Below are 55490 nucleotides of genomic sequence, written 5' to 3'. Positions count from 1 at the left end.
CGCCAGTGCGCGGCACCGGCATCCTGCACTGGCACGACATCGTTGGGCACTGCGTTGCGCATGCCGATCCCGATCGCTGCCTTCCCCTGGAGGCCGATCATACGCCCGCGCCGCGTGCTGCATCGCAATAATCCAAAGGTCTGATTTTGGTGTGGTGGTTGTCCCGGGACAGGCACGCAATGTCCTTTCCATACGCCTGCGTAGCCAGGTCCCGCGCGGGGTGCGTGCGTTACACTTCAAGGCTCTACAAGAACGGCACCGCCGCGCCCCACGCGTGGCGCAACAGGAGTGGGAATGAACTGGTTGAACGAGATGTTGCAGAGCGATCCGGATCCGCAGGAATCCCGCGAATGGATCGATTCCATGCAGGCGGTGATCGAGAAGAACGGTGCCCTGCGTGCTCACCAGTTGCTCGAAGGCATGGTCGAAGTCACGCGTCGCGCCGGTGCCTACCTGCCGTTCTCGCCCACCACCGAATACGTCAACACCATCGCGCCGCAGAACGAGGCCAAGAGCCCCGGTGACGCCGCGCTGGAATGGCGCATCCGTTCGATCATCCGCTGGAACGCGATGGCCACCGTGGTGCGCGCCAACCGCAAGCCCGGCGACCTGGGTGGCCACATCGCCAGCTTCGCCTCCGGCGCCACGCTGTACGACGTCGGCTTCAACCACTTCTGGCGTGCGCCGAGCGACAGCCATCCCGGCGACCTGCTCTTCATCCAGGGCCACAGCGCGCCGGGCATCTACGCGCGCTCGTTCCTGGAAGGCCGCATCAGCGAGCAGCAGCTCGACAACTTCCGAATGGAAGTCGACGGCCAGGGCATCTCGTCGTACCCGCATCCGTGGCTGATGCCCGATTACTGGCAGACCCCGACCGTGTCGATGGGCCTGGGCCCGCTGGCGGCGATCTACCAGGCACAGTTCATGAAGTACCTGGAGCACCGCGGCCTGATCGAGAAGTCCGACCGCAAGGTGTGGTGCTTCATCGGCGACGGCGAGAGCGACGAGCCGGAAACCCTGGGCGCCATCGCGCTGGCCGGCCGCGAAGGTCTGGACAACCTGATCTTCGTCGTCAACTGCAACCTGCAGCGCCTGGACGGCCCGGTGCGCGGCAACGGCAAGATCATCCAGGAACTGGAAGGCGTGTTCCGCGGCGGCGGCTGGAACGTCATCAAGCTGCTGTGGGGCAGCTACTGGGATCCGCTCCTCGCCCGCGACACCACCGGCATGCTGAAGAAGCTGATGATGGAAACCGTCGACGGCGAGTACCAGAACTGCAAGGCGTTCGGCGGCAAGTACACGCGCGACAACTTCTTCGGCAAGTACCCGGAGACGGCGGCGATGGTCGCCAACCTGTCCGACGACGACATCTGGCGCCTCAACCGCGGCGGCCACGATCCGCACAAGGTCTACGCGGCCTACCACGAGGCGGTGAACACCAAGGGCATGCCCACGGTGATCCTGGCCAAGACGGTGAAGGGCTACGGCATGGGCTCGGCGGGCGAATCGCTCAACCCGACCCACCAGACCAAGAAGCTGGACGACGAAGCCATCCGCACGTTCCGCGACCGCTTCAACATCCCGGTCAGCGACAAGCAGCTGGAAGAGTCGGCGCAGGTGCCGTTCTACCACCCGGGCGAGGATTCGCCGGAAATCCAGTACCTCAAGTCGCGGCGCGCCGCGCTGGGCGGCTACCTGCCGCAGCGTCGCCGCAAGGCCAGCGAGTCGTTCGAGACGCCCAAGCTGGACGCCTTCGACCGCCTGCTCAAGAGCACCGGCGAGCGCGAGATCTCCACCACCATGGCGTTCGTGCAGGGCCTGAACATCGCGCTGCGCGACAAGCAGGTCGGCCCGCGCCTGGTGCCGATCGTCGCCGACGAGGCGCGCACGTTCGGCATGGAAGGCATGTTCCGCCAGATCGGCATCTACGCGCCGTTCGGCCAGAAGTACAAGCCGGTCGATGCCGACCAGCTGATGTACTACCGCGAGGACCAGTCCGGCCAGGTGCTGCAGCAGGGCATCAGCGAGCCGGGCGCGATGTCGTCGTGGATGGCCGCGGGCACCAGCTATTCGGTCAGCAACGTGCCGATGCTGCCGTTCTACATCTATTACTCGATGTTCGGTTTCCAGCGCATCGGCGACATCGCCTGGCAGGCGGCCGACATGCGCACGCGCGGCTTCCTGCTCGGCGGCACCGCCGGCCGCACCACGTTGAACGGTGAAGGCCTGCAGCACGAGGATGGCTTCAGCCACGTCATCGCCGGCAGCATTCCCAACGTGCGCAGCTACGACCCGACCTTCGGTTTCGAGGTGGCGGTGGTGCTGCAGCACGGCATGCAGAAGATGCTGCAGGAGCAGGTGGACGAGTACTACTACGTCACGCTCATGAACGAGAACTACACCCACCCGGAGATGCCGGAAGGCGCCGCCGAGGGCATCATCAAGGGCATGTACCTGCTCACCGACGCGGGCAAGCCGAAGAAGGGCGAGCTGCGCGTGCAGCTGCTGGGCAGCGGCACCATCCTGCGCGAGGCGATCGCGGCGGCCGAGTTGCTGGACAAGGATTTCGGCGTGACCGCCGACATCTGGTCGTGCCCCAGCTTCAACGAGCTGCGTCGCGACGGGTTCGACGCCGAGCGCTGGAATCGCCTGAATCCGGAAGCCAAGTCGCCGCGCAAGGCATACGTGACCGAGCTGCTGGAAGGCCGCCAGGGCCCGGTGATCGCCGCGACCGACTACGTGCGCGCCTACAGCGACCAGATCCGCGCCTTCGTGCCGGCGTCGTACACGGTGCTGGGCACGGACGGCTTCGGCCGCAGCGACACCCGCGCCAACCTGCGCCGCCACTTCGAGGTGGACCGCTACTACATCGCCCACGCCGCCATCGCCGCGCTGGCGAAGGAAGGCAAGATGACCGCCAAGGACGTGTCCCGCGCGATCAAGCAGTACAAGATCGATGTGGAGAAGGCGAACCCGGTTGGGGTTTGATCTTTAGTGCGGGAGAAAGGGCGCCAAACAGGCGCCCTTTTTTTGTGCCTTTCCTGATAGCGCACCTGCCCACTAAAACCTGTCATAGCTAGCCTACTCGCTACTAGTCCACACACGTGTGCATGACATACGAACCATTGTGGCTAGGTTCCATAGCCTCGTGAGCAGCATTCCGAGACGTGCGATTGGCTCCAGCGACTCGATGCATCGATAGCTTCTATTCGACGAAAAGTCGCAATGTCAGCAAAACTTAAGTAGATATCTTCGCCGCGCATCGCGTTGGTGGGTCTACAAGGAGAGCAAATCTCCCTGCGACCCCGCTGTTCTTTCCTGGCATATCTAGCCTTCGTCGTCGTCCGCCAGCAAAAGATCGATTTGAGCCTTAAGGCGCTCTTTGTCCGCGTTGTAGAAGGGTTGTGGAACCACCAACCAAGCTCTCCGACCACGCCCAAGGCGAACGGGAATCTGATCCATCCCTGCGGCATCCGGGATTGAGTTCGGGGCCGTCACAAGCTCGGCCATCGTAGGGGGGTCTCCCTGACGCTGGGTATTTACAGCGGGATCTACGACCGGAACTGCCTGCGCGATGGGCTGAGACGAGTCCTCTGATCTCACCTCAACGTTTGGCGACCCATCTTCTACCTCTGCTGGCGTGCCAGCGAAGCTCACGGATCGGCGGAACACTTGGATAAATGACTCGGCTCCGGCAGGCGTAAACCCTTGCTGTATGAGGTCGTAGCGAAGGGTTGCATCAGAAGGCAAGTGTTCCGCGTACTTATCAAGCATCTCGGCGAAAATAGGTGGTGTGCGAAGCCACTGATGCAAGATCTTGGCTCGCATGCTCTCGTTGGGTGCATACGTATAGCTTTCGAATTCCTTGCTGACAGCCAAGTGCCCATCCTTCGGTCGCTCAAGCAATCCGTAGTACCGCAATGAAGCGAGCATAGAGAGTGCCGCCCCGTTATTCGCGCTCTTGTAACCGAGATCCTGCGCCACAACGTCCGTGGGAACAGCGTGCCTGCGCTCCTTGCCGTAGACCTTGTTGACTCGATCAATCGCTTCATCGAGTGCGATTGAGGGGGCTCGGGGACTCTTTTTGCGTGGGCTTGCCATGAGCGAGATATCCTTATACTTTAACGACGTATATCTTAAACTTATTCTTGGTTTTGGCGCATGTCAACCGCGGAGCTATTTTCCATTGTGGCCTAAGAGGTTTGACATTCTTTGTGAAGCTCCTAAACTCGGTGTTCGCAATTCGCGAATGTTGAATTCGAGGCTGGAATGAAGCAACTCGTTCTCAAACCACATGATGTGGTGGTCGCCCTGCGTTTAGCTTTGGCGGGTTCTAGCCGACCTTCTATGGCGGTCTTAGGAAATGAGCTCCATTTGGCGACATCGGAAGTTCATAGCAGCATTCGGCGTTGCCAACTCGCAAGGCTCGTTATACGCAGCGAGTCGGCTGACAATCAGGTAGCGCGAGCGAGCCTTCTTGAGTACTTGACGTCTGGAGTTCGGTACGCCTATCCAGCAATGCTGGGGACACTCACTAGCGGTGTTCGTACCGCTTACGCGGCCAAGCCGCTAGCAGATGTCATCGTGCAGTCCCACGAAATGCCGCCGGTATGGCCACACCCTCTCGGCACTTCTCGCGGTGTGGCTTTGACGCCGCTGTATCCTGGCGCACCTGCAGCAGCAGAGAAGAATCCAAAGTTGTATGAGTTGCTTGCGCTTGTAGACGCGATACGGATGGGCACTGCTCGAGAGCGCATGCTTGCGGCGCAGATGCTTGAGGAACACCTGCCGTGAATCCAGATGATCCGAATATCGGGATGCTGCAGGCGATTGCAAATGCTTTGGGCGACCTCACCGACGAGTTGGTATTCGTTGGTGGCTGCGCAGTTGGGCTGCTCATAACGGAGCCAGCCCGCCCACCTGCGCGCGCTACCACTGACGTAGATGTGATTGCCGAAGTCATTTCATACAACGAGTACCGCAGGCTGGGGGAGCGATTAAAGAGCGCGGGCTTTGCCGAGAACAGCGATCACACGTGCCGGTGGCAACTGGGACAGTTGCTAGTGGATGTGATGCCAACCACCGAGGTGCTGGGGTTCAAAAATGCTTGGTACGCAGAAGCAACACGACAGGCGACGCCGCGTGATCTCCCTAGCGGAAAACGTATCCGGCTTGTATCTGCTCCTCTCTTCTTGGCAACTAAGATAGAAGCATTCCATGGCAGGGGCGATGGTGACTACGCATCCAGCCGAGACATTGAAGATATTGTAACGGTCGTCGATGGTCGCACCGAATTGCTGGGCGAAATCCGCGGCAACGTGCCGGATGTCATCGCATATCTCAAGGACGAAGTTGACGAGCTTCTCTCAACGCCTAGATTCGTTGAATCCATTGCATATCACCTGCATCCGGATTCCGCGAGTCAAGCGAGAGCGCCAATGATCATCGAAAGGTTCCGCAGCATAGCTGGTTTATAATTCGCTCTCGTACTCCGGCAAGAAAAGTCAGAGCCTTTGTGAGCAACGCTAACACTGATGGTTGAGTCTACTGCGGATCATTTCGAAGCCTACGATGGGCTTGAGATCAAACAGTAACGGCTTCCCCACGCCGCAGGGCCGCAGATGGGTTGGGGCCCAGCTGCATCGCATTGCAAGCCATGTCGGTGGGTTTGAGCCCAGCCTTTGTATCTCCCGATTACGTCGATAGAATCCCTCCCCCCCTCCCGCCAGCGAGCTTTGCCGCCGCCATCGCGTCGCGGCATCCCCCACTGGAGTTCCTGCATGTCCCGTCCACTAGCGCCCGCCGGGCGCCTGTTCGCTGTCGCCGCCTTCATTGAGGGCCTCACCTGGGCCGGGCTGCTGATCGGCATGTGGCTCAAGTACGGGCCGGTGGGCAACGAACTGGGCGTGAAGATCTTCGGGCCGCTGCATGGTGGCGGCTTCATGTTCTACGTCGTGGTCACCGTGCTGTCGGCCCTGCGCTTGCGCTGGCCGTGGTGGGCCACGCTGCTGGCGGTCATCGCCGCCGTGCCGCCGCTGGTGACCGTGCCGCTGGAGATGTGGTTCCGGCGGATCGGATTGCTCAGCGCACGCGCCTGAGATTACGAGGTGGCGGGCCGAGGCCCGCCCTACGACGGACGGGCGCGTGTCCTTCGCATAGACTGCGGCGCTCCTTGCTGCCTGTCCGCCCATGAGTACGCCCTCCCGCCTGTCCGAGTTGCGCCTGCTGCTGGGCATCGAGCGCAACACCACCCGCCACGGCGAGAAGTGGATCTCCGGCCTCGGCGCACTGCTGGGCATCCTGTCCGTTTACTGGCTGACCCGCTGGACGTTCCCCGAACACGCCGCCGGCGCCGTCGGTGGCGCACTGATGGTCACCTCGATGGGCGCCTCCGCCGTGCTGCTGTTCGCCGTGCCGCAGGGTGCGCTGTCGCAGCCGTGGGCGGTGGTGGGCGGCCACCTGCTGTCCGCCGTCATCGGCGTGAGCTGCCAGAAACTGTTTCCCGGCCATGCCTGGACCGCCGCCCTCGCGGTCGGCCTCGCCGTGCTGGGCATGTACTACCTGCGCTGCATCCACCCGCCGGGCGGCGCCACCGCACTGGCCGCGGTGATCGGCGGCCCGGACGTGCACGCCCTCGGCTACCACTACGTGCTGATGCCCATCCTGATCAACGTCGTGGCGATCCTGGCGATGGCCATCGCCTTCAACGCGCTGTTCCCCTGGCGGCGCTACCCGGCGCACCTGCATCTTCGTCGCGAAGCCTCGCGCATCACCCAGCCCGCCCAGCGCCAGTTCGAGCTGACCCAGGAAGACTTCGCCGCGGCGATGGAACAACTCAATTCCTACGTCGACATCACCACCGAGAACCTCACCGAGCTGCTGGAACTGGCCAAGCAGCACGCCGAGAGGAACATCACCCACCCGCAGGACATCCTTCCCGGCCGCGCCTACAGCAACGGCAAACTGGGCAAGTTGTGGAGCGTGCGGCGCGTGCTGACGCAGGAGGAACCGCCGGCGGACGCTGCGGCCGACCGCCTGCACTACCAGGTGATCGCCGGCGAACATGTCGGCCAGGCCGGCGACTGCAGCGCCGACGAATTCCGCGCATGGGCGCGCTTCGAAGTGGTGCCGCAGGGCCGCGGACGCTGGATGAAGGCCGATTGATGTGGTTCCGGCGGATCGGGCTGCTCAGCCTGCGCGCGTAATTGTCCGTGCAGGCGGGCCAAGGCCCGCCCTACGGGGGCCCAAGGTTTCGTCACCACCATCGTGACGGCGCACCCAACCGATTCGGTGCAACGTCGAAAGCAGGCTAGCGTTGCATCGACGACGGAACGGCCGTCGCCGCGGTCGATTCCAATGTGAGGCGTATGCGGGCGCCCGCCTGTTGGAGTCGCAGCAGGACCTCATCGTCGGTCGATTGCGCGAAGAGCGCCATGCGCCGCTCGATGGCCTCGAGCAGCATTTGCCGCTGCCGTGTCGTCAACGTGCTTGCCGCGAAGGCGATCGGGTCGCCCCGGAACCCGCGCAGGTCGCATAGCTTCCGGTACAGGTTGACCGCGAACGGAGGGCACAGCAGGCATTCGATGGCCAGCAGGGCGAGCTGTCGGTGTGTAAGGCCGAGCGGGCCCCGCCGCGCGGCAAGACAAGAGAGCATCGCGAGGGTCACCGCCAGCCATGCCGCCAGGCAGGCGAGCAGCCAGGTCGGCGGTGCCGAAGACAGCAGCAGGTACGGGAGGGCGATCAGCACGATCGCCCCCACCAGCACGCATCCCACACGGATCGGCAACAGCAAGCGAGCAAAGGCACGCAGATCATCGGCCGTATCCGTCGCCGCGTTCTCCGCCGACGCCAACCAACTTGCATGCAGGATGGTCCGGGCCGGCAGCAGCGGATGCGGAAGCCACAGGAAGCGGCCCCGCATCTCGATGACCGCCTCGATCGCGACGCGCCATGTCCGTCCACCCGACACGACCACATCGTCGAAGTAGGCCAGGCGCACCGAATCCTGGACGTAGAACGCCAGGATCCCCGCTACCAGCAGCCACTCGCTGCTGAAAGTCACCGGACGGTCTTGTCCTGCTGCTTGCGCTTGAACACGCCGCGTACCGCGGCGACCACCCCGAACAAGCCGATCAACAGCAGCTTCCACATCTTGACCAGCACGGCACCGGCGGCGGCCAGCCAGCCCTTCTTCGACGCAACCACCGCCGCACCGCCGGTGATCAACGCCGCCAGGCCAACTTCCGCCACATGGTCGCCCGCGCGGAACTCGCTGTACTTCTCACCTGCGGCGAAACTGTAGCCAGGCATGAGGCGCTTGAAATCGGCGATGGCCGCCTGCAGCGTTTCCGGGTCCGCTACCACGATGACCTCCATCACGCCGCGTCGTCCCAGCACGCGCGTGTTGTAGTTGACGATCTTGTTCTTGCTGGTCTCGGTCTCAGCGAGGATCGCCCACTCAAGCGCCTTGAGCTGCTGGTCGTACTGGGGTTTGAACGACCAGCCAAGGATGCGCATGGTCTCCCAGCCGCGCTGGCGCCGTTCTTCATTGCCCTGCTCCGTTCCCTCGCGGACACTTTCGAGTACGTCGTCGGCATCCACCTTTTCGTCGTCCTTGACGTAGCCCATTTCCTGGAACGAGAAGAAGCCGATCCACGACAGGTCATGCGGCGCCAGCGTGTAGGTGTCGTCGCCATCCGGCGGGTTTTCCAGCAACTGGTTGAGTTGGCGCGTGCCGTCGACATCAAGGAACGCGTAACCCTCGGGCACGTCGACCGTGGCCCGAGTGCCGATCTTGCCGACGGTTGGTCCTAGCTGCCATGGCAGGTCTCCGATCGGATTCGGCGCGGAGTCTTCCTGTGCGCTGGCCGCGCCGGAAAACAGGAAAAGCATGAACATCGCGGCAAGCAGCGCCGCGCAACGGATACGCATCGGTGGTTCCCTCCCCATTGGCATGCCGGACTCCCCAGCCATGCCTCATCGGCAGGCCGCATCGCTGGCCGGCTGCAGCGATACGGTGGCGAGCGTAGCAGGCAGGATGGGGGCCATGGAGGCCATCCTCAGCTCAGATTTTCGACGCGCGTGAGGCGCATCCTGTCGCCGGCCCCGGGTCAATTCCTTGACGAGGTTGGAGGCATGGGACTGCGCCCGTGGGGACTGTCCGCCTGCCTTGCCGTCGCGCCGTCGCGCTCCGCGCTCAGTCTGCCTTGCGCAGCACGTGATCCGCGCTCTCGCACACCACCAGCGCGCCGTCCTCGGTGACCGTGCCGGTGGCCTGCACGCGATCACCGGCCTTGAGCGATTGCACATCGTCCGGCGGCGGGGCCTTGCACAGGTTCCAGCGGGCCGGCAGGTGCACGTCGACCTGGCCGTTGGCGCTGGCGATCTTCACCACCGCGCTGCCGTCGTAGGTCCACGGCGTGGTGTCGACGCTGACGATGCTGCCGCTGACCGTGGCCTGCTCGCCCGCAGTGAACGCGCCAGCGGCCATGGTGGCCGGCGGTGTGGTCGCACACGCGGCCAGCGCCAGCAGCGCGGCGAAGGGAAGGGCGCGGAGGCGCCGCAGCGGAACAGGATTCATCAGGCGTGCGGTCATCTGGCGTGCTCCGTGGAAGGCGGACGCATTGTCCGTCGCGTGCGTTACGGCTCCGTCGTGGTCCCGGCCGGCGCGGTCGCATCCTTCGGGCAGCGCGGAACGCCAGAGCCCACCACGCAGGCGATGCAGCACTCCTGCTTCTCCGTCGACTCGCTGCCCGGCGTTTCCTGCGCCGGCGGCAGGAAGCCCGGCAGCCTGGCCAGCTGCTCCGGCGACTTCAGCCGCAGGATCGCCGCCCAGTCCTGGCGGTTCATGTTGCAGGCTGCCTCGTTGTCGGGCGCGCACAGCGTGCCGTCGCCGATGCGCAGTGGCAGGCCGCCCCAGAACTCGCCGTTGCGGTTCAGCGGCAGCATCCGCATGGTCACCGCCTGCTGCACGTTGCCGCCGATCGCGTAGGCGGTGCTGTCGTTGTTCGGATTGACCGCCACCACGATGTCGCAGTGCATGTCCAGCGAGCTGCCGCTGCGCAGCAACGGCAGCAGCCCTTCGTGGCCGAACAGGCGGCCGGACTGGCGCACGTAGCAGATCAGGTCGCCGACCACCGGCTTGGCCTTCGCCACGTCGATGACATCGAAGGCATTCGTCGTCGGCTGCTGGTAGGCCGCCTGCACGTAGGTGAAGTGGCGGGCCGAACCCCGGAAGCCCGGCACCCGGGCTTCGCGCATCACCCACGAGATGAAGGCGGCCGACCACGGCGTGTCCACCACGAAACCGCGGCAGGCCTCGGCCTGCGGTCCGGTCGCCGACGCGTACAGGCAGTCGGTGGCGCCGCGGCGATGGCCGATCGCGGCGAGCAGGTCGCTGTCGCGCCAGTAGCGCGCGACGCGCTGCCAGGCGCGGTCGTCGCCGATCGACAGCAGCGACGCCTCGGCTTCCATCACCGGCGCGTTGGCCAGCCGGCCGTTGCGGTCGATGAAGGGGCGATACCACATCAGGTGCTCGCGGCAGGCGACCGCGGCGATGCGGGTGGCGACGTCCGACGGCGTCTGTTGCGACAACTGCGGGCAGGCATCGGCCGCGTGGGCGGCAGCGGAGGTCAGCAGCAGGAGGGGCAGCAACAGCCATGCACGCATCGGCAGATCCTTGGGGGTCGGTGTTCCTTCATACGCATCATGCCGCATCGGCAGGACAGGGCGTCGTCACGCGGCTTGAAGGTATGGACATGGTCGGGCGCAGTGGCGGCGTGCGGGATGCGGGCGGTAAGCTCGCGGCTCCCCTCCATCGCCCGGGATCGCGCGTGCGCTTCTTCCTGCGAGTCCTGCTGCTGTCGACGCTGGCGCTGGCCGCGCAGGCATCGCCTCCCGACCGGCGCATCGCCATCACCATCGACGACCTGCCCTGGCAGCGGATGGATAAGACGCCGCCGGCGGAACTGGGCGCGCGCCATGCGCAGCTGATGGCGCAGCTGGAACAGGCCGGCGTGCCGGTGGTGGGCTTCGTCAACGAAGGCAAGCTGGAAGTCGACGGTCAGGTGCAGCCGGCCCGCGTGGCGATGCTGCGCGACTGGCTGGACGCCGGCCATGAACTGGGCAACCACACGCATGGCCACCTCGATGTGCATGCGGTGGGACTGCCGGCGTTCCAGCAGGACATCCTGGATGGCGAGCGCGTGCTGCGGCCATTGCTGGCCGAGCACGGGCAGGCGCCGCGCTGGTTCCGCCATCCCTACCTGCGCGCCGGCCGCACGCAGGAAGACCGCGCCGTGCTGTCGGCCTTCCTCGGCCAGCACGGTTACCGCATCGCGCCGGTGACCGTCGACAATGGGGAATGGGTGTGGGCGTTCGCCTACGCCAACGTGCTGGATGGCCAGCCCGATACCCCCGAACGCGCGGCCACGCTGGCGCGGCTGCGGCGCGGCTACATCCCGTACATGCTCAACAAGGTCGACTACTACGAAGCGCAGTCGCAGGCGCTGCTGGGTTATGTCCTGCCGCAGGTGTGGCTGCTGCACGCCAACGAACTCAACGCCGTCGCGTACGCCGACCTGGTCGCCGGCGTGCAGCGGCGCGGCTACCGCGTGGTGACGCTGGACGAGGCACTGCGCGACCCCGCCTACGCGCGTGGCGAGGACGGCTACAACGGCCGCTACGGTCCCAGCTGGCTGCATCGCTGGGCGATGGCGGAGAAGAAGCCGAAGGACTTCTACGCCGGCGAACCGGTGGTGCCGGGCTGGGTGCTGGCGCTGGCCGGCGTGGACGCGGAGTAGCGGACGCATGCAGAAGAAGGTCGACCTGTCGAGCTACCGGGACCATCTGGTGGAAGTGGTGCTGGAGCGCGTCGACGAGCGCCGGCCGTGGTCGCCCACGGTACGCGTGCGCCAGGCTGCGGGCGGCGGCTGGAGCGAGGATCTCTGGGTCGCCGACGGGCGCGATTACTTCACCTGCTACGACGCGCTGGCCGCCTGCAAGGCGCAGGCGCAGCGCGTGATCGACGCACAACGGCAGACCGGCACCGGCTAATCCTCGCGGCGCAGCGTCGCCAGCTTCAGGAACGCCTCGTGCTGGTAGCGGCTCATGCGCAGCTGCTGGCCCGTGTCCATCGTCACTACGTGGTAGCCGTTGAACCAGGGGTGGATGTCCTTGACCCGGCGGATGTTGATGATCGCCGAGCGATGCACGCGGGCGAAGCGGCGCGGATCCAGCCGCGCGGCCAGCGCCGACATGGTCTCGCGCAGGTCGTGCACGCGGTCGGCCAGGTGCAGGCGCACGGTGTTGCCGCTGGCCTTGATCCAGACGATGTCGTCCACGTCGACCAGCACCACGCGTTCGTCCTCGCGCACCGGAACGCGTTCCAGGTAGGCGTCGCGCTGCTGCAGCGAGGCCAGCGCCTGCAGGATGCGCGCGGAGGTGTCCGCATCGGTGCCACGCGGGGTGGCGAGTCGCTGCTTCGCGCGGCGCAACGTTTCGGCGAAGCGCTCGCGGCTGAACGGCTTCACCAGGTAGTCCACCGCGTTCGCCTCGAACGCGCGCACCGCGAACTGCTCGTAGGCGGTGACGAAGATGGTGGCCGGCATGCGCGCGGCGCCGATCGTCGCCACCACGTCCAGGCCGGTGATGGCGGGCATCTGGATGTCCAGGAACACCAGGTCGGGCGACAGCTCGCGGATGGCCGTCACCGCGGACACGCCATCGCCGCATTCGCCGGCCAGCGCGATATCGGGATCGTCGCGCAACAGCCGCACCACCGCATGCCGCGCGATCGGTTCGTCGTCGACCACCAGCGCGGTGAGGCTCATGCCGGCACGTGCTCCGGCAACACGTCGTCGTCGAGTTCGTGGAACGGCAGGCGCAGCCGGCAGGCGACACCGCGCGGCACCATCAGGTCCAGCCGCAGGCTGGCGGCGTCGCCATAGAGTTCGCGCATGCGCAGGCGCGTGTTGGACAGGCCGATGCCATGGCCGCCGGCATGGCCGCCTTCATCCAGCGTGCTGTTGTGGTTGCGCACGTCGATGCACAGCACGCCGCCTTCGCGCCGGCAGTCGACCTCGATGCAGTCGTCGCCGACATGCTGGCCGATGCCGTAGCGGATCGCGTTCTCGACGATCGGCTGCAGCACCAGGCTGGGCACGGCGGCGTCCAGCACGTCGGGGGCGACATGGATGCGCGTGGTCAGGCGGTCCTTGAAGCGGTGCCGCTGGATGCCGAGGTACAGCTCCAGCAGTTCCAGCTCGCGCCGCAGCGGGATCTCCTGGCCGTCGTAGTCCTCCAGGAAGGCACGCAGCAGTTCGCTCAGCCGCAGCAGCATGTCTTCGGCGGACAGCTTGTCCTCGTCGAGCAGGGTGATGATGGCGTGCAGCGTGTTGAACAGGAAATGCGGCTGCAGCTGGGTCTTCAATACTTGCAGCCGCGATTGCGCGAGTTCGCTGGCCAGCCGCGTCGCTTCGAGTTCGCGGCGCGCTTTCTCGGCCTGGAAATGCAGCAGGTGCTGCACCGCCAACAGCGTCCAATAGGCCAGCAGGCCGATGGCGAAGTGCTTGCTGATGAACTGCACCAGTTGCTGGCCGAAGCTGCTCGGCTCGAACAGCGTCGAGACCAGCGCGCCGATGATGACCGCCAGCAGGGTCACGCCGAGGCTGTAGCCGACGTGCCGGAGCAAGGCGCGTGCCGTGGCGGGGAACGTGATGGGGTGGCGCTCGCCCAGGCGGAACACCAACGGTGCAAGTCCCGCCCAGGTCAGCCACTGGATTGCCCACCAGCGCAGATAGTCGGCCGGTGGCCAGAGATGGCCGCTGACGGCATCGTTGACGCAGCCCTGCACGGCGAACACCACCACCACGACACCCCACAGACCCAGGTAGCGGGACAGTCTGATTTCCATGCTGCCAAGACGGATCTTCATGCGGAACTCCCAACCGGCGACCCGCATCGTAGGGTGCCGTGGCGAGGCGCGGGAAGGCGCAAAAGTCACCCACTACGATTGGTCACGTCGGCACGACGATTCGTCCCGGATCCGTTGCCGGGCGGTCCGTGCGGGCGCGAGATGCGATGGCCCCGCACGCGATCCCGCGTCGCCAGGGCGCCCCTTCCCACCGGAGATCACGCCATGCGCCGTCTGTCCGCCCTCGCCCTGTTCGTCGCCGTCGCCCCGATCGCCCACGCCCACGCGGGCGAGCGCACGCACTACCTGGATCTCGTCAACCGCGCCCACGACCGGATCGTTTCTGTCGCGGCCGCGCCCGCCGGGGGCACGTCGTGGAAGGAGCTGCTGCACGGTGGCACCCTCGCCGGCGGCGGCGACACCGCCACGGTGCAGCTCGCCAGCGACCAGTGCCTGCACGACGTGAAGGTGGCGTTCGTCAACGGCCGGCGCGCGCTGTATCCCGCGCTCGACCTGTGCCGTCACCGTGGCTTGCGCATCCAGCCGCTGCCGTCGAGGGAGACGAAGGCGGTGATGGCCGCGCAGCGCGATACGGGCGCTGGCGTACTGTCCCGGGAAGACTGACGCCGCGCCGGTACCGGCTGCCTCAGCCAGCGAGGTCCAGCACGATGCGGCCTTCGATCGTGCCGGCGCGCATGCGCGCGAACACGTCGTTGATGTTCTCCAGCCGATCCGTCGCCACCGTCGCCGCCACCTTGCCCATCGCCGCGAACGCCAGCGATTCCTGCAGGTCCAGCCGCGTGCCGACGATGGAGCCGCGTACGGTGATGCCGTTGAGGACCATGCCGAAGATGTCGAGCGGAAACTGCCCCGGCGGCAGGCCGTTGAGCGAGACCGTACCGCCGCGACGGACCATGCCGATGGCCTGCTCGAACGCTTTCGGCGACACCGCGGTGACCAGCGCACCATGCGCGCCGCCGATCTCCCGCTTGAGCCAGGCCGCCGGATCGGTGGTCGTCGCGTTGACGGTGACCGTGGCGCCCAGGCGGCGGGCGAAGTCGAGCTTGCCATCGTCCACATCGACCGCCGCCACGTTCAGTCCCATCGCCTTCGCGTACTGCACGGCCAGGTGGCCGAGCCCGCCGATGCCGGAAATCACCACCCAGTCGCCCGGCTTCGTGTCGGTGACTTTCAGGCCCTTGTATACGGTCACGCCGGCGCACAGGATCGGTGCGATCTCGACGAAGCCGATGGTGTCCGGCAGGTGCCCGACGTAGTCCGCGTTGGCCAGCGCGTAGTCGGCGAAGCCGCCATTGACCGAGTAGCCGGTGTTCTGCTGCGTTTCGCACAGCGTTTCCCAACCGCCCAGGCAGTGCTCGCACTGGCCGCAGGCCGAATACAGCCACGGCACGCCGACACGGTCGCCTTCCTTCACGTGGCGGACGCCGGCCCCGACCGCGACCACGTGGCCCACGCCTTCGTGTCCGGGAATGAAGGGCGGGCTGGGCTTGACCGGCCAGTCGCCTTCGGCGGCGTGCAGGTCGGTGTGGCAGACGCCGCAGGCTTCGATCTTGACCAGGATGTCGCCAGCCGCGGGACGCGGCACCGGCACTTCCTCGATCACCAGCGGCGTGCCGAACGCCCGCACGACGGCGGCTCTCATGGTGCTGTCCATTCGCGACGTCCTCGTGTGGCCGGGAGCTCACCGTACGTCGAACCGGATGAGGCCCACGTTGATTGCGATCAATCCGGGGTGCAAACGGGGTACCGCCGGTCGGTCGAGGGCGGCATGGAGATCGGCAGCCGCTCCGGTTACTGTCGACGACACCCCCGCACGCAGCACAGGAGCCGCCCCATGGGTGCACGCACGCCATCGACCGACGTGGATACGTTCCTGGCCACGCTTGCGCCACCCCAGGAAGCCGCGGTCCGCCGCCTGCGTGCGGTGATCCTGGCCACCGATCCGCGCATCGGCGAGGGCATCAAGTGGAATGCGCCGAGTTTCCATGTCGAGGGCCGCCACTTCGCGACGATGCAGCTGCGGCGTGCCGACCGCATGCTGCTGGTGCTGCACCTGGGCGCGGGCAAGCGGACCATGCCGGCCGGTGCGATCGTGGATCCGGGCGGGCAACTGAGCTGGCTGGGTGCCGATCGCGCGACGTGGTCGTTCAGCGGTATGCAGGAGGTGGAGGCGCACGGCGCCGCGTTGCAGGCACTGCTGCGGCAATGGATGGCGCACGCCTGACTGGACATGGCGCGCAGGGCGTGACCGGCACCACGCGCAGCACGACCATCGACACACGCCCGTGACGGTCGCCGCGGCGACACTGGTCTGCCCCACCGGAGTCGCGCCGATGAAAACCGCCCTCTCCTCGTTGCTGCTGCTCGCGCTGTCGTGCGTGCCGCATCCAGGCCGCGCGCAGGACACCTGCCCCGACCGCAGCGCCTACGCGCCGGCGCGGGAGATCGTCGCCGACCTGCAGCGCATCACCGCGCCCAAGGGCGTGCAGGAGGAGTACGCGGTCGAGATCGGCGGCATCCGCCAGTGGGTGAACGTGCGCGGACAGGATCGCGACAACCCGATGATCCTGTTCGTCCACGGCGGTCCGGCCTCGCCGGTCATTCCCACGCTGTGGCAGTTCCAGCGCCCGCTGGAGGAATACTTCACGGTGGTGAACTACGACCAGCGCGGTGCGGGCAGGACGCTGCTGCTGAATCCGCAGGACGCCGTCGCCGATACCCTGCACATCCAGCGCTATGTCGACGACGCCATCGCGCTGGCCGAACACCTGCGCACGCGCTACCACCAGCGCAAGCTGGTGCTGATGGCGCACAGCTGGGGCACGGTGGTGGCGATGCACGCGGCACTGCAGCGGCCGGACCTGTTCCATGCCTATGTCGGCATCGGCCAGGTGATCAACGTGCGCACCAACGAGCAGGTCAGCTTCGACTACGGCCTGCGGACGGCGCGCGAGCAGGGCAACACCGAGGCGGTGCGCGAGATGGAAGCGATCTCGCCGTATCCCGGCGACCAGCCGATCACCCGCGAGCGCATCGTGATCGCGCGCAAGTGGCCGCAGTTCTACGGCGGGCTGACGGCGTACCGGGCCGAGTCGACCTACTTCTTCCAGGGCCCGCGCCTCTCGCCCGACTACGACGATGCCGCGCGCTGCGCGATCAACGCCGGCAGCGTGTTCACCCTGGGCCGCCTGCTGGATGAATTCCTGCGGGTCGACTTCACCGGCGTGGAGGACTTCCCCATCCCGGTGGTGATGTTCATGGGCCGCCACGACTACACCACGCCATCGGAACCGACGGCGGCCTGGTTGGCGAAGGTGCGCGCGCCGTACAAGCAGGGCGTGTGGTTCGAGCACTCCGCGCACATGATCCCGTGGGAAGAGCCGGGCAAGACCCTGGTCAGCCTGTTGGAGCACGTGCGGCCACGCGCCGGGATCGGCGAGGCGGGCGCGGCGACGCCCTGACCGGGGCGGATAGCGCCGACACGGGCGCAGAATTCCACGCGGAAATGCGGGATAGTGCGTCGCAGTTCTCCGACTGCGACGCCGCCTCACCTGCATGACCGATCCCGATCCGCCCGCCGGCCGCGTGCCGCGTCCCTCATCGCTGAGACGACAGTTCGCGCGCGCGGTGGTGCTGGCGGCGCTGTTGCCCGCCGCCGTGCTGGGCGTCGTGGAGCAGCTGCGCTTCTACCAGGCCGAGCAGCGTCATGTCGGCGAACGCCTGGAAGTGATCACGATCCTCAGTGCGACGGCGGTGGAGGATTTCGTCGGCATGCACCAGGCCGGCGTGGCACTGGTGGCATCGATGAGCGGCCAGGACACCGACTGGCCTGCGCGGCTGGCGGAACTGCGGCGACGCTATCCCGGCTTCAGCAGCGTGCTGGTCACCGATGCCAGCGGTACGGTACTGGCATCGCAGCCGGTACCGCCGCGCGGGCCGGCCATCAACGTGGCCGATCGCGCTTATTTCCGCATGTCCCGCCAGACGGCTGCGCCGTTCGTATCCGATGCGTTCCGGGGCCGCCGCCTCAGCAACGATCCGCTGGTGGCGGTCGCCGCTCCTTGGCAGGCGGAAGGCGCGTTCGCGGGCGTGGTGCAGGGCTCCATCCGCGTCGACACCTTTACCGATTCGCGTGTCGCCGCCATGCGCCGCCGTGGCGTGGAGATGCTGCTGCTCGACCGCGAACGGCGCGTGATCCGTGCGACCGAAGGACTGCCTTACCGCTTCCAGCAGTCGCTGGCGGGCAGCCCGCTGCTGGCCGGTGCCGGACAGGGCGCGCGCGAGACCGAATCGCGCCGGCTGCACGACGCGATGGCCGATGGCCGGGCGGCCTGGGTGTCGCAGGCCACGCTGTCCTCCGGCTGGACGCTGGTGCTGCTGGTGCCGGACACCCAGCTGATGGGGACGGTGGGTCGCCGGGCATTGGCGACGGCGGGCCTGCTGATGTTGATCGCCGCCGGTGTCTGGATCGCGTACGCGTGGCAGATGCGGCGCCTGGACGGCGCGCTCGCGCACCTGTCGGAGGCGTTGCAGGCGCTGGCGGTGCACCGGCGTCCCAGCGCGACGGCGCGGCTGCCGGAGGAATTCGAGCCGATGGGACGCGCGGTCGGCGAACTGTCGGAGCAGCTCGAAGCCGCGCACGCAGACCTCCAGCGCGCGCTGGACGAACAGAGCGAGCTGTCGCTGTCGTTGCAGCGCACGCTCGAACGGCGCGAACAGGACGTCGAACGCCGCACGGCCGAACTGCGCATGGCCAACGCCGAACTGGACCGGCTCAACCGCATCGATCCGCTGACCGGTTGCCTCAACCGGCGGGGCCTGCAGCATGCGCTGGCGCCGCTCGGCGACGAGGCCGGCGAGCTGCTCGCCCCGTTGGCGGTGATCGCGCTGGACGTGGACCACTTCAAGGCCTTCAACGACCGCTATGGCCATGCGGCCGGCGATAGCGCGCTGCGCCGGGTCGCGGCGGTGGTCGCCGGTGCGCCGCGCCGGCCGCAGGACGCCGCCGCACGCACCGGCGGCGAGGAGTTCCTGATCCTGGTGTCGCAGGCCGAAGCCGGCGAGGTCGCCGCGATCGCCGACCACCTCCGCGCGGCCGTGCAGGCGCTGGCGATCGCGCATGCGGATTCGCCGTGGGGCGTGCTGACCGTCAGCGTGGGCTGGGTGCGCGCCGACGCGGGCGCCGATTACGCGCAGGCGTTCCTGCTCGCCGACGAGGCGCTGTACCGCGCCAAGCACGGTGGCCGCAACCGGGTGGAACGGGAGTAGGTCAGCCGCGCGCCGAGGTACGGCACCGAACGCGCGCTGCTCAGCGCACCACCGCCAGCCGGCGCGGCGGCGGCTGCTCGCGCTGGAACAGCACGCGTTCCGGACGGTGCAGGGCGTAGCCCTGGCCGTAGTCCACGCCCAGCGAGCGCAGGGCATCGCAGATCCTCGGGCTGGCCACCCATTCGGCTACCACCTTCAGGCCGCGCTGGTGGCCGATCTGCGCGATGGCGCTGACGATGGTGCGGCTCATCGGGTCGGTTTCGAGGTCGCGGATGAAACTGCCGTCGATCTTGATGAGGTCCGCCGGCAGGTTCTTCAGATAGCCGAACGAGGACATGCCGGCGCCGAAATCGTCCAGCGCGATGCGGCAGCCCACGCGGCGCAGGCGCTCGATCACGCTCACCACCTTCAGCAGGTTGCGCACCGCGACCGTCTCGGTGATCTCGAAGCACAGCGCCTGCGGCGGCACCGCGTATTCGGTGATGCGGGCGAGGATGAAGTCGGCCAGGCCCTCGTCTTCGATGCTGGCGCCGGACAGGTTGATGGCGCAGGTGCCCAGGCGCATGCCCGAGTGGTGCAGCTGGCTGAAATGCGCCAGCGCATTGCGGATCACCCAGCGGTCGATGGCCGGCATCAGGCCGTAGCGTTCGGCGGCGGGCAGGAACGCCCCCGGCAGCACGATGCCGCCGTCCTCGTCGCGCAGCCGCAGCAGCAGTTCGATGCTGGTGGCGGTGTCGCGTCCGTCCAGCGGCACGATCTCCTGGTAGTCCAGCAGCAGGCGGTCCTGTTCCATCGCCCAGCGCAGGCGGTTGGCCCATTCCATCTCGCCGTGCCGGCGGGTGGTCTCGTTGTCCTCGCGGTACAGGTGCACGCGGTTGCGGCCGTTCTCCTTGGCCAGGTAGCAGGCGGTGTCCGCCCACGCCAGCAGATCCTTGAGCGTGGGCTCCTGCTGGTCGACCACCACCACGCCGATGCTGGCACTGACGGTGTAGGTGCGGTCCTGCCAGACGAACATCAGCGCTTCGATGCGTTCGCGCAGGCGTTCGGCCAGTGCTTGCGCGCCTTCGGCATCCACGTGGAAGGCCATCAGGCCGAACTCGTCGCCGCCCAGCCGCGCCAGCACGTCGCCGCCGCGCAGCTGCTGGCGCATCGCCAGCGCCAGCTGCGCGAGCAACTGGTCGCCGGCCATGTGGCCGGAGATGTCGTTGATCAGCTTGAACTGGTCCAGGTCGATGTACAGCAGCGCGCACGGATCGCAGACCGCGCGGCCCTTGCGTTCGCTCAGGGCTTCCTCGACGCGGCGCTCGAACTCGCGCCGGTTGCACAGCTCGGTCAGCGCATCGTGGGTGGCCTGGTAGCTGAGGCGTTCGGTCAGCTCGCGCTGCTCCGAGATGTCGGTCGCCACCATCAACAGGTGCGGCGCGCCCTCCATGTCGACCTGCGCGATCGAGGCGCTGGCCCAGAACGCGCCGCCTTCCGGACTCAGCAGCACCGCTTCCAGGTTGCCCCAGTCGTTGCCGATGGCGGCCGCGTCGCGGGCGCGCGCCTGAAGTTGCGGGTCGGAGAACAGCGCGGACAGCGGCAGGCCGGTCGGGTCGCCCAGGCGCAGGCGGGCCGCCTGGTTGGCGTAGACGATGCGGCCGTCGCGGGCGTCGGCCAGCAGCACCAGCGCAGGCAGCAGTTCGTTGAGCGCGCGGAAGCGCAGTTCGCTTTCGCGGTAGCGCTGGCTCATCTGTTCGCCCAGCGCCACCGCGCGTCGGCGCGTGGTGGCCAGCGACCACGCCAGCGCCGCCAGCAGCAGGCTGATGACGCCACCGCCCGCGACGACGGCCTGCAGGCGGCCGGTGTCCAGCGGTTGCGGGCGCGGCTGCATGTCGATGCGCCATTGCCGGCCGCCGAAGTCCAGCCGGCGGACCTGCGACGGCAGGTCGGCCGCGACGGGACTGGACGAGTCGTAGAACGGATGCGCGCCGGCGGTGGCGTCGTAGACGCGCACCCGGAAGGCGTCCAGTACTGTGCCGGCCATGGCGGCCTCGACCAGCGGCTGCACGCGGATGCCGATGGCCAGCGCGCCGATCTCGCGCGCGCGCCGCTGGTTGGGCGAGGTGGGCGTGGGGCCGTCGGAATACACCGGCAGGCGCAGCGTCACGCCCAGCGGGTTCTGCCCGGCGGGCGTGGTCTGGCGCAGCGCGAAGGGCGCGGAGATCACCACGGTGTCGGTGTCGCGGGCACGCAGCAGCGCCGCGAGATTGGCCTTCTGGGTGACCATGTCGAAGCCGACCAGCGACGTGTTGTGCTGGTAGGGGGCGACGAATTCGTAGCGGTACGACACCTGGTCGGCCAGCGGCTGATCCGCCGGCGAGCGGCGTGCGAAGGCCATCGAGGTGTAGGTGCCGGGGGCGAGCGGGCTGCGCAGGCTGGCGTGGTACTGGCTGAAGCGCGCCTGGTCCATCTGGTCGTTGGCCAGGAACACCGTCTGCATGGCGCGCAGCATCGACGCGGCCTGCTCCAGCGGCACGCGCAGGCGCGCGGCGCCGGCGTCGGCCAGCGCGCGGCGGGCGTCTTCGGTGCGTTGCTGCAGGTCGCGCCACTCGCGGTGGGCGACGACCGCCGTGCACGCCAAGCCCAGCAGCAGCACGGCCGCCGCCCATGCCAGCGGCGGCAGGCCGCGGCGGCGGGAAGGCGGGGGCGCCAGGGCGTCACCGGGGTGTAGGGGGGTGGAATCCACCTGTGGGCCTTGATCCTGCGTGAAAGGTGGGCGGTCGGCCCGGCCGGTTCCTTGGAGAAGCAGGCTTCGTGCCAAACCGGCCGTGTGCCGGAACACCGGATCCACGGCCTTCCGCGGGGACCGACAAGCCCCGTGTGCGGTGCGGAAGGACCGTCTGGGTCACTATCGGCCCCGGGGTGGCGTTCTTGACGCAGGTGGCCGTTGGCCGGCGCCGTGCTAGGCGAGCGGCTGGATGGGCGACGGGGTCCGGGAGCGCCCGGCCGCGGCGGGCCGTGTCCGCGGGCGGGCGGTCTCCAGGTCCTCCAGCGCCTGTGCCAGCAGCGCCAGGTCCTGCAGTACGCCCAACTGGTCGACCAGCCGGCTCACCTGCCGCAGGCCCGGCGCGGGTGGGCCGTCCGCCGGCGGCCGGACGCGCAGCTTGCGCAGCGCGGTCAGCTGCATGCGCAACCGGCGCGAGCGGCGCCGCCAGTCGTGCAGGTCGTCGACGCGGCCGGAGGCGATGGCCGCCGCCTGCGCGCGCGCCTGCCGCCGCTGCGAGCGCGCCAACGCCTGGCGCAGGTCGTCGCGACGCAGCCGGTGCCACGGCAGCTGCTGCAGCCGTTCGGCCTGCCGGTGCGCCTGTGCCTGCTGGCGGACGAAGCCGGGATCGTCGCGCAGCGCTTCGGCCAGGCGGTGCTGTTGGCGTTCGGCCAGCCGCGGCAGCAGCGCTTCCCACGTGCTGCGTTCGTCGGCGTCGCTGGCCTCGTCCGCCAGTTGCCGGGCCGTCTCCTGCACCACCTGCCCGTCGCGCAGCGCCGAGAGCGCCTTGGCCAGCGCGCGCAGGTCGCGGTCGACCGCATCGACGGCCTCGCGGCCCAATGCGCGCCGGCCCAGTGCCAGCAGCGAGCGCAGCCGGCGGACGCTCTTGCGCGCCTCGTGCACGCCTGCCGGGTTGGCCGGCGCGAGGGCCAGCGCCGACGCCAGCGCGCGGGCGTCGGCGGCGGCGAGCGCGGCGGCCCGTTCGCCGGTGCGTGGGGAGGCGGTGCGCGGGCTCATGGCGATCCACCCCGGCGTAAAAGTGACAGTCTAGGCCGCGCGGTGCCGGGTTTCGCCCGCCGCCGCGCCTGAACGCCTGCCGCTCGTCGGCACGGTGCGGGCTTGGCGCCGTCGGCACGAAAAGGTATAAATCGTTTATACGATTTAAGGGCGTGCCATGGCCAAGTCCCGCAAAACGCGCGACACCGGTGCTGCCGAGGCGGAAGACGCCGCCCCGGCCAAGCTGGTGCGCGACAGTTTCACGATGCCGGCCGACGACTTCGCCCTGGTCGCCGTGCTGAAAGGCCGCGCCCTGCAGGTGCAGCGGCCTGCGAAGAAGAGCGAACTGCTGCGGGCCGGTCTGCAGGCCCTGTCCACGCTGTCGCCGCAGGCCCTGGCGAAGGCGCTGGACGCGCTGGCACCGGTCAAGGCCGGTCGCCCGAAAAAGAAGTGATCCGCGCCGCGGTCTGCGGCCAACCCGCATGTCGTACGCAGGCGCCTTGGGCGCGTGCGCTGCCCCTGTCCCGGATGTGTTGCCGATGAACGTTGCCGCTTTCCTCCGCCGTCACCGCCTGATGGTCCTGCTGTTCCTGCTGCTGGCGCCGATGCTGGTGGCCTCGTCGCACCTGCCGGCCGACGGCGAAGCCGGCATCGAGTTGCGCGCCGGCTATCGCGTGCAGGACCTGGACTGGGTGGATCCGGCGCGCGGTCGCGCGGTCCCGGTGAAGCTGTTCTGGCCGGATGCGGCACGCAGCGGCAAGGTGCCCCTGGTGGTGTTCTCGCACGGCATCGGCAGCGCGCGCGACGGCTACACCTACCTGGGCCACTACTGGGCAAAGCACGGCATCGCCAGCCTCCACGTGCAGCATGTCGGCAGCGACCGCGCGCTGTGGCAGGGCAATCCGTTCGGCCTGGTGTCGCGTTTCCAGCAGGCCGCTGGCGAAGCCGAAGCGGTGGCGCGCGTGCATGACCAGCGCTTCGCCCTCGACCAGGTGCTGGCCGGCGCGTGGGGCGCGCAGGTCGACCGCGCGCGCATCGTCGCCGCAGGCCACTCCTACGGCGCCAACACCACGCTGATGTCGGCCGGTGCACGGGTGGTGCGCGATGGCAAGACGATCGAGCTGCGCGATCCCCGTTTCAGCGCCGCCATCGTCATCTCCGCGCCGCCGTTCTACGGCGACGCCGATTTCCGGCCCATCCTCGCCGGCATCACCATTCCCACGCTGCACGTCACCACGGCCGACGACATCATCCGCATCCCGGGTTTCGGCTCCGGCGTCGACGACCGCCTGAAGGTGTTCGACGCCATCGGCGGCGCGCACAAGGTGCTGGCCGTGTATCGCCACGGCACCCACAACGTGTTCACCGACCATCGCTATTTCGATTCGCGCGAGGTCAGCGAGCAGGTCAAGCAGGCGACCGAATCGCTGTCGCTGGCCTTCATCGACACGGCGTACGGCCACTCCACCGCCGAGCTGGCGCGGTGGCGGTCGGGCCATCGCGCCCTGCTGGCGCGCTACGACGCGCGCTGACTCAGGTCGTCGACCAGACCGCGAGTTCGTAACCGTCGGGATCGGTGAACTGGAAGCGGCGACCACCGGGGAAGGCGAAGATCGGCTTGCTGATGCGCCCGCCAGCTTTCTCGACCTGCGCCAGGCTGTCTTCCAGCGCGGTCGAATACAGCACGACCAAGGCGCCGCCCGGCTGCGGTGCGCCGTGCGCGAAGCCGCCGGTCAGGCGGCCGTCGCGGAACTCGCAGTAGTCGGGACCGTACTCCTGGAACGTCCAGCCGAACGCATCACCGTAGAAGGCTTTCGATGCAGCGATGGAGGCGACGGTGAATTCGAGATAGTCGATGCGGTGGTGATGTTCGGCGCTGCTCATGGCGGGTATCCGTGGAAGAGGCCCGCAGTCTGCGCGAGTCCGCGCGGCCTGTCTTGGCGGAATCGGACGGTCAGCGCGCGACCTGCGCCAGCAGCTGCGTCGGCGACAGGCCGGTGAGGCGGCGTGCATCGCCGGCAAGCTGGGCGGCGTCGTAGTAGCCGGCGTCCAACGCCGCGTCCGTCAGCGTCGTGTGTCGGTCCTGCAACGCCAGGAAGCGCTGCAGCCGCAGGATGCGCGCCAGCACCTTCGGCCCGTAGCCGAAGGCGTCGTCGCAACGGCGCAGCAGCGTGCGTTCGGTGAGGCCCAGATCGCGGGCCAGTTGCGCCACCGTGTCGGGATGCGCACGCGCCAGTCGCGCATGCACCGATTGCATGGCATCCGGCCGCGACGGCGTGTCGGCCAGGATCCGCTCGGACAGCCAGCCCATCGCATCGGCATCGCGTTCCGCCATGCGGTCGGCCAGCGTGGCGAGGCGGCGGTCGCCGAGGTCGCGCAACGGCACGCGCTGGTCGGCGAGGGCGCGCAGCGGAACCCCCAGCCATCGCGCGGCGATGGTGGGCGCGAACCGCAGGCCCTGCACGCGGCGACCCGCAGCGATGTCCGCGTACTGCGCATGCGTATCCGGCCCGGCGATGCTCAACCGCTCGCCATCCCACAGCAGGTCGACGCAGGCATCGGGCAGCACGAGTGTCGGCGTCGCCTGCACGCCCTGCACATAGTCCCAGCGGCACAGCAGGGCCTGGCCGGGCACGAAATCCTGTTGTCGATAGCGGCCGCTCATGCAGGCAGGACGTCAGCGTTCGGAGTGTCCGCTCTCATCGTAATCGCGGCGCTCGAACAGGTGCGGCTGGATCAGCTCGATGAAGGCGCGCGCCTGCGGCGACAGGAACTTGCCCTTGCGCACCACCACGCCGTAGCTGCGCGAGGGGAACCACTGCGCCAGCGAACGCGCCGCCAGCCGGTCGCGGTCGGCCTCGGTCAGGCAGATCGAGGCGATCACCGAGATGCCCATGCCCATGCTGACGTACTGCTTGATCACCTCCCAGCCGCCGACCTCCAGCGCGACCGTGTACGGCACGCGCGCCTGCTGGAACACCAGGTCCACCAGTCGGTAGGTGACCAGCCGCTTCGGTGGCAGGATCAGGCCGTAGGGCGAAAGGTCTTCCAGGCGCAGGTCGCGCTTCTTCGCCAACGGATGGTCAGGCGGCGTGATCAGCATCGGCTCGAAACGGTAGACCGGCGCGTAGCTGAGGTCGGCCGGGACGTCGAGCACGGATCCCACCGCCAGGTCCACCGCATCCGAGCGCAGCAGGTCGGTGCCGTCGGCGCTGGCGGCGTTGTGCAGGGTCAGCTTCACCTCGGGGTGCTGCTGGCGGAAGTGCTCCACGATCTTCGGCAGCAGGTAGAGGATGGTCGAGCTGTTGGCGGCCACGTTGAGCTCGCCGGCTTCCAGGCCGCTGACCTTCTCGCGGAACGACGCGTCCAGCCCGTCCAGCCCCGCGACCAGCGGCTGCGCCAGTTCGAACAGCACCTGGCCCTCGCGGCTGGGCACCAGCCGGCGCCCGCTGCGCTCGAACAGGGTGACGCCCAGGTCGCGCTCGAGCGCCTGCAACTGCAGGGTGATGGCCGGCTGGCTGACGAAAAGCGCCTCCGCCGCCCGCGATACCGACCCCAGCCGCACCGTCTGGCAGAAGGCGCGCAGCGGCTTCAGGCGGTCGGATTTGTAAGGAAATCGGGGGGTTGGCGCGTCTTTAGAGCCCATGATCTAGTCAACTATAAGTACAGCTTATTTAGTGCATTGACAAAACTGTTTTGTCAAATAATTACGTCCGAGAGCACTGTGCGTCTCCAGCAAGACGCCAGGAGGTTCCCATGTCCGCCACCGCTTTCGCCCTGCCGCGCGAATCCCGCGCCGACCGTCCCACCCCCGGCATCGCCCTGACCGCCGCCCAGGCAGGCCAGGACGCGCTGCTGCCGCCCGGCGTGCTGGCGCTGCTGGTCTCGCTGCACCGTGCGATCGAACCGGAGCGGCAGGCACGGCTGGCGGCCCGCCGCGAGCGCCAGGCGTTCTTCGATGCCGGCGGCCTGCCGGACTTCCGCCCCGACACCCGCGCCATCCGCGAGGGCGACTGGACCGTGGCGCCGGTGCCGACCGCGCTGCAGGACCGCCGCGTCGAGATCACCGGTCCGGTCGACCCGAAGATGGTCATCAATGCGCTGAACTCCGGCGCCAAGGTGTTCATGGCCGACTTCGAGGATTCCACCTCGCCGACCTGGCAGAACCTGCTGACCGGCCAGCGCGCGCTGATCGGCGCCGTGCAGGGCGACTTGCAGTTCACCTCGGACGCCGGCAAGCACTACGCGCTGAAGCCGCAGGACCAGCAGGCCGTGTTGCTGGTGCGCCCGCGCGGCTGGCACCTGTACGAGAAGCACGTGCTGATCGATGGCGCGCCGATCGCCGGCGCCCTGTTCGACGTCGCCGTGTTCGCCTGGCACAACGCCCGCGCGCTGCAGGCGAAGGATCGCGGCCCGTACTTCTACCTGCCCAAGCTGCAGAGCATGGAAGAGGCCGCGCTGTGGGAGACCGCGCTGTCGCACATCGAGGCCGCGCTGGGCCTGCCGCACGGGCAGATGAAGGTCACCGTGCTGATCGAGACGCTGCCGGCGGTGTTCGAGATGCACGAGATCCTGCATGCGCTGCGCGAGCGCATCGTCGGCCTGAACTGCGGCCGCTGGGACTACATCTTTTCCTACCTGAAGACGTTCCGTCGCCACGCCGACAAGGTGCTGCCCGAGCGCGGCCAGGTGACAATGACGCAGCCGTTCCTGAAGGCCTATTCGGAACTGTTGATCCAGACCTGCCACCGCCGCGGCGCGCATGCGATGGGCGGCATGGCCGCGCAGATCCCGATCAGCAACGACGAAGCCGCCAACGAACAGGCGCTGGCCCGCGTGCGCGCCGACAAGCTGCGCGAGGTCACCGCCGGCCACGACGGCACCTGGGTGGCGCACCCGGCGCTGATTCCGGTGGCGAAGGCGATCTTCGACGAACACATGCCGCAGACCAACCAGCGCGGCGTGCTGCGCGAAGACGTGGCGGTGACCCGCGACGATCTGATCCGCCCGTCCACCGGCACCATCACGCGCGCCGGCTTCGAAGGCAACGTGGAAGTCTGCGTGCGCTACCTGGCCGCGTGGCTGGACGGCAACGGCTGCGTGCCGATCCACTGGCTGATGGAAGACGCCGCCACCGCCGAGATCTCGCGCACACAGATCTGGCAGTGGCTGCACACCGCCGACGTGCACCTGTGCGACGGCACCCAGATCGACTACGCCCTGCTGCAGCGCACGCTGGCCGCGCTGCCCGCGAAGCTGGGCGACCACAGCCGGCTGCCCGGCGGCGAGCGCATCTCCGAAGCCATCGCCCTGCTCGATGCCCTGAGCCGCGCCGACGACCTGGCCGACTTCCTGACCCTGCCTGCCTACGAACGTATCGATTGATTGAAGGCCGGGATTCGGGAAGGGGAATCGGGATTCGTAGAGACCGCCCCGTCACGTCCGCCCGCGCATCCGCACCGCACCGCACCGCACCGCACTGAAGCACCCCACATCACGGAGCACCGCCATGAACACCAAGCAGCAGCAGATCGACGCCGTCCAGCAGGACTGGGACCACAACCCGCGCTGGACCGGCATCAAGCGCGACTACAGCGCCGCCGATGTGGTCCGCCTGCGCGGCAGCGTGCAGCCGGAATACACGCTGGCCCGTCGCGGCGCCGAGAAGCTGTGGAAGCTGGTCAATGGCGAGGCGAAGAAGGGTTACGTCAACGCCTTCGGCGCGATCAGCGCAGGCCAGGCCATGCAGCAGGCCAAGGCCGGCCTGGAGGCCGTCTACCTGTCCGGCTGGCAGGTCGCCGCCGACGGCAACACTTCCGAGACCATGTACCCCGACCAGTCGTTGTACGCGTACGACTCGGTGCCGACGATGGTCCGCCGCATCAACAACACCTTCCAGCGCGCCGACGAGATCCAGTGGAAGAACATCTGCGACGGCAAGGCCAACGAGGCCGATGCCATCGACTTCTTCCTGCCCATCGTCGCCGACGGTGAGGCCGGCTTCGGCGGGGTGCTGAACGCCTACGAGCTGATGAAGAACATGATCGTCGCCGGCGCCGCCGGTGTGCACTTCGAGGACCAGCTGGCCGCGGTGAAGAAGTGCGGCCACATGGGCGGCAAGGTGCTGGTGCCCACGCAGGAAGCGGTGCAGAAGCTGCAGGCCGCGCGCCTGGCCGCCGACGTGCTGGGCGTGCCGACCATCGTGCTGGCGCGTACCGATGCCGAAGCCGCCAATCTGCTGACCTCGGACTTCGACGCCAACGACCAGCCCTTCGTCACCGGCCAGCGCACCGCCGAAGGCTTTTACCGGGTGAAGAACGGCCTGGAGCAGGCGATCAGCCGCGGCATCGCCTATGCGCCCTACGCCGACCTGGTGTGGTGCGAGACCGGCACGCCGGACATCGGCTTCGCCCGCGAGTTCGCCCAGGCCGTGCATGCGAAGCACCCGGGCAAGCTGCTGTCCTACAACTGCTCGCCCAGCTTCAACTGGAAGAAGAACCTGGACGATGCACAGATCGCCCGTTTCCAGGACGAGCTGTCGGCGCTGGGCTACAAGTACCAGTTCATCACCCTGGCCGGCATCCACATCAACTGGTTCAACACCTTCAAGTTCGCCCACGACTACGCCCGCGGCGAAGGCATGAAGCACTACGTCGAACAGGTGCAGGAAGCCGAGTTCGCCGCCCGCGAGAAGGGCTACACCTTCGTCTCGCACCAGCAGGAAGTGGGCGCCGGCTACTTCGACGACGTCACCACCGTCATCCAGGGCGGCAGCTCCAGCGTCACCGCGCTGAAGGGCTCGACCGAGGAAGAACAGTTCTACGAGAAGGAAAAGGCGGCCTGAGGCCGGCTGCCGGGCGGCGGGGTCCCGCCGCCCGACGGCACTCGACACGGACGGCTGGCGTGGGTAAGTTCCATTACGTCCACGACAGGAGCAGTCCGCATGCGCGCAGGCGTCATCCTCTTCACGGCATGGATGCTGGGGGCCTCGGCCGTCGCGTCCGCCAACGGCAACACGACCTCGGACCTCGGGGAAATCCGTAAGGAACAGATGTCCTACCGCCAGCAGGCGATGGACAAGACGGGTCCGTTCAAGGACCTCAGCGAGCCGGAACGGCAGGCGCTGATCCAGAAGCAGAACCAGCTCATCACCCTGATCGACGGCAAGAGCACGCTCGGCGACCTGGCGCGCGATGACCAGACCACGGCCATCAATACGCTGGAGTGGATCAAGGCCGCGATCACCCGCGCAGAAGACGAACGCCTGGTCTGCGAGCGCGTGAAGCTGGTCGGCAGCAATCGCCCGACCCGCATCTGCAAGACCGTGGCCGAACGCCGCAAGGAGCGCGAAGAGGCGGAGAAGTCGCTGGAAGAGCGCAAGATGTGCGGAGCGGGCTGTCGCGGCAGCTGATCGCCCGGTGTATGCCTTTCCCGTTGCTGGATCTCCACGGAGGCCGTCATGTTGATTCGCATCATGCTCGTCGTTTCGCTGAGCCTGCCGGGTTCGCTATGGGCCAGCACCCGCACGACCGGTGAACTGCCGGAAATCCATGCCCAGCAAGTGCAACTGCGGCAGCAGGCACTCGCCGGGCAAGGGCGTTTCAAGGAGCTGGGTGCGGCGGAGCGTCAGGCGCTCGTTGCCCAGCAGGATCGCTTCCTCGCGCTGACGAAAGGCAGGCAGTCGCTCGACGAGCTGTCGATGGATGACAAGCTGGCGGCCATCAATACGCTCGAAGCCATCAATGCCACGATCACCCGCGCTGAAGACGAGCGCCTGGTCTGCGAACGGATCAAGCAGGTCGGCAGTCATCGGCCCACGCGGATCTGCCGCACGGTCGCGGAATTGCGCGAGGCGCGGCAGGCGGCGGAAAAGCTGATGGAGGAGCGCCCGAGTTGCGGTCCCAGCTGCCGCGACACGCCGAAGATGATGGGCTCGAACTGACACGCGCGGTCACGGTCCGCGACGTGCGCGTGGCGGACCAGGATGCGGGAAAAGAAACGCCGGCTTGCGCCGGCGTTTCGTTGTTGCGGGGTCGCGGACGGCTTACTTCTTCACCTCTTGGGTATGACGCTTCAGCGCCTCGGACAAGCCGAGGACGCCGTCGGCGCCGGTCGGCACGCTGATGCTGGAGCCTGTCAGGTCATTGCCGATCGGCTCGGCACGGCCACCCAGGCATTGCGCGAGGAAGCCCTCGGTCACCGCATTGAAGGCCTTGTTGTTCTCCGGCCGCGCGAAGCCGTGGCCTTCGTCGGGGAACAACACGTAGGTCACCGGGATGTTCTTCGCGGTCATCGCCTTGACGATCTGGTCGCTCTCGTCCTGTTTCACGCGCGGGTCGTTGGCACCCTGGCCGATCAGCAGCGGCTTCTTGATCTGGTCGGCGCGGGTCAGCGGCGAGCGCTCGGTCAGCCACTTCTTGCCGTCCTCGGTGCGCGGGTCGCCCATGCGCTTGGCCAGTTGCTCGAAGAAGCTGGCCCAGTACGGCGGCACGGTGCTGAGCAGGGTGTTGAGGTTGGACGGCCCCACGATGTCCACGCCGCAGGCAAACGTGTCCGGGGTGAAGGTCAGGCCGGCCAGTGTGGCGTAGCCGCCGTAGCTGCCGCCCATGATCGCCACCTTGTCGTCGGTGGTGACGCCCTGCTTGACCGCCCACTGCACCGCATCGATCAGGTCGTCGTGCATCTTGCCGGCCCACTCGCCGTTGCCGGCGTTGGTGAAGTCCTTGCCGAAACCGGTGGAGCCGCGGAAGTTGACGGACAGCACCGCGTAGCCGCGGTTGGCCAGCCACTGGTTGTAGCTGCCGTAGCCGTAGGAGTCGCGCGCCCACGGGCCGCCGTGCACCAGCAGTACCAGCGGCACCGGCGCGTCCGCCTTGCCGTCGTTGTCGGCATCGGCACTGCGCGGCAGGGTCAGGTAGCTGACCAGCGTCTTGTTGTCGCGCGAGGCGATCTCCACCGGCCACTGCGGCACCAGCGGCTTGCCGTCCAGTTTCGGCCGCGCGGAGAACAGCTTGGTCAGCGTGCCCGCCGGACGGTCGTAACGGTAGTAGACCAGCGGCGCTTCGGCCGCGGAGTACGCGACGATCCAGGTCTTGTCGTCCAGCGTGCGCGTATTGACCGACACGTCACCCGGGCCGATCGCCTCCAGCTTCTCAAGATCGGCGCGGATGGACGGATCGACCACCTTCCATTCGTCGCGCAGGTAGTCGACCGACACCGCCTGCACCCTGCCCGTCGCCGGGTCGGCCAGCGTGCCGCCGACATCGGCGCGCGCGTCCTCCAGCACCAGCGTGCGTTTGCCGCTGGCCACGTCCACCGCGAACAGCGCGGCGGTGTTGCGGCCACGCGAATCGGTGAAGTAGAGCGTCTTGCCGTCCAGCGTCAGGCCGCCGGGGCTGGTGGTCAGCACATCCTCGAACGGGATGTCGTCGACCTTCTCCCAGCCGCCGCGGTCATCGCGCTTCAGCACGTCGGCGCCCCCGTCCGGGCGCGAGCGCGTCGCGTACTTGAGGGCGTAGTCGGCATCGGCAATGTAGCCGGCGATCTGCGCTTCGTTCTTCTCGAGCAAGGTGCGCGTGCCCGTGGCGAGATCGACGCGGTAGAGGTCGTGCCACTTCGGGTCGCGGTCGTTCATGCCGACCAGGATCGTGCCGGGCTGCCTGGGGCTGACGCCGACGACCTGGGCGGTGGTCTTCGGGAACGGCGTCAGGTCCTTCGCCTGCCCGGTCTTCAGGTCGACCGCATACAGGTGGAAGTCCTCGTCGCCACCGCTGTCGCGCAGGTACAGCAGCGTGTCGGGCTGGTAGGACCAGAAGTAGCTGCGGATGCCGCGTGCCTTGTCCTGGGTGACCGCCTTGGCCTGTGCGGGATTGTCGGCCGGTGCGACCCAGACGTTCAGCACGCCGTCGACGGCGGCGACCCAGCTCAGGTACTTGCCGTCCGGACTGACCTGCACGTTGGCGCGCTCGGGATTGCCGAACAGCGCGTCGCGCCCGATCAGTTCAGTGCCTGCGATGCGGTCGGCGGCGGATGGGGCGGCGTGTGCGGCAAGCGCGACGGCGACGGTCGAGGCCAGCAGCGTGAGGCGAAGGGCGGTGTGACGCATGGGCGGGCTCCTGGGTGGCAAGAAGGCGACGGCGGACAGGACGTCCGCTGGTGGAATGCGTGACCGGAGTAGATCACACACGACCTTCTCGCGCCGTGGTCGGAGGTCATGCTGCGTTGCCGCGATCCAGTCCCCGGTAGCCGAGGGCTTCGGTCAAGTGCGCCGTGCCGATGTCGTCGCTGCCAGCGAGGTCGGCGATGGTGCGCGCCACCCGCAGGATGCGGTGCAGGCTGCGGGCGGACAGCTGCAGGCGTTCGACGGCGCGCTCCAGCAAGGCCTGGTCGCGCGCCGACAGGCGGCAGTGCGCCATCGTCTCGGCCTGGCCCATGCGCGCGTTGGCGCGTCCGCAGCGTGCGACTTGCCGTGCGCGCGCCGCCACCACGCGTGCCTGCACGGCGGCCGTGCATTCGCCGTCCGGCGCGTCCGGCCGCAGTTCGTGCGGTGGCAGCCGGGGCACATGGACGTGCAGGTCGATGCGGTCCAGCAAGGGGCCGGACAGCCGGCTGCGGTAGCGGCGGACCAGGTCGGGCCCGCAGCGGCAGCGTCCGCTGGAATCGCCTGCCCACCCGCATGGGCAAGGATTCATGGCCGCGACCAGTTGGAAGCGTGCAGGGAACTCGGCCGTCCGTGCGGCCCGGGACACGGTGACGGTGCCGGATTCCAGCGGCTCGCGCAGCACCTCCAGCGCGGCGCGCGACCATTCCGGCAATTCATCCATGAACAACACGCCGTTGTGCGCCAGCGAGATCTCGCCCGGGCGCGGCTGCGCGCCGCCGCCGACCAGGGCAACGGCGCTCGCGGTGTGGTGCGGGGCGCGGTAGGGTCGCTGCCGCCATCGCGCCGGGTCCAGTCCACGTCCACTGACCGAGGCGATGGCCGCGCTTTCCATCGCTTCGGCATCGGTGGCCTCGGGCAGCAGGCCGGGCAGGCGCGAGGCCAGCAGGGTCTTGCCGCAGCCCGGCGAGCCGATCAACAGAAGATGGTGGCCACCGGCGGCGGCCACTTCCAGGGCACGGCGCGCGTGCGCCTGCCCGCGCACGTCGGCCATGTCGGGAATGGTCGAAGGCAGCGCGGGTGGTGCGATGGCCGAGGGCAGCACCTTGCGGCCTTCCAGCAGTGCGCAGACTTCCAGCAATGTGCGGCCGGTGAACGCGTGCCCCTGTCGTGCCAGGGCCGCTTCCGGCCCGCTGGGTTCGGGCACCACGAGGATGCGGCCGCTGGCGGCGACCGCCAACGCGGCCGGCAGCACGCCATCCACCGCGCGGAGTTCGCCGGTGAGGCTCAGTTCGCCAAGGAACTCGTAGTCCGCCAGCGCTTCGCGACGGATCTGTCCGCTGGCGGCGAGGATGCCCAGCGCGATCGGCAGGTCGAAGCGGCCGCCGTCCTTGGGAAGATCCGCCGGCGCGAGATTGACGGTGATACGGCGCGTGGGGAATTCGAACTGCGCGCACAGGATCGCGGCGCGCACGCGGTCGCGGGCCTCGCGCACCGCGGCTTCGGGCAGGCCGACGATCTGCGTGGACGGCAAGCCGCCGGACAGATGCACTTCCACCCGCACCGGCGGCGCGGACACACCCGCCCGTGCCCGGCTGTTCACCAGGGCCAGACTCATGGCGGCGGATCAGGACTGGGCGGGCGGATCGGCCAGCTGGGCTTCCAGCGTGGCGACGGTACGTTCCAGCGCTTCCAGCTTCTCGCGCGTGCGCAGCAGGACGGCCTGCTGCACGTCGAATTCCTCGCGGGTCACCAGGTCCAGTTTGGCCAGTCCCGCCTGCAGCGTCGACTTGAAGGTCTGCTGCAGTTCTTCCTGCGAGTCGCGCAGGCCGGGCGGCACCAGCTGGCTGAGGCGGCGGGCGAGGTCGTCGATGTGGTTGAGGTCGATCATGTGGGGTCTCCGGCAGTGCATCGAGCTTGCGAGGCGGGCACGCGGGCGCGCCATCGGTGTTCACTGCGCAGCGCTGTCGGAAAAGTCCGGGCGGCGAGGTCCCCATTGAACCGCGACACGCCCTGTACCGCAACCGCGCCTTGTCGTGGCGCGTTATCCTGCGCCCAGCATCCACGGGAGGACCCTGCATGAAAATGGTCATGGCCATCATCAAGCCGTTCAAGCTGGACGATGTGCGCGAGGCTCTGGCGGAAGCCGGCGTCGCCGGCATCACCGTCACCGAGGTGAAGGGTTTCGGCCGGCAGAAGGGGCATACCGAGCTGTACCGCGGGGCCGAGTACGTGGTCGATTTCCTGCCGAAAGTGAAGCTGGAAGTCGCGGTGACGGACGACCAGATCGAACTGGTGGTCGAAGCCATCGTGAAGGCCGCCGGCACCGGCAAGATCGGCGATGGCAAGGTGTTCGTCTACGACCTGGAGCGGGTGGTGCGGATCCGCACGGGCGAACTGGATGCGGATGCGCTGTAGGTCGCGCAATGAACCAGCGTGAGCAGCTGACTGCGATGCGTGTCATTGCACGTGGTTTCGCGTGCCTGCGGATGCTCGTGCTGCTCCTTGCCTTCGGCCTGCTGTCCCCGATTGTTCATGCAGGGGAGGATATGTCCGCGCCAAAGCTGTTGGTCTTTATCGGCAGATTGGCCGAAGTGCGTGAGCTGAAGACCGACTGTGGGAAAGGCTGCTGGAACTTCGACAGTGGTTATCAGCTCAGGTACTCAGTACTGCAGACGTTGAGCGGCGATACGAGCGGTGGCGAAGAAAGCTTCCATTTCTTCGGGCACTATGGCTTGCCTTCGTTCACGCATTACGACACTGCGCTTCTTTTCGTATTCAAGGATGAAAAGACGAGCGTCATGGCCCGGTACCTGGCATTCCCGGTGGCAAGGACCATTGACAGGGGGTGGGCCTTCTGCGGCGATCCCTATCCGGAAGACCTCTCGCGATCCAACAGGCCCGCCTTTCACCGCGTCGAATTCGATGAGCCAGTCGTGCCCTCCAGCATCACTGCCGGATATCGTGAGGATGTGTCGTGGTCCGGATGGATCGAGGGGATGAAGCCGGGCCGAAAGCGTTGCCGGAAAGCGGCGCTGGTCGACGACCTTGCAGCGTATTTTCAGTCGCGCGCAGAACCAGGCTACAACCGGGTTTACCTATTCTCGGATCCCGAGTAGCAGGCTCCGCCGCGCCAGTGATGATGCTTCCTATGTTCTTGCCTGAGTAGTGAAACAAAGAAGCCCCGCGATGCGGGGCTTCGCTGATCCTGCCGGGACGACTCCGCCTTACTCCCCCAGCGCCTTCGCCACGAACGGCGGCGCCACCAGCACGCCCGTGTGCAGGTGCGCGGTGTAGTACAGCGTGTCGAACGGCTTGACCGCCGCATCCGCCTGGCGGAACGCGAAGTCGAAGCCGGCCTGCTTGCTGGCCACGGTCACGCTCCACCAGCCGGTCGGGTAGCACGGCTGCGGGAACGGCAGCGTCTTGAACGACTGGAAGCCGGCTTTGCCCATCTCGGCGCGCATGTCCTTGATCAGGTCCAGCAGCGCCAGCGGCGATTCGGACTGCTGCACCAGCAGGCCGTCCGGCTTCAGTGCGCGGTAGCAGCTCTCGAAGAACGCCTTGTTGAACAGGCCTTCCGCAGGACCGACCGGATCCGTCGAGTCGACGATCACCACGTCCACGCTGCCGGGTTCGCAGTTGGCCATGTAGGCCACACCGTCGTCGAACAGCAGTTCGGCGCGCGGGTCGTTGTTCGACTCGCACAGCTCGGGGAAATACTTCTCCGCCATGCGCGTGACCTGCTCGTCGATATCGCACTGCGTGGCCTTCTCCACGCCCGGGTGCTTCAGCACCTCGCGCAGCGTGCCGCAGTCACCGCCGCCGATGATCACCACGCGCTTCGGCGCGGCGTGGGTGAACAGCACCGGGTGGCTGATCATCTCGTGGTAGAAGAAGTTGTCGCGCGTGGTCAGCATCATCGCGCCGTCGATCACCATCAGCTTGCCCCAGTCGGTGCTGTCGTAGATCTCGATCTTCTGGAACGGCGACTGCACTTCGTCCAGCTTGCCGGTGGTACGGAAGCCGATGGCCGAGCCGGTGTGCGAGAAGTGTTCGATGAACCAGGTGTCGTTGGCGGTCATGGGGTGATTCCTCGGATGAAGGGAGCGGCCCCTTCCCCCGCCTGCGGGGGAAGGTTGGGATGGGGGCGAACGGATCGCTGGCCTCACGCATGCTGCATCGACAGGCGCGACGTGCTTCGATTGCCCCCACCCCGACCCTCCTCCGCAAGCGGAGGAGGGGGTGTATAGCGGGCGCGCATTGTAACGGACCCATGTGACCGCAGCCTGTAGAATGCGCGTCCGCGCCGCCGTGGACCCTCCGCTGCGGTATCGACGACCGCGTCGCCACGCGCCAGCCCAGCGAACAGCCATGACTTCCAGCCCCCTCTGGTCCACCGACCACGCCCGCAAGACCTACTCCGTCCCGCATTGGGCCGAAGGGTATTTCGACGTGGACGCCGCCGGCCGCATCGTGGTGTCGCCCAAGGGCGCGCAGGGGCCGCTGATCCCGCTGCCGGAGGTGGTCGACGCCGCACGTGCGCAGGGTGCGCAGCTGCCGCTGCTGGTGCGCTTCCCGGACATCCTCGGCGACCGCCTGGGCAAGCTGCAGGCGGCGTTCGCGCAGGCGCAGGCCGACTGGGAGTACCAGGGCGGCTACACGGCGGTGTATCCGATCAAGGTCAACCAGCATCGCGGCGTGGCCGGCACGCTGGCCTCGCATTCGGGCGAAGGCTTTGGCCTGGAAGCCGGCAGCAAGCCCGAGCTGATGGCCGTGCTGGCGCTGTCGCGCCCGGGCGGTCTGATCGTCTGCAATGGCTACAAGGACCGCGAATACATCCGCCTGGCGCTGATCGGCCGCAAGCTGGGCTTGCAGACCTTCATCGTCATCGAGAAGCCGTCCGAACTGGCGCTGGTCATCGAGGAGTCGCGCGCACTGGGCGTGAAGCCTGGCTTGGGCGTGCGCATGCGCCTGGCCACGCTGGGCGCCGGCAAGTGGCAGAACAGCGGCGGCGATAAGGCCAAGTTCGGCCTGTCCCCGCGTCAGGTGCTGGATTTGTGGAAGCAGCTGCGCGACGCCGGCCTGCAGGACACGCTGGGCCTGCTGCATTTCCACATGGGGTCGCAGATTTCCAACGTGCGCGACATCGCCAACGGCATGCGCGAGGCGACGCGTTACTTCGTCGAACTGTCGAAGCTGGGCGCGACCATCAGCCATGTCGACGTCGGTGGCGGCCTGGGCATCGATTACGAAGGCACGCGGTCGCGCAGCTATTGCTCGATCAACTACGGCATCGGTCAGTACGCCAGCAACATCGTGCAGCCGCTTGCCGAGGCCTGCGAGCAGAACGGCCTCACGCCGCCGCGCATCGTCACCGAATGCGGCCGTGCGATGACCGCGCACCACGCCGTGCTGGTGGTCAACGTGTCGGAAGTCGAGCAGGCACCGGAAGGCCGCGTGCCGCCGCCGCACGACGACGAGCCGTCCGTGATCCGCCACCTGCGCGAGATCCATGCCGAGCTCGATACGCGTCCGGCGGTGGAGCTGTTCCACGAGGCCCAGCACCACCACAGCGAAGGCCTGTCGCTGTACGCGTTGGGCCAGATCGACCTGGTCCACCGAGCGCGTATCGACGACCTGTTCTACGCCATCGCGCATGCCGTGCGTGCACGCCTGAGCAGCGATGAGCGCAGCCACCGCGACCTGCTGGACGAACTCAACGAGCGCCTGGTCGACAAGTACTTCGTCAACTTCAGCGTGTTCGAGTCGATCCCCGACGTCTGGGCGATCGACCAGGTGTTCCCGATCGTCCCGATCGACCGCCTGGACGAAGCGCCGGCGCGCCGCGGCATCATCGCCGACATGACCTGCGACTCGGATGGCATGGTCAAGACCTACGTCGAGAACGAGGGCCTGGATTCCTCGCTGCCGCTGCATGCGCTGAAGCCGGGCGAGAGCTACCGGCTGGGCATCTTCCTGGTCGGTGCCTACCAGGAAATCCTCGGCGACATCCATAACCTGTTCGGCGACACCGACGCGGTGGAAGTCAGCGCCGACGCCGCCAACGGTTACCTGCTCACCCAGCAGCGCCGCGGCGACACCACCGACGTGATGCTCGACTACGTAGGCTACAAGCTGGACGACCTGCGCGCGGTGTATCGCCAGCGGGTGGAGGAAGCCGGCTTGCCGGCAGCGGAATCGCAACTGCTGGCCGATGCGCTGGAAGCGGGCCTGACCGGCTACACCTACCTGTCGGATGAGCCGCTGGGCTGAGATTAGTGAGGGGGTAAGGATGCGCGGAACGCTGGGTATTGCTGCTCTGGCTCTGCTGCTGTTCCCCGCGCTTGCGAAAGCGTGCCAAGAACCTGGCTGGACGCCGTTTCGACAGCACGTCAGCGATGCTCGCACCATTTTTATCTTCCGGCTCGAGTCCACAGAGGTCAGGCGAACTCAGCTAGGCTCCTCGGCGTACATGGAGTGGATCCACGGACGCATCAGGGTCGTGTCGTCATTGAAGGGAGATGCGAGCAAGTTTCGCAGCGTGCGTTTCAGTACCGACGGCTGCGATGCCATCCGTCTCGATACCGGGCACTACTTCCTGGCGGCCACACGAGAGTCTGGGCCAGAACTGGACCTGCTGGTGCAAGGTCGGTCGGTGATCGACTTGAAGTACCAGTACGCCGAGAGCGCCGCCGCGGATCGGCGTGAAGGACAATTGCTGCGATCAATACGGCGCCATCTGTCAGACGGTACTGCGCTGCCCGTTGAGCTGCCGGACGCTAACCGTCGTTTCTGGACGGACGCATTCCAACCGCCCCCGCCCAAGCCGGCCAAGCAGCGCTGACGCGCTTGGCGGGTGCGCGTGGCGACTCAGTCGCGTGCCACCTGGAACCCCGCAAACGACTGCGACACCGGCATGATCTCCAGCCGGTTGACGTTGAGGTGCGGCGGCAGGGTGGCGACGTAGAAGATGGATTCGGCGATGTCGTCGGCGGTCATCGGGTTGGCGCCGGTGTAGAGCTTCTCGGACGCGGCCTGGTCGCCATGCGTGCGGACCAGGGTGAATTCGGTTTCGGCCATGCCGGGTTCGATGGTGGTCACGCGCACGCCGGTGCCGTGCAGGTCGCTGCGCAGGCCCAGCGAGAACTGACTGACGAAGGCCTTGCTGCCGCCGTAGGCGTTGCCGCCGGGATACGGGTACACGCCGGCGACCGAGCTGATGTTGATGATGGCGCCCTTGCGTTCCACCAGCAGCGGCAGCAGGCGATGCGTCAGCGTGACCAGCGCGGTGATGTTGGTATCGATCATCGTGCGCCAGTCCGACAACAGCGCGCGCTGCGCCGGCAGCGTGCCCTGCGCGAGGCCGGCGTTGTTCACCAGCAGGTCGATGCCGCGGAAATCCGCCGGCAGGGCGGCGAGCGCGGCGTCCATCGCGGCTTCGTCACGGATGTCGAAGGCGGCCGCGTGCACCTTGTCGGCGCCCAGCTCATCCACCAGCGCCTGCAGGCGATCGGCGCGACGGCCGGTGGCGACGACGCGCCAGCCCGCGTCGGCAAACCGGCGAACGGCAGCGGCACCGAAGCCGGAGGTGGCGCCGGTGATGAGGGCGGTGCGGGTCATGCGGATTCCTTGGGGGGAAGGGAAGCAGGTCGCGATCAGCGGCGCGCGACGCGGCGCTGGTACCACAGGGCGCCCAGCCACGCGCCGAGCGCGGCGGCAAGCAGCGACAGCACGGCGCTCAGCACGTTGGTGCGCAACAGGAAGGCGAGCGGATAGGCGACGTCCGAGGCCGCGCCGGCGACGCCCGCCAGCACCGACAGTGTGGCGATCCACATCGCCAGGGTCAGGCCGATGGCCACGACCATAAAACGGTACCCGGCCAGCGCGCCTCCCAGACCCATGCAGAGCGTCGTCACGACGTAGCTGATCGGGGCGAGGTAACCCCAGCGCGTCTGCACCAGGTCCTGCCAGCCGGCCGGCAACACGCGGCCGACCAGCCATGACGCCGCCAGCAGCGCGACCATGGCGACGGCGGTCGCCATCACCAGGCGCTGCAACGTCGGCCGCGCCGGACTCACTGCGCCTTCACCGCCATCGCCGGCAGTCCGCCGCTGGCGAGCTTCTGCTTCGCTTCGGCCAGTTCGCTGGCGGTGCCGTACGGCCCCATGCGCACGCGATAGACGGTCTTGCCGTTGATTTGCGCGGATTCCACGCGGGCGCTGAGGCCGAGCATGGCGATTTTGGCCTTGGTGGCCTCGGCATCGCCGGACGCACCGAAGGCGCCGGCCTGCAGGATGTAGCGCGCGCCGGTGTCGGCGCTGGCGACGGTGGTGGCCGGCCGGGGTGCCGTGGCCGTGTCGGCCGCGCGCGATGGTTCGGTCGCGCGTGCGGGGGCGGCTTCGTCGATCGGCGTCGGCTGGGCAACGGCGGCGTCGGCCGGCGTCGCGGCGACCGGCGTGGTCGCTTGGCCGTTCAGCGCGGCACGTGCCTTGCGGGCATCTTCCTCGCGTGCGCTGGCGGCCAGTTCCGCGTCGGACATCTGCACTTCCTTGCCGGGCAGCAGGGTGTAGAAGTCGTACTGGGTTTCCTTCGCGACGGATTCGTCCGTCGTGGTGGCGGTGGCGGGGGTGTCACCGGCAGGCGCATCGGGCACGACCGACTCGACATCGGCGCTGTCGATCGGGGCCGGTTGCGCATCGGGGTTGGGCTGCGGACGGAAGAAGCCGTCGCCGTCCTTCTTGCCGAAGCCGGGCACGATGAAATACACCGCCAACCCGATCAGCAGGCCGAGGATCAGCCATACCCATGCCGGGGTCGCATGGCCGGAATTACGGGTGGCCTGGTTCTTGCCGCGCCTTGCTGCCATCTACTGCTCTCCGCTCACATCTTTTCGGGCGCGCTGACGCCCAACAGGTCCAGTCCGTTCGCCAGCGCCTGGCGGACGGCCAGTGCCAGCGCCAGGCGCGCATTGCGCTCGGCGGCATCGTCGACGAGGATCGGTTCGCCGTCGTACCACGCCTGGAAAGCATAGGCCAGTTCGCGCAGGTATTGCGCGATGGCGTGCGGCTCCAGCGAAACGCCGGCGGCTTCGACCACTTCCGGATAGCGCGACAGTTCCACCATCAGTGTGAGCGAGCCTTCATCGGTGAGCGCCCGCAACGCGGCGATGCCCGCCGCCTGGTCGTAGGCGGCCAGGCCCTTCTCTTCCACGCGGCGCAGCAGGCTGCAGACGCGCGCATGCGCGTACTGCACGTAGAACACCGGATTGTCCTTGCTCTGCTCGCGCGCCAGGTCGATGTCGAAGGTCAGTTGCGAATCCGGCTTGCGCGCGATCAGGAACCAGCGCGTGGCGTCGGCGCCCGCTTCTTCGATCAGGTCGCGCAGGGTCAGGTAACTGCCGGCACGCTTGGACAGTTTCACTTCCTCGCCGCCGCGCATCACCGTGACCATCTGGTGCAGCACGTATTCCGGATAGCCCGGCGGAATGCCTTCGCCCAGCGCCTGCAGGCCGGCCCGCACGCGGGCCAGCGAGCCGTGGTGGTCCGCGCCCAGCTCGGTAATGGCGCGCTGGTAGCCGCGCTGCCACTTGCTGAGGTGGTACGCCACGTCCGGCACGAAATAGGTGTAGCTGCCGTCGGACTTGCGCATCACCCGATCCTTGTCGTCACCGAAGTCGGTCGACCTCAGCCACAGCGCGCCGCCTTCCTCGTAGGTGTGGCCCGAGGCGACCAGCTTGCGGACGGTTTCCTCGACCTTCTGGTCGGCGTACAGCGAGCTCTCCAGGAAGTAGCGGTCGAACGACACGCCAAACGCGGCCAGGTCCAGGTTCTGTTCGCGGCGCAGATAGGCCACGGCGAAGCGGCGGATCGCATCGAGGTCCTGCGGATCCTTCGCACCGGTCACCACGTGGCCTTCCACGTCGACCGAATCGCCGTTGAGATAGGCCTGCGCCACGTCGGCAATGTAGTCGCCGCGGTAGCCGTCTTCCGGCCAGCCTTCGCTGTCCGGGGTCAGGCCGAGCGCACGCGCCTGGGTGGACCTGGCCAGGTTGTCGATCTGCACGCCGGCGTCGTTGTAGTAGAACTCGCGCTTGGCGTCCCAGCCGTTGGCGGCCAGCACGCGCGCGATGCAGTCGCCGATCACGCCGGCGCGGCCGTGGCCGACGTGCAGAGGGCCGGTCGGGTTGGCCGAGACGTACTCCACGCCCACGGTGCGGCCAGCGCCGCTGTCGTTGCGGCCGTATGCGGCGCCCTGCGCCAGGGCCGTGGTCACTTCGCGCTGATACGCGCCGGGGCTGAGGTGGAAGTTGATGAAGCCGGGGCCGGCGATCTCGACCTTGGCCACGTCGTCGCTGGCGGGCAGCGCGGCAACCAGCGCGGTGGCGATGGCGCGCGGATTGCTGCGCGCGGCCTTGGCCAGCAGCATGGCGGCATTGGTGGCGAAGTCGCCGTGTTCGCGGGTCTTGGGGCGCTCGACCACGAAATCCGGCGTGGCGGTATCGGCCGGCAGCGTGCCGGCGGAGCGCAGGGCGTCGATGCCCTGGGCGATCAAGGCGCGGAGGGAAGCTTTCACGGAAGACCGTCGTGTTGCGTGGGAACCGCCTATTCTAGGTTTTCCCAGTCCCTGCGTGGGATCGGCACGGTTCAGCCCGGCATCGCGACGGAAGCATCAGACCCAGCCGCGCGCCGCCATCGACTGCGGCGGTCCGTCGCCGATGACGAAATGGTCCAGCAGGCGCACGTCCACCAGCGCCAGCGCCTGCTTCAGGCGCTGGGTGACCGCGCGGTCGGCGGCCGAGGGCTCCGCGCAGCCCGAGGGATGGTTGTGGCCCACGATCAGCGCCGTGGCATTCATCGCCAGGGCGCGCCGCGCCACTTCTCGGGGGTGGACCTCGGCGCTGTCCACCGAGCCCTGGAACAGTTCCTCGAACGCCAGCACGCGATGCCGGGTGTCGAGGAACAGCGCGGCGAAGACCTCGTGCGGGCGGCCACGCAGGCGTTGGGCGAAGTAGCGGCCGGCCGCGTCCGGATCGCCGATGGCGTCGCCGCGCGCCAGCGACGCGTGCAGCAGGCGGGTGCCCAGTTCCAGCGCCGCGGCCAGCACGCAGGCGCGGGCTGGACCCAGCCCGGGCAGGGCGGTCAGTTCGGCCGGCGGGCGCTCGAGCAGGGCGCGCAGCGGGCCGTGGTGGGCGAGCAGTTCGCGGGCCGTGGCGACGGCGTCGCGCCCGCGCAGGCCGGAGCCGAGGAAGAGGGCCAGCAGCTCGGCGTCGCTGAGGCTCGCCGAACCGCGGGCCAGCAGCTTTTCACGGGGGCGTTCGTCCTGGGGCCAGTCGCGTATGTGCATGGACACAGCGTGTGCAAAGCGTGAGCCGGACGGCATCGGGCGTCGGGGGGCGTTCGGGTAAGCTAATCGCCTGTATCGACGTAGGAATGGCCCGACGTGAGTGGATCGGACAAGACGCAGGGTCTGGCGGGGCAACGCCTGCTGCTGTGCGTGGGAGGCGGGATTGCCGCCTACAAGGCGCTGGAACTGGTGCGCCGGCTGCGCGATGCGGGGGCCGAGGTGCAGGTGGCCATGACCGCGGGCGCGCAGCAGTTCGTCACCCCGTTGAGCTTCCAGGCCCTGTCGGGTCAGCCCACGCGCACCACCTTGTGGGACAGCGCCGCCGAGCAGGCGATGGGCCATATCGAACTGGCGCGCTGGGCCGACCGCGTGATCGTCGCGCCGGCGACCGCCGACCTGATCGCGCGGCTGGCGCATGGCCTGGCCGACGATCTGGTGACCACCCTGTGCCTGGCGACCACCGCGCCGATCACCGTCGCGCCCGCGATGAACCACCGCATGTGGCAGCACCCGGCCACCCAGGCCAACGTGGCCACGTTGCGTGGCCGTGACGTGCAGGTGGTCGGCCCGAACGACGGACCGCTGGCCGAGGGCGAATCCGGCCCGGGCCGCCTGGCCGAGCCGGCCGAGATCGTCGCCGCGGTGTCGGGCCGGGCGGCGACGGCATCGTCGGTGCCGCAGGACTTGGCCGGCCTGAAGGTGGTGGTCAGTGCCGGCCCGACCTACGAAGACCTGGATCCGGTGCGCTACCTGGGCAACCGCAGCAGCGGCAAGATGGGCTTCGCGGTCGCCGCCAGTGCCGCCCGGCGGGGCGCCAGTGTCACCCTAGTGGCCGGTCCCGTGCACCTGCCCACCCCGGCGGGCGTGACCCGCGTGGACGTGCGATCGGCGGCGCAGATGCACGCGGCCGTGTTCGCCGCGCTGCCGGCCGACCTCTACATCGGCGCCGCCGCCGTGGCCGATTACACGCCGCGCGAGCCCGCCGCCAACAAGATCAAGAAATCCAGCGAATCGCTGGCGCTGGACCTGGTGCGTACGCCCGACATCCTCGCCGAGGTGGCCGCGCAGACGCAGGCGCTGAAGCTGGTGGTCGGCTTCGCGGCCGAAACCAACAACGTGGCCGAGTACGCCCGCAAGAAGCTGGACGCCAAGCGCCTGGACATGATCGTGGCCAACCGGGTGGGCGTCGCCGATGGCGGGTTCGAGAGCGACCAGAACGCGATGACCGCCTACTGGAAGGAGGGCGAGCGCAGTTTCGCCTCCGCACCGAAGACGCAGCTTGCCGACGACCTGATGGACCTGATCGTGGAGCGACTGAACGCATGAGCGCAGAGCGCAAGGTGGAAGTGAAGCTGCTGGATCCCCGCTTCGGCGACGCATGGCCGCTGCCGGCCTATGCCACCGAGGCCAGCGCCGGCATGGACCTGCGCGCGGCGCTGGATGCCCCGCTGGTGCTGGAACCGGGCGACGCGGCGCTGGTACCCAGCGGCATCGCCCTGCACCTGGGCGACCCGCAGCTGTGCGCGGTGGTGCTGCCGCGCTCCGGCCTGGGCCACCGCCACGGCATTGTGCTGGGCAACGGCACCGGCCTGATCGATGCCGACTACCAGGGGCCGCTGTTGATCAGTGTGTGGAACCGGGGACACGAGAGCTTCACCATCCAGCCCGGCGACCGTATCGCCCAGGTCATGGTGCTGCCGGTCGTGCGCGTGAGCCTGCAAGTGGTGGATACTTTCGCCGACAGCGCACGGGGGACGGGTGGCTTCGGCCACACCGGCGTGCGGTGACAGGGGACAAACCGATGAACACGACGAGCGAGAACCGCATGCGGATTCCCGTGGGCGACCTGCGTGGCGCGTTGCCGAAACTGGCGGTGCTGCTTGGCCTGCTGGCGGGCCTGCTGGCCTGGAGCGGTGTCCGCCAGTGGCGCGATGCCGGCCTGCTGGAAGACGTCGAGCGCGCGCGCGACCAGGCGGTGCAGGCCGTGCAGGCCAGCCACGCGGCCCAGGTCCGGCAGCTGGAACAGCGCCTGGCCTCGGCGCCGGTCAAGGCGGCGCTGGCCGCGAACGACATTCCCGCGGCCGTGGCGGCGGTCCGCGAGGGCTGGGCCGGCGTGGGCCAGGTCGAGATCCTGGACGGCACGTTGACCGCGGCGTACGACGCCGCCGCGACCTTCGGCTACAGCCGGCTGGCCTTGCTGGAAGCCGGCATGCAGGGCGAGGCCGTGGCCGCCCGCGTGGTGAAGGAAGGCGACCGCACCGTGTTCGGCATGGCGGCCGCCGTGCCGCAGGGCGTGCTGTACGTCAGCGTGCCGCTGGCGCGACTGACCGAGGGATTCGATGGCGTGGCCATGCCCGCCGGCGGCTACCTGGCGCTGCGCCAGGGCGGCTATTCGATCCAGCAGCGCGGTGATACCCGGCTGGAAGACGGCGCCGAGCGCATGGCCCACGCGGTCGGCAAGACCGGCCTGCGCGTGGCGACCGCCGCGCCGGACAGCGAGTCGGGTCCGCTCGGCCTGGGCGCGATCCCGGCCCTGGTGGTGGCGGCGTTGCTGGCGGCGCTGGCGATCGCGGCCGTGCTGGCCGCACGCGGTGGTCTGCGGATGGGACGATTTGGCAACAAGGGAGCAGAGATGGGGGACATGGATGAACCGACCCTCGGCGAAGCGCTGCTGCGCGATCCGCCGCCCGCCCCCGGCGCGCGTCCGCCGATGGCCGACGAGGGCGACGGCAGCGAGGCCTACCGGCCGTCCGAAGGCAACACGGTCGAGGTGGATCCGGGCATCTTCCGCGCCTACGACATCCGCGGCATCGTCGGGAAGTCGCTGAGCATCGAGGTCGCCGAACTGATCGGCCTGGCCATCGGCTCGGTGATGCGCGACGAGGACCTGGCCGACATCGTCGTCGGTCGCGATGGCCGCCTGTCCGGCCCGGACCTGGCCGGCGGCCTGATCGAAGGCCTGCGCAAGGCCGGCCGCAATGTCATCGACATCGGCCTGGCGCCCACGCCGGTAGCCTACTTCGGCGCCTACCACCTGCGCGCCGGCAGCTGCGTCGCGGTGACCGGCAGCCACAACCCGCCGGACTACAACGGTTTCAAGATCGTGGTGGGCGGGCAGACGCTGTCGGGCGATGCCATCACCGACCTGTACGAGCGCATCCGCGACAACCGCCTGTACGTGGCGGGCGTGCCGGGCGACCTGCAGCAGCGCGACATCGCCGCCGACTACATCCAGCGCATCGCCGACGACGTGCAGCTGGAGCGTCCGCTGAAGATCGTGGTGGATGCCGGCAACGGCGTGGCCGGCGACATCGCGCCGCAGCTGCTGGAGGCGATCGGTGCCGACGTGATCCCGCTGTACTGCGAAGTGGACGGCACCTTCCCGAACCACCATCCGGATCCCAGCGAGCCGCACAACCTGGAAGACCTGATCCAGACGGTGAAGCGCTTCGACGCCGACATCGGCCTGGCCTTCGACGGCGACGGCGACCGCCTGGGTGTGGTGACCAAGGAAGGCGCGATCATCTTCCCCGACCGCCTGCTGATGCTGTTCGCCGCCGACGTGCTGGAGCGCAACCCGGGCGCGCTGATCATCTACGACGTCAAATGCACCGGCAAGATGCAGGGCTGGGTGCTGCGCCACGGCGGCACACCGATGATGTGGAAGACAGGGCATTCGCTGATCAAGGCCAAGATGCGCGAAACCGGCGCCGAGCTGGCCGGCGAGATGAGCGGGCACTTCTTCTTCCAGGAACGCTGGTACGGATTCGACGACGGCCTGTACGCGGCCGCCCGCCTGCTGGAGATCCTGGCCAACCGCACCGAGACGCCCTCCGAGGTGCTGGCCGAACTGCCGGACGGCGTGTCCACGCCGGAGATCAAGGTCGACGTGGTGGACGGCACGCCGCACGCCATCGTCGAGCGTTTCGTCGAGGGCGCCGAGTTCGAGGGCGCGCGCCTGTCCACGATCGATGGCCTGCGTGCGGACTGGGACGACGGCTGGGGCCTGGTGCGTGCGTCCAACACCACACCGATCCTGGTGCTGCGCTTCGAGGCCGACGACAAGGCGGCGCTGGAGCGGATCAAGACCGAGTTCCGCACGCGGCTGCAGGCGCTGGCGCCGGAGTTGAAGATGACGTTCTGACCGTCCGCGGGTGTCAGGCTACCAAGACAACGCCGGGCAATGCCCGGCGTTGTCATGTCTGGCGAGGCGCGCGTCCGGCGCGGGTGGCCTACCTGCGGGCGGGGGCGGGGGCGGGGGCGGGCGCGGGGGTTGTCGGCGCGGACTTCAGGGCGGCGTCCTCCGCCTGTTCGGGCGTGACGCCCCGCATGGCCCGGAAGCGCTGCATGATGTCGGCGATCTCCACGTCCAGCTCCGCGCGCTGCTTCTCGAAACTCTGCTGCAGCCGGCGCGTGCGCACCAGTTCCGCGTGGCGCTGCTGGATGGACGCGGCCATCTCCTTCGGTACCGGCTGGCCCGCCAGTTCGCGGTCGCCGGCAGTCTGCAGCAGGGTGATGAGGCCGTCGCGCAGGCTGATGGCGTTGTAGCTGGCGGTGCGGACGTTGTTGTCGACGATGGCCGTGCGTTCGTTGAAGACGCGGCTGAGTTCTTCTTCGCTGCGGTACGAGAGCAGCATCGCGGCGTCGGTGCGGCGGCGCATGTCGGCGGCCGCGGCGTCGATCAGCTGCTGCTGGGCCGCGATGGCAGCCTGCGCGCGTTCTTCGTCGGTCAGGGCGCGATCCACCCCGCCGGTGCGCATGCCGCTGGCGGCGCTGATCTCGTCGCGGGCGACGTTGACAGCATCGGCCGGCAGCGCATCGCTGCAGACGCGCTGGCCCTTCTCTTCCCAGCAGAAGAGTTTCTTGTTGGCCGGTGCGGCACCCTTGTTGCCCTGGGCATGCGCCAGCGGCGCGGCCACGAGCAGGGCGGCCAGCATGTAGGAAGTACGGACGGTCATGGCAGTCCCCAACTGCGGTCAGTCCTGGGTCGCGCTGCCGTAGCGGGCCCGATAGGCCAGCAGGTCGTCGCGATGATGGACAAGGTCGGCGCTTTCGCCGGCAAATGCAAGCAGGTCGTGCAGGTTGGCCACGGCCACCACCGGCACGCCGGTCTCGTCGGCGACCGACTGCGCGGCCGAGCGGCGCACGCCGGTCGTGCCCGGTTCGCCCAGCACTTCCTGCCGGTCGAGCGCGACCACGATCCCGGCCGGCGTGCCGCCACCGGCGCGGATCAGGCCCAGCGCTTCGCGGATGGCAGTGCCGGCGGTGATCACGTCGTCGACGATCAGCACGCGGCGGTCCTCCAGCGGCGCGCCGATCAGCAGGCCGCCCTCGCCGTGGTCCTTGGCTTCCTTGCGGTTGAACGCCACCGGCAGGTCGCGGCCACGGCGGGCGAACTCGCAGGCCAGCGCGGTCGCCAGCGGGATGCCCTTGTAGGCCGGACCGAACAGCAGGTCGAACTGCAGCCCCGCGGCGTCCACTGCGTCGGCATAGCAGGCCGCCAGCCCCGCCAGCCGCGCGCCGCTGTCGAAGCGGCCGGCGTTGAAGAAATACGGACTCTGCCGCCCCGATTTCAGCGTGAACTGGCCGAAGCGCAGGGCCTGCGCATGCAGTGCGAGCTGGAGGAAGCGGGCGTGGTGGTCGGACATGAGGCGGGAATCGGGAATGGAGAATGGGGAACGGGCAAAAGCATAGCCGGTCGAGCGCCCTTCGGTCCCACTGCGGTACGCTCTCCCCATTCTCCATTCCCATTTCCCGCCCCATGCGCATCATCAGCTTCAACGCCAACGGCCTGCGCTCGGCGGCCACCAAGGGCTTCTTCGACTGGTTCACCGCGCAGGACGCCGACGTGCTGTGCGTGCAGGAGACCAAGGCGCAGGAACATCAGCTGGCTGGCCCCGAATTCCTGCCCGCTGGCTACAAGGCCTGGTTCCGCGACGCCACCACTAAGAAGGGCTACAGCGGCGTGGCGATCTACGCCCGGCGCGAGCCCGACGAGGTACGCACCGCGCTGGGCTGGCCGGAGTTCGACGACGAAGGCCGCTACATCGAGGCGCGCTTCGGCGACCTGAGCGTGGTGTCGTTCTACATCCCGTCCGGTTCGTCCGGCGACGAGCGCCAGGGATTCAAGTTCAAGGTCATGGACTGGCTGGCGCCGGTACTGGACGAATGGCGCCGCAGCGGTCGTCACTACGTGCTGTGCGGTGACTGGAACATCGTGCGCAGCCGGCTGGACATCAAGAACTGGACCAGCAACCAGAAGAACTCCGGCTGCCTGCCGCCGGAGCGCGACTGGTTGAACGGGCTGTGCGTGGACGACGGCGGCTGGGTCGACGCCTACCGCGTGCTGCATCCGGAAGGGCAGGACTACACGTGGTGGAGCAACCGTGGCGCCGCGCGCGCCAACAACGTGGGGTGGCGGATCGACTACCAGTTCGTCACGCCGTCGCTGCGCGACCGCCTCAAGGCCTGCTCGATCTACCGTGAGCAGCGCTTCTCCGACCACGCCCCCTTCACGGTGGACTACACCTGATGACGACGTCCGCCAGCGCAGCCCCGGGCAAACCCTCGGTCTGGCGCGCGTTCGCGCAGCCCTCGGCATGGACGATGTTCTTCTTCGGCTTCGCCTCCGGCATGCCGTTCCTGCTGGTGGCCGGCACGCTGGCGTACTGGCTGACCGAGAACGGACTGGAACTGAAGAACATCACCCTCATCGCCAGTGCCGGCCTGACCTACACGCTCAAGTTCCTGTGGGCGCCGGTGGTGGACCGCTGGCGGCTGCCGCTGCTGGGGCGACTGGGGCAACGGCGTGGCTGGCTGCTGCTGGCGCTGGTGGTCGTGATCGGCGGCCTGCTGTCGATGGCGCACCTGACGCCGGGTGTGCTGGCGCCCTTCATCTGGGTCACGCTGCTGACGGCCTTCGCCGGCGCCACGCTGGACATCGCCGTGGACGCTTACCGCATCGAGATCGCGCCGCAGGAATCTCAGGGCGCGCTGCTGGCCACGTATTCGCTGGGCTACCGCATCGCGTTGATCATCACCGGCGCGTTGGCGCTGATGCTGGCCGACGTGGTGTCGTGGCCGATGGTGTACCAGGCGATGGCCGCCTTCATGCTGATCCCGGTGGTGGCGGTGCTGCTGTCCCGCGAGCCGGACATCGTGCGGATACGCATGACCACCTGGCGCGCCGGCCTGCAGGAAGGCGTGGTGGAACCCTTCGTCGACTTCTTCCGCCGGTTCGGCGGCGCGCTGGCGCTGGCGCTGCTGGCGTTCATCCTGCTCGCCAAGATCTCCGACCAGTCGCTGGGCGGCGGCATCATGGCGCCGTTCTACCTCAGCCAGGGATTCACCAAAACCGAGATCGGCGCGGTATCGAAGATATGGGGCGTCTGGGTCGGCCTGGTGGGCGTGTTCATCGCCGGTATCGCGATCGCGCGCTGGGGCGTGAAGTGGCCGCTGCTGGCGGGCATCGTGCTGGGCGCGATCAGCAACCTGCTGTACGTGTGGTTGATCGGCGCCGACGGCGATGTGTGGAAACTGACGCTGGTGATTTCCGGCGAGAACCTCGCCCAGGGTTTCCAGGGCACGACGCTGGTGGCGTTCCTGTCGGCGCTGGTCAACCAGCGGTTCACGGCCACCCAGTACGCCCTGTTCTCGTCGCTGGTGATGCTGCCCGGCAAGTTGCTGGGGGCGGTGTCGGGCGGCATCGTGGAACAGACCGGGTACGGCGTGTATTTCTGGATCACCGCGCTGGTCGCGGTGCCGGCGGTGGGCCTGTTCTTCTGGCTGGCGCCGCGCATCCGGTTCGGTAGCGGGCACGAGGCGGCGACGGGGGTCGACGCGCCTGCGTCGACCGATACGCGCGCCTGAGCGACTGCGCTACAGTTTCCCGCAGGGCTGACGGGGGGAGTGTGGGATGACCGATATCGTGCTGAAGGACGTGGACCCGATCCTCGCCGAGCGCATACGCCGGGTCTCGCAGGCACGCGGTTGGCCGATCCACGACACCATCTTCAACCTGCTCGAGCAGGGCCTGTTCGTGTGCGAAGCCGAAGTCCGCGGCGGCTTCGATGACCGCGAAGTCAACGCGCTCGCCGAGGCCATCAGCGCCCTGAAGGACGTCCCGCCCGGCAAGGGCTTCTAGGCCGGATACACCGTGCCCAGCACGCGGCGTCCCGACGCGCCGGTGACGGCGGGCAGGTTGCCCGGACGTCCCGCCAGCGTTTCCCGCGCCAGCCACGCGAAGCCCATCGCTTCCACGTAGTCCGGGTCCAGGCCGTGCGCGGCGGTGGACTCGACCACCGCCTGCGGGAGGTAGGCCGCCAGGCGCGCCATCAGCACCGGATTGCGCACGCCGCCGCCGCAGACCAGCACGCGGCGCGTGTCGGGCTGCGTCATCTGCAGGGCGTCGGCGACGGTGCGCGCGGTGAGCTCCAGCAACGTGGCCTGCACGTCGGCCGGCGCCAGGGCGGCGTCGTCCATGCGTGCCCGCAGCCAATCCAGGTGGAAGTGTTCGCGCCCCGTGCTTTTCGGCGGCGGCAGCGCGAACCAGGGATCGGCCAGCAGGCGGGCGAGCAGCGTGGGGTTCACCTGTCCGCTGGCAGCGAAGGCGCCACCGGCATCGTAGGCGCGTCCGGTGTGGCGTTCGCACCAGGCATCCATCAAGGCGTTGGCCGGTCCGGTGTCGAAGCCGCGGACAGTCCCGGCAACCGGCAGCAGGGTGAAATTGGCAATGCCGCCCAGATTGAGCGCCGCGCGATCCTCGTTCGGCGATCCCAGCAACGCGGCATGGAAGGCCGGCATCAGTGGTGCGCCCTGGCCGCCTGCGGCGACGTCGCGGCGACGGAAGTCGGCCACGGTGGCGATCCCGCACCGCTCGGCGATGACATTGCCGTCGCCGAGCTGCCAGGTGAACGGAGGATCGGCGTGCGGACGGTGGCGGACCGTCTGCCCGTGCGAGCCGATCGCACGGACGCGACCGCGCGGCACGCCGGCTTCCTGCAGCAGGGACAGCGCCGCCTCGGCGAACGCCAGCGCGATGCGCCCGTCCAGCGCGCCCAGCGTATCCAGCGACACCGTGTCCGCGCCCTGGCCCAGGGCAACCAGGTGCGCGCGCAGTTCCGCGTCCCAGCCGAAGGTGCGGCCATGCACCAGCTCGCAGCGCAGGGCACGGCCTTCGCCTTCGAAGCGCACCAGTGCGGCATCGATGCCGTCGGCGCTGGTGCCGGACATCAGGCCCAGGTAAAGCTCGGAAGCGGTCGCATCGGCAACGTCGGTCATGCGGGATCGTCAGGCAAAGAGAAAGGCGGGACAGTGTCCCGCCTTTCTGCGCTTCCCGCCATGCATGGCGAAGGTCAGCCCTTGCCGCCCTTCTTGCCGGTGGTGGGCTTGGCCGCGGCGACGGTGGTCGGCTTGGCGTCGTCGGCCGGACCGACATCGGCATAGATGATGTCTTCCACCGTGCGGATGCGCGCCAGCGCGTTCGCCGTATAGGTGCGGTACGCCGCCAGCTGTGCGCCGGCCAGCGGTTCCGGCGGCGGCATCGTCACCGACAGCGGGTTGCGGTGCACGCCGTTGATGCGGAATTCGTAGTGCAGATGCGGGCCGGTCGACAGGCCGGTGGTGCCGACATAACCGATCACCGTGCCCTGCGCCACGCGCTGGCCCTGTTTGATCTTGCCCATGCGCGACATGTGCGCGTAAAGGGTGGTGTGGCCACGGCCGTGGTCGATGATCACGGTGCGGCCGTAACCCCCCTGCCAGCCGGCGAACTGCACGCGGCCATCGCCGGCGGCCATGATCGGCGTGCCCGTCGACGCGGCGTAGTCCACGCCCTTGTGCATGCGCATCGTGCCCAGCACGGGGTGGCGGCGCGCGCCGAACTTGGAGCTCATCCGCGCGTACGCGATCGGCATGCGGATGAAGTTCTTCTTCAGCGGCCGGCCGGCGGCGGTGAAGTACTCCGGCTTGCCACCCGGGCGGGTGAAGCGGAAGCCTGAATGCAGCTTGCCGTCGACGGTGAAGGTGGCGGCCTGCACCGGACCGGTGCTGATCAGCTCGCCCTCGCGCCAGGTCTGCTCGACCACCACGCTGAACCGGTCTTCCGGGCCCAGGTCGGAGTTGAAGTCGATGTCGTACTTGAAGATTTCGTCCGTCATCGAGTTGATGTTGGCGGACGTCAGGCCGGCTTTTCGTGCAGAGCGGTTGAGTGAACGCCCCACCTTGCCACTCAGCACCACGGTACGGGTGGTGGTCTCGCGCGCGATCACGCGCTCGGTGATCTTGTCGGCGCCCACCACCAGTTCGACGCGATGACTGGGGTCGCGGTCGTAGCGCAGGGTGCGCAGGCCGCCGGTGACGGGCAGGTCGAAGGCGATCTCGGTGCCGGGCTTCAGGCGCGTCAGCGCCTTCTTCGCGTCGCCGTTCTCCAGGATGCGGTGCAGGGTGGCGGCCGGAATGCCCAGCTCCTCGAAGATCGCGCCCATCGTCTGCCCCGGCTTCACCCGGACGACCTGCCAACTGTCGCCGGCGATGCCGGCCTGGCGCGCGGCGGACAGTTCGGGCAGATCCAGCAGCAGGGTATTGCGCGGCTCGGACACCGGCGCCTGGATGGCACTGGAGAAGCCGGGCACGATGGTCGCCATCAGCACGCCGATGGTGGTGAACAGGCTGGCATGGATCCAGTGGCGGCGCGTCCATCGCCCTTCGGGGAGATGACGCTTCACGGCGCTATCGCGGAGCACGCCCAGGCGCTCGCGGAACAGTTGCTTGCGGCTGTTGCCGCCCCCATGAGTTTGCATCAAGGTTGCACCCCGGGGCCAAGGCAAAGCCCCAATCGGCGTACCATAGACACGCGAAGACTTCGCGTCAAACCATTGAGTCAAATAGCTTTTTTGATTGGTATCACTGTTTACCTTCTTTTAACGGTAACTTCACGTCACTGACTTGGCCTTCACCTGGTCGCCCCTACTGGAACCGCTATCCCGTGTCCTCCGCAGAAGCTCTCGCCCTGATCGGCCGTGGTGCCGACGAAATCCTCAAGCCCGACGACCTGGAAGCCCGCCTGAAGCTGGGCCGCCCCCTGCGCGTGAAGGCCGGGTTTG

The 55490-nt window shown here is 68.2% G+C and carries 54 protein-coding genes (2 of these 54 cut by a window edge); 27 read left to right on the top strand and 27 right to left on the bottom strand.

All coding sequences use genetic code 11. The features are described 5' to 3' along the window. Window positions 1–62, bottom strand: the 5' end (the start) of a protein-coding gene (locus tag ASD77_RS04440; RefSeq protein WP_162247588.1) for a SpoIIE family protein phosphatase. 1966 nt of this gene lie to the left of the window's left edge; 62 of the gene's 2028 nt are visible here — the first part of the coding sequence; the start codon lies at window positions 60–62; the stop codon falls past the left edge of the window. A gap of 232 nt (window positions 63–294) precedes the next feature. Here ASD77_RS04440 and aceE point away from each other — a divergent pair, with 232 nt between their 5' ends. Then, window positions 295–2988, top strand: a complete 2694-nt coding sequence (gene aceE / locus ASD77_RS04435) for a pyruvate dehydrogenase (acetyl-transferring), homodimeric type (RefSeq protein WP_055937876.1) — start codon at window positions 295–297, stop codon at window positions 2986–2988. 339 nt (window positions 2989–3327) lie between these two features. Here aceE and ASD77_RS18015 read toward each other — a convergent pair whose 3' ends face one another. Beyond that, entirely contained in the window at window positions 3328–4101 is a 774-nt protein-coding gene (locus ASD77_RS18015) for a hypothetical protein (protein ID WP_156383466.1), read from the bottom strand. 689 nt (window positions 4102–4790) lie between these two features. Between ASD77_RS18015 and ASD77_RS17655 the strand changes: the two genes are divergently transcribed. The 3 genes from ASD77_RS17655 (at window position 4791) to ASD77_RS04425 (ending at window position 7164) form a co-directional block, all read left to right on the top strand. After that, complete coding sequence (locus tag ASD77_RS17655; protein ID WP_156383465.1) at window positions 4791–5477, top strand: hypothetical protein; 687 nt, start codon at window positions 4791–4793, stop codon at window positions 5475–5477. A 303-nt stretch (window positions 5478–5780) separates the two neighbouring features. Then, window positions 5781–6098: a DUF3817 domain-containing protein gene (locus tag ASD77_RS04430; RefSeq protein WP_055937873.1), complete on the top strand. Its 318-nt coding sequence runs from the start codon at window positions 5781–5783 to the stop codon at window positions 6096–6098. A gap of 91 nt (window positions 6099–6189) precedes the next feature. Further along, window positions 6190–7164 (top strand): HPP family protein, encoded by a 975-nt coding sequence (locus ASD77_RS04425; RefSeq protein ID WP_055937870.1) that lies wholly within the window; start codon window positions 6190–6192, stop codon window positions 7162–7164. 145 nt (window positions 7165–7309) lie between these two features. On the opposite strand, the gene ASD77_RS04420 is transcribed toward ASD77_RS04425, so the two are convergent. The 4 genes from ASD77_RS04420 to ASD77_RS04405 all read right to left on the bottom strand — a co-directional run bounded on the left by ASD77_RS04420 (window position 7310) and on the right by ASD77_RS04405 (window position 10668). Then, window positions 7310–8062 (bottom strand): hypothetical protein, encoded by a 753-nt coding sequence (locus ASD77_RS04420; RefSeq protein WP_055937867.1) that lies wholly within the window; start codon window positions 8060–8062, stop codon window positions 7310–7312. Beyond that, window positions 8059–8931, bottom strand: a complete 873-nt coding sequence (locus ASD77_RS04415; protein WP_055937865.1) for a DUF2167 domain-containing protein — start codon at window positions 8929–8931, stop codon at window positions 8059–8061. Before ASD77_RS04415 ends, ASD77_RS04420 begins: the two co-directional genes overlap by 4 nt. Before the next feature lie 265 nt (window positions 8932–9196). Further along, window positions 9197–9595, bottom strand: a complete 399-nt coding sequence (locus ASD77_RS04410) for a hypothetical protein (RefSeq protein WP_055937862.1) — start codon at window positions 9593–9595, stop codon at window positions 9197–9199. Window positions 9596–9639: 44 nt separating this feature from the next. Beyond that, window positions 9640–10668 (bottom strand): DUF2272 domain-containing protein, encoded by a 1029-nt coding sequence (locus ASD77_RS04405; protein ID WP_162247587.1) that lies wholly within the window; start codon window positions 10666–10668, stop codon window positions 9640–9642. A 164-nt stretch (window positions 10669–10832) separates the two neighbouring features. Here ASD77_RS04405 and ASD77_RS04400 point away from each other — a divergent pair, with 164 nt between their 5' ends. Then, window positions 10833–11801 carry a polysaccharide deacetylase family protein gene (locus ASD77_RS04400; RefSeq protein WP_055937856.1) on the top strand — a complete coding sequence of 323 codons (969 nt, stop codon included), beginning with the start codon at window positions 10833–10835 and terminating at the stop codon, window positions 11799–11801. Between the two features lie 7 nt (window positions 11802–11808). Beyond that, window positions 11809–12054 (top strand): hypothetical protein, encoded by a 246-nt coding sequence (locus ASD77_RS04395; RefSeq protein ID WP_055937853.1) that lies wholly within the window; start codon window positions 11809–11811, stop codon window positions 12052–12054. On the opposite strand, the gene ASD77_RS04390 is transcribed toward ASD77_RS04395, so the two are convergent. Next, window positions 12051–12830, bottom strand: a complete 780-nt coding sequence (locus ASD77_RS04390; RefSeq protein ID WP_055937850.1) for a LytTR family transcriptional regulator DNA-binding domain-containing protein — start codon at window positions 12828–12830, stop codon at window positions 12051–12053. The genes ASD77_RS04395 and ASD77_RS04390 overlap by 4 nt on opposite strands. Further along, entirely contained in the window at window positions 12827–13933 is a 1107-nt protein-coding gene (locus tag ASD77_RS04385) for a histidine kinase (protein ID WP_055941043.1), read from the bottom strand. The genes ASD77_RS04390 and ASD77_RS04385 overlap by 4 nt, the downstream gene beginning before the upstream one ends. A 204-nt stretch (window positions 13934–14137) precedes the next feature. Between ASD77_RS04385 and ASD77_RS04380 the strand changes: the two genes are divergently transcribed. Continuing rightward, window positions 14138–14536, top strand: a complete 399-nt coding sequence (locus tag ASD77_RS04380) for a hypothetical protein (protein WP_055937846.1) — start codon at window positions 14138–14140, stop codon at window positions 14534–14536. A 22-nt stretch (window positions 14537–14558) separates the two neighbouring features. On the opposite strand, the gene adhP is transcribed toward ASD77_RS04380, so the two are convergent. After that, window positions 14559–15587, bottom strand: a complete 1029-nt coding sequence (adhP, locus tag ASD77_RS04375; RefSeq protein WP_055937843.1) for an alcohol dehydrogenase AdhP — start codon at window positions 15585–15587, stop codon at window positions 14559–14561. 180 nt (window positions 15588–15767) lie between these two features. Here adhP and ASD77_RS04370 point away from each other — a divergent pair, with 180 nt between their 5' ends. The 3 genes from ASD77_RS04370 to ASD77_RS04360 all read left to right on the top strand — a co-directional run bounded on the left by ASD77_RS04370 (window position 15768) and on the right by ASD77_RS04360 (window position 19201). Then, a complete protein-coding gene (locus tag ASD77_RS04370) occupies window positions 15768–16157 on the top strand; it encodes a DUF1801 domain-containing protein (protein WP_055937840.1) in 390 nt (129 codons plus the stop codon). Between the two features lie 109 nt (window positions 16158–16266). Continuing rightward, window positions 16267–17394: an alpha/beta hydrolase gene (locus ASD77_RS04365; protein ID WP_055941040.1), complete on the top strand. Its 1128-nt coding sequence runs from the start codon at window positions 16267–16269 to the stop codon at window positions 17392–17394. Between the two features lie 94 nt (window positions 17395–17488). After that, a complete protein-coding gene (locus ASD77_RS04360; protein ID WP_055937837.1) occupies window positions 17489–19201 on the top strand; it encodes a diguanylate cyclase in 1713 nt (570 codons plus the stop codon). 40 nt (window positions 19202–19241) lie between these two features. Here ASD77_RS04360 and ASD77_RS04355 read toward each other — a convergent pair whose 3' ends face one another. Together ASD77_RS04355 and ASD77_RS04350 are read right to left on the bottom strand one after the other, a co-directional pair. Then, entirely contained in the window at window positions 19242–21929 is a 2688-nt protein-coding gene (locus ASD77_RS04355; protein WP_082563118.1) for an EAL domain-containing protein, read from the bottom strand. A gap of 216 nt (window positions 21930–22145) precedes the next feature. Next, window positions 22146–22964, bottom strand: a complete 819-nt coding sequence (locus tag ASD77_RS04350; RefSeq protein ID WP_055937834.1) for a CHAD domain-containing protein — start codon at window positions 22962–22964, stop codon at window positions 22146–22148. A 157-nt stretch (window positions 22965–23121) separates the two neighbouring features. Between ASD77_RS04350 and ASD77_RS04345 the strand changes: the two genes are divergently transcribed. Continuing rightward, window positions 23122–23397: a hypothetical protein gene (locus ASD77_RS04345; protein ID WP_055937831.1), complete on the top strand. Its 276-nt coding sequence runs from the start codon at window positions 23122–23124 to the stop codon at window positions 23395–23397. A gap of 85 nt (window positions 23398–23482) precedes the next feature. Beyond that, entirely contained in the window at window positions 23483–24475 is a 993-nt protein-coding gene (locus ASD77_RS04340) for an acetylhydrolase (protein ID WP_162247586.1), read from the top strand. A 1-nt stretch (window position 24476) separates the two neighbouring features. Here ASD77_RS04340 and ASD77_RS04335 read toward each other — a convergent pair whose 3' ends face one another. From ASD77_RS04335 to ASD77_RS04325, 3 genes are all read right to left on the bottom strand, one after another. Further along, window positions 24477–24827 carry a VOC family protein gene (locus ASD77_RS04335; RefSeq protein WP_055937825.1) on the bottom strand — a complete coding sequence of 117 codons (351 nt, stop codon included), beginning with the start codon at window positions 24825–24827 and terminating at the stop codon, window positions 24477–24479. A 70-nt stretch (window positions 24828–24897) separates the two neighbouring features. Further along, the gene (locus ASD77_RS04330) at window positions 24898–25608 is read right to left on the bottom strand and encodes a helix-turn-helix domain-containing protein (RefSeq protein ID WP_055937822.1); all 711 of its coding nucleotides are present in this window, start codon (window positions 25606–25608) and stop codon (window positions 24898–24900) included. 12 nt (window positions 25609–25620) lie between these two features. Then, the gene (locus ASD77_RS04325) at window positions 25621–26589 is read right to left on the bottom strand and encodes a LysR family transcriptional regulator (RefSeq protein ID WP_055937819.1); all 969 of its coding nucleotides are present in this window, start codon (window positions 26587–26589) and stop codon (window positions 25621–25623) included. 110 nt (window positions 26590–26699) lie between these two features. Here ASD77_RS04325 and aceB point away from each other — a divergent pair, with 110 nt between their 5' ends. The 4 genes from aceB to ASD77_RS04305 all read left to right on the top strand — a co-directional run bounded on the left by aceB (window position 26700) and on the right by ASD77_RS04305 (window position 30885). Continuing rightward, the gene (gene aceB / locus ASD77_RS04320) at window positions 26700–28328 is read left to right on the top strand and encodes a malate synthase A (protein ID WP_055937816.1); all 1629 of its coding nucleotides are present in this window, start codon (window positions 26700–26702) and stop codon (window positions 28326–28328) included. A gap of 124 nt (window positions 28329–28452) precedes the next feature. Then, the gene (aceA, locus tag ASD77_RS04315; RefSeq protein WP_055937813.1) at window positions 28453–29787 is read left to right on the top strand and encodes an isocitrate lyase; all 1335 of its coding nucleotides are present in this window, start codon (window positions 28453–28455) and stop codon (window positions 29785–29787) included. Window positions 29788–29886: 99 nt separating this feature from the next. Next, a complete protein-coding gene (locus ASD77_RS04310) occupies window positions 29887–30354 on the top strand; it encodes a hypothetical protein (protein ID WP_055937810.1) in 468 nt (155 codons plus the stop codon). Between the two features lie 48 nt (window positions 30355–30402). Then, window positions 30403–30885, top strand: coding sequence for a hypothetical protein (locus ASD77_RS04305; RefSeq protein ID WP_055937807.1), 483 nt, complete (start codon window positions 30403–30405; stop codon window positions 30883–30885). Between the two features lie 102 nt (window positions 30886–30987). Here ASD77_RS04305 and ASD77_RS04300 read toward each other — a convergent pair whose 3' ends face one another. The 3 genes from ASD77_RS04300 to ASD77_RS04290 form a co-directional block, all read right to left on the bottom strand. Next, window positions 30988–33048 (bottom strand): S9 family peptidase, encoded by a 2061-nt coding sequence (locus tag ASD77_RS04300; RefSeq protein WP_055937804.1) that lies wholly within the window; start codon window positions 33046–33048, stop codon window positions 30988–30990. A 106-nt stretch (window positions 33049–33154) separates the two neighbouring features. Further along, window positions 33155–34660, bottom strand: a complete 1506-nt coding sequence (locus tag ASD77_RS04295) for a YifB family Mg chelatase-like AAA ATPase (RefSeq protein WP_055937801.1) — start codon at window positions 34658–34660, stop codon at window positions 33155–33157. Window positions 34661–34669: 9 nt separating this feature from the next. Next, complete coding sequence (locus tag ASD77_RS04290; RefSeq protein ID WP_055937798.1) at window positions 34670–34933, bottom strand: accessory factor UbiK family protein; 264 nt, start codon at window positions 34931–34933, stop codon at window positions 34670–34672. A gap of 188 nt (window positions 34934–35121) precedes the next feature. Between ASD77_RS04290 and ASD77_RS04285 the strand changes: the two genes are divergently transcribed. Further along, window positions 35122–35460, top strand: coding sequence for a P-II family nitrogen regulator (locus ASD77_RS04285; RefSeq protein ID WP_055937795.1), 339 nt, complete (start codon window positions 35122–35124; stop codon window positions 35458–35460). Between the two features lie 8 nt (window positions 35461–35468). Next, a complete protein-coding gene (locus ASD77_RS04280; protein WP_055937791.1) occupies window positions 35469–36161 on the top strand; it encodes a hypothetical protein in 693 nt (230 codons plus the stop codon). Between the two features lie 108 nt (window positions 36162–36269). Here ASD77_RS04280 and speE read toward each other — a convergent pair whose 3' ends face one another. Further along, the gene (gene speE, locus ASD77_RS04275; RefSeq protein ID WP_055937788.1) at window positions 36270–37127 is read right to left on the bottom strand and encodes a polyamine aminopropyltransferase; all 858 of its coding nucleotides are present in this window, start codon (window positions 37125–37127) and stop codon (window positions 36270–36272) included. Window positions 37128–37416: 289 nt separating this feature from the next. On the opposite strand from speE, the gene speA reads away from it, so the two are divergent. Together speA and ASD77_RS04265 are read left to right on the top strand one after the other, a co-directional pair. Continuing rightward, window positions 37417–39318 carry an arginine decarboxylase gene (speA, locus tag ASD77_RS04270; protein ID WP_055937780.1) on the top strand — a complete coding sequence of 634 codons (1902 nt, stop codon included), beginning with the start codon at window positions 37417–37419 and terminating at the stop codon, window positions 39316–39318. A gap of 19 nt (window positions 39319–39337) precedes the next feature. Continuing rightward, window positions 39338–39889: a hypothetical protein gene (locus ASD77_RS04265; RefSeq protein ID WP_156383464.1), complete on the top strand. Its 552-nt coding sequence runs from the start codon at window positions 39338–39340 to the stop codon at window positions 39887–39889. A 26-nt stretch (window positions 39890–39915) separates the two neighbouring features. On the opposite strand, the gene ASD77_RS04260 is transcribed toward ASD77_RS04265, so the two are convergent. The 5 genes from ASD77_RS04260 to radC all read right to left on the bottom strand — a co-directional run bounded on the left by ASD77_RS04260 (window position 39916) and on the right by radC (window position 44388). Continuing rightward, window positions 39916–40665 carry an SDR family NAD(P)-dependent oxidoreductase gene (locus ASD77_RS04260; protein ID WP_055937772.1) on the bottom strand — a complete coding sequence of 250 codons (750 nt, stop codon included), beginning with the start codon at window positions 40663–40665 and terminating at the stop codon, window positions 39916–39918. A 35-nt stretch (window positions 40666–40700) separates the two neighbouring features. Continuing rightward, the gene (locus ASD77_RS04255; protein WP_055937769.1) at window positions 40701–41123 is read right to left on the bottom strand and encodes a hypothetical protein; all 423 of its coding nucleotides are present in this window, start codon (window positions 41121–41123) and stop codon (window positions 40701–40703) included. After that, window positions 41120–41911, bottom strand: coding sequence for an SPOR domain-containing protein (locus ASD77_RS04250; protein ID WP_055937767.1), 792 nt, complete (start codon window positions 41909–41911; stop codon window positions 41120–41122). Before ASD77_RS04250 ends, ASD77_RS04255 begins: the two co-directional genes overlap by 4 nt. Before the next feature lie 14 nt (window positions 41912–41925). Further along, window positions 41926–43617 (bottom strand): arginine--tRNA ligase, encoded by a 1692-nt coding sequence (gene argS / locus ASD77_RS04245; protein WP_055937763.1) that lies wholly within the window; start codon window positions 43615–43617, stop codon window positions 41926–41928. 96 nt (window positions 43618–43713) lie between these two features. Next, the gene (radC, locus tag ASD77_RS04240) at window positions 43714–44388 is read right to left on the bottom strand and encodes a DNA repair protein RadC (RefSeq protein WP_055937758.1); all 675 of its coding nucleotides are present in this window, start codon (window positions 44386–44388) and stop codon (window positions 43714–43716) included. A gap of 96 nt (window positions 44389–44484) precedes the next feature. Between radC and coaBC the strand changes: the two genes are divergently transcribed. Genes coaBC through ASD77_RS04225 form a run of 3 tightly spaced genes read left to right on the top strand, consistent with a single transcriptional unit; the run spans window position 44485 to window position 48532 of the window. Beyond that, on the top strand, window positions 44485–45714 hold the full coding sequence (gene coaBC / locus ASD77_RS04235) for a bifunctional phosphopantothenoylcysteine decarboxylase/phosphopantothenate--cysteine ligase CoaBC (protein WP_055937755.1): 1230 nt from the start codon (window positions 44485–44487) through the stop codon (window positions 45712–45714). Continuing rightward, window positions 45711–46175, top strand: a complete 465-nt coding sequence (gene dut, locus ASD77_RS04230; protein WP_055937751.1) for a dUTP diphosphatase — start codon at window positions 45711–45713, stop codon at window positions 46173–46175. The genes coaBC and dut overlap by 4 nt, the downstream gene beginning before the upstream one ends. A gap of 14 nt (window positions 46176–46189) precedes the next feature. Next, a complete protein-coding gene (locus tag ASD77_RS04225) occupies window positions 46190–48532 on the top strand; it encodes a phosphomannomutase/phosphoglucomutase (protein ID WP_082563116.1) in 2343 nt (780 codons plus the stop codon). A gap of 88 nt (window positions 48533–48620) precedes the next feature. Here the strand turns inward: ASD77_RS04225 and ASD77_RS04220 are convergent, their stop codons facing one another. Together ASD77_RS04220 and pyrE are read right to left on the bottom strand one after the other, a co-directional pair. Further along, window positions 48621–49346, bottom strand: coding sequence for a hypothetical protein (locus tag ASD77_RS04220; RefSeq protein WP_156383463.1), 726 nt, complete (start codon window positions 49344–49346; stop codon window positions 48621–48623). An 18-nt stretch (window positions 49347–49364) separates the two neighbouring features. Continuing rightward, window positions 49365–50036: an orotate phosphoribosyltransferase gene (pyrE, locus tag ASD77_RS04215; protein WP_055937746.1), complete on the bottom strand. Its 672-nt coding sequence runs from the start codon at window positions 50034–50036 to the stop codon at window positions 49365–49367. Between the two features lie 113 nt (window positions 50037–50149). Between pyrE and ASD77_RS04210 the strand changes: the two genes are divergently transcribed. From ASD77_RS04210 to ASD77_RS04200, 3 genes are read left to right on the top strand one after another with little or no spacing between them, the layout of a single operon-like run. Continuing rightward, window positions 50150–50920: an exodeoxyribonuclease III gene (locus ASD77_RS04210; protein WP_055937743.1), complete on the top strand. Its 771-nt coding sequence runs from the start codon at window positions 50150–50152 to the stop codon at window positions 50918–50920. Next, window positions 50920–52257, top strand: coding sequence for an MFS transporter (locus tag ASD77_RS04205; protein WP_055937739.1), 1338 nt, complete (start codon window positions 50920–50922; stop codon window positions 52255–52257). The genes ASD77_RS04210 and ASD77_RS04205 overlap by 1 nt, the downstream gene beginning before the upstream one ends. A gap of 46 nt (window positions 52258–52303) precedes the next feature. Then, window positions 52304–52531, top strand: coding sequence for a hypothetical protein (locus ASD77_RS04200; protein WP_055937736.1), 228 nt, complete (start codon window positions 52304–52306; stop codon window positions 52529–52531). On the opposite strand, the gene ASD77_RS04195 is transcribed toward ASD77_RS04200, so the two are convergent. Both ASD77_RS04195 and ASD77_RS04190 read right to left on the bottom strand, forming a co-directional pair. Further along, the gene (locus ASD77_RS04195; protein WP_055937734.1) at window positions 52528–53667 is read right to left on the bottom strand and encodes an anhydro-N-acetylmuramic acid kinase; all 1140 of its coding nucleotides are present in this window, start codon (window positions 53665–53667) and stop codon (window positions 52528–52530) included. The two genes, ASD77_RS04200 and ASD77_RS04195, sit on opposite strands and share 4 nt — an antisense overlap. Window positions 53668–53741: 74 nt before the next feature. Beyond that, window positions 53742–55187: a M23 family metallopeptidase gene (locus tag ASD77_RS04190; protein ID WP_055937731.1), complete on the bottom strand. Its 1446-nt coding sequence runs from the start codon at window positions 55185–55187 to the stop codon at window positions 53742–53744. Between the two features lie 185 nt (window positions 55188–55372). On the opposite strand from ASD77_RS04190, the gene tyrS reads away from it, so the two are divergent. Next, on the top strand, window positions 55373–55490 hold the start of the coding sequence (tyrS, locus tag ASD77_RS04185) for a tyrosine--tRNA ligase (RefSeq protein WP_055937728.1). Its footprint extends 1091 nt past the window's final position; only the first 118 of its 1209 coding nucleotides appear in the window; it begins with the start codon at window positions 55373–55375; its stop codon lies off the right edge, out of view.

Source organism: Pseudoxanthomonas sp. Root65 (assembly GCF_001427635.1).
Lineage (GTDB): Bacteria > Pseudomonadota > Gammaproteobacteria > Xanthomonadales > Xanthomonadaceae > Pseudoxanthomonas_A.
Note: the sequence above shows the minus strand (reverse complement) of the source record. Positions and strands in the feature narration are given on the sequence as shown.

What these genes read in the sequence shown, in the direction of transcription:
- aceE (WP_055937876.1), top strand. Translation starts at nt 295, where the DNA reads ATGAACTGGTTGAACGAGATGTTGCAGAGCGATCCGGATCCGCAGGAA.
- ASD77_RS18015 (WP_156383466.1), bottom strand. Translation starts at nt 4,101, where the DNA reads ATGGCAAGCCCACGCAAAAAGAGTCCCCGAGCCCCCTCAATCGCACTC.
- ASD77_RS04430 (WP_055937873.1), top strand. Translation starts at nt 5,781, where the DNA reads ATGTCCCGTCCACTAGCGCCCGCCGGGCGCCTGTTCGCTGTCGCCGCC.
- ASD77_RS04425 (WP_055937870.1), top strand. Translation starts at nt 6,190, where the DNA reads ATGAGTACGCCCTCCCGCCTGTCCGAGTTGCGCCTGCTGCTGGGCATC.
- ASD77_RS04415 (WP_055937865.1), bottom strand. Translation starts at nt 8,931, where the DNA reads ATGCGTATCCGTTGCGCGGCGCTGCTTGCCGCGATGTTCATGCTTTTC.
- ASD77_RS04410 (WP_055937862.1), bottom strand. Translation starts at nt 9,595, where the DNA reads ATGACCGCACGCCTGATGAATCCTGTTCCGCTGCGGCGCCTCCGCGCC.
- ASD77_RS04405 (WP_162247587.1), bottom strand. Translation starts at nt 10,668, where the DNA reads ATGCGTGCATGGCTGTTGCTGCCCCTCCTGCTGCTGACCTCCGCTGCC.
- ASD77_RS04395 (WP_055937853.1), top strand. Translation starts at nt 11,809, where the DNA reads ATGCAGAAGAAGGTCGACCTGTCGAGCTACCGGGACCATCTGGTGGAA.
- ASD77_RS04390 (WP_055937850.1), bottom strand. Translation starts at nt 12,830, where the DNA reads ATGAGCCTCACCGCGCTGGTGGTCGACGACGAACCGATCGCGCGGCAT.
- ASD77_RS04385 (WP_055941043.1), bottom strand. Translation starts at nt 13,933, where the DNA reads ATGAAGATCCGTCTTGGCAGCATGGAAATCAGACTGTCCCGCTACCTG.
- ASD77_RS04380 (WP_055937846.1), top strand. Translation starts at nt 14,138, where the DNA reads ATGCGCCGTCTGTCCGCCCTCGCCCTGTTCGTCGCCGTCGCCCCGATC.
- adhP (WP_055937843.1), bottom strand. Translation starts at nt 15,587, where the DNA reads ATGGACAGCACCATGAGAGCCGCCGTCGTGCGGGCGTTCGGCACGCCG.
- ASD77_RS04370 (WP_055937840.1), top strand. Translation starts at nt 15,768, where the DNA reads ATGGGTGCACGCACGCCATCGACCGACGTGGATACGTTCCTGGCCACG.
- ASD77_RS04365 (WP_055941040.1), top strand. Translation starts at nt 16,267, where the DNA reads ATGAAAACCGCCCTCTCCTCGTTGCTGCTGCTCGCGCTGTCGTGCGTG.
- ASD77_RS04360 (WP_055937837.1), top strand. Translation starts at nt 17,489, where the DNA reads ATGACCGATCCCGATCCGCCCGCCGGCCGCGTGCCGCGTCCCTCATCG.
- ASD77_RS04350 (WP_055937834.1), bottom strand. Translation starts at nt 22,964, where the DNA reads ATGAGCCCGCGCACCGCCTCCCCACGCACCGGCGAACGGGCCGCCGCG.
- ASD77_RS04345 (WP_055937831.1), top strand. Translation starts at nt 23,122, where the DNA reads ATGGCCAAGTCCCGCAAAACGCGCGACACCGGTGCTGCCGAGGCGGAA.
- ASD77_RS04340 (WP_162247586.1), top strand. Translation starts at nt 23,483, where the DNA reads ATGAACGTTGCCGCTTTCCTCCGCCGTCACCGCCTGATGGTCCTGCTG.
- ASD77_RS04335 (WP_055937825.1), bottom strand. Translation starts at nt 24,827, where the DNA reads ATGAGCAGCGCCGAACATCACCACCGCATCGACTATCTCGAATTCACC.
- ASD77_RS04330 (WP_055937822.1), bottom strand. Translation starts at nt 25,608, where the DNA reads ATGAGCGGCCGCTATCGACAACAGGATTTCGTGCCCGGCCAGGCCCTG.
- ASD77_RS04325 (WP_055937819.1), bottom strand. Translation starts at nt 26,589, where the DNA reads ATGGGCTCTAAAGACGCGCCAACCCCCCGATTTCCTTACAAATCCGAC.
- aceB (WP_055937816.1), top strand. Translation starts at nt 26,700, where the DNA reads ATGTCCGCCACCGCTTTCGCCCTGCCGCGCGAATCCCGCGCCGACCGT.
- aceA (WP_055937813.1), top strand. Translation starts at nt 28,453, where the DNA reads ATGAACACCAAGCAGCAGCAGATCGACGCCGTCCAGCAGGACTGGGAC.
- ASD77_RS04310 (WP_055937810.1), top strand. Translation starts at nt 29,887, where the DNA reads ATGCGCGCAGGCGTCATCCTCTTCACGGCATGGATGCTGGGGGCCTCG.
- ASD77_RS04305 (WP_055937807.1), top strand. Translation starts at nt 30,403, where the DNA reads ATGTTGATTCGCATCATGCTCGTCGTTTCGCTGAGCCTGCCGGGTTCG.
- ASD77_RS04300 (WP_055937804.1), bottom strand. Translation starts at nt 33,048, where the DNA reads ATGCGTCACACCGCCCTTCGCCTCACGCTGCTGGCCTCGACCGTCGCC.
- ASD77_RS04295 (WP_055937801.1), bottom strand. Translation starts at nt 34,660, where the DNA reads ATGAGTCTGGCCCTGGTGAACAGCCGGGCACGGGCGGGTGTGTCCGCG.
- ASD77_RS04290 (WP_055937798.1), bottom strand. Translation starts at nt 34,933, where the DNA reads ATGATCGACCTCAACCACATCGACGACCTCGCCCGCCGCCTCAGCCAG.
- ASD77_RS04285 (WP_055937795.1), top strand. Translation starts at nt 35,122, where the DNA reads ATGAAAATGGTCATGGCCATCATCAAGCCGTTCAAGCTGGACGATGTG.
- ASD77_RS04280 (WP_055937791.1), top strand. Translation starts at nt 35,469, where the DNA reads ATGAACCAGCGTGAGCAGCTGACTGCGATGCGTGTCATTGCACGTGGT.
- speE (WP_055937788.1), bottom strand. Translation starts at nt 37,127, where the DNA reads ATGACCGCCAACGACACCTGGTTCATCGAACACTTCTCGCACACCGGC.
- speA (WP_055937780.1), top strand. Translation starts at nt 37,417, where the DNA reads ATGACTTCCAGCCCCCTCTGGTCCACCGACCACGCCCGCAAGACCTAC.
- ASD77_RS04265 (WP_156383464.1), top strand. Translation starts at nt 39,338, where the DNA reads ATGCGCGGAACGCTGGGTATTGCTGCTCTGGCTCTGCTGCTGTTCCCC.
- ASD77_RS04260 (WP_055937772.1), bottom strand. Translation starts at nt 40,665, where the DNA reads ATGACCCGCACCGCCCTCATCACCGGCGCCACCTCCGGCTTCGGTGCC.
- ASD77_RS04250 (WP_055937767.1), bottom strand. Translation starts at nt 41,911, where the DNA reads ATGGCAGCAAGGCGCGGCAAGAACCAGGCCACCCGTAATTCCGGCCAT.
- radC (WP_055937758.1), bottom strand. Translation starts at nt 44,388, where the DNA reads ATGCACATACGCGACTGGCCCCAGGACGAACGCCCCCGTGAAAAGCTG.
- dut (WP_055937751.1), top strand. Translation starts at nt 45,711, where the DNA reads ATGAGCGCAGAGCGCAAGGTGGAAGTGAAGCTGCTGGATCCCCGCTTC.
- ASD77_RS04225 (WP_082563116.1), top strand. Translation starts at nt 46,190, where the DNA reads ATGAACACGACGAGCGAGAACCGCATGCGGATTCCCGTGGGCGACCTG.
- ASD77_RS04220 (WP_156383463.1), bottom strand. Translation starts at nt 49,346, where the DNA reads ATGACCGTCCGTACTTCCTACATGCTGGCCGCCCTGCTCGTGGCCGCG.
- pyrE (WP_055937746.1), bottom strand. Translation starts at nt 50,036, where the DNA reads ATGTCCGACCACCACGCCCGCTTCCTCCAGCTCGCACTGCATGCGCAG.
- ASD77_RS04210 (WP_055937743.1), top strand. Translation starts at nt 50,150, where the DNA reads ATGCGCATCATCAGCTTCAACGCCAACGGCCTGCGCTCGGCGGCCACC.
- ASD77_RS04205 (WP_055937739.1), top strand. Translation starts at nt 50,920, where the DNA reads ATGACGACGTCCGCCAGCGCAGCCCCGGGCAAACCCTCGGTCTGGCGC.
- ASD77_RS04200 (WP_055937736.1), top strand. Translation starts at nt 52,304, where the DNA reads ATGACCGATATCGTGCTGAAGGACGTGGACCCGATCCTCGCCGAGCGC.
- ASD77_RS04195 (WP_055937734.1), bottom strand. Translation starts at nt 53,667, where the DNA reads ATGACCGACGTTGCCGATGCGACCGCTTCCGAGCTTTACCTGGGCCTG.
- ASD77_RS04190 (WP_055937731.1), bottom strand. Translation starts at nt 55,187, where the DNA reads ATGCAAACTCATGGGGGCGGCAACAGCCGCAAGCAACTGTTCCGCGAG.